Consider the following 57,671-nt stretch of genomic DNA (forward strand, 5'->3'; position numbering starts at 1 on the left):
AAAAGTAACTTCCGCTTTCGATAATTATGTAAATAAGCTGTCCCTATGGGCAGCTTATTTTATTTTTCCGCATAGCGTAGGTTATTTTGCAAAATGTTGGTGGTATTCCTATACAGTTACTCATAATTTTCGTACTGTGTAACTCAAAAGAGAAAGTTAAATGAAATCAATGATACCAAGGGATTCAGCGAAGGGGGCAGTTACACACAATATAAGATATGGGTAACTAGATATATGATTGTAAAAAATGTAATATATTATTAGTTATATATTTCTTAGAGTAATGGAGTGAGAGAAATGAATTGGCCTGTAGCGATAGAAGAGGGATTAAAATGGATTCAAAGTTTAGGGATTTTTACTGTAGGTACCGCAGCGATAACAGGTATAATCGGTTACTTATTTAAAACAATATTTGCTCATGTTTTAAATAAACAATTAGAGGATCATAAAACGGCTTTAAATAAACAGATATCTGAAAATCAGTTGGCAGTAAATAAACAATTAGAAGATCATAAAACGGCTTTAACGAGACAGATAGATGAACATAAATCTGAGTTGCAAAAATTAGAAAATAAACATCAGATTATATTTAATAAGTTGCATGAGAATCGAGCAGAGACAATAAAAGTTTTATATTCTAAATTTGTCGATTTAGAAAATAAAATGATTAATTTAACAAAGCTTTTTCAAGCGGTAGGGGAAAAAAGCATGAAAGAAAAAGCGGATGAAGCATCAATTAGCTATTGGGATTTTTTAAGTTTTTATAGCGTGAACAGGATTTATTTTAATGAAGATGTTTGTGGGCTGATTGATAAAATAGAAAAAGAGATTAGAGGGATATTAGTTAGTACTGGAGTGTATGAATTACATTTAATTGAATCGGGTCCAGGAAGTAATGTTAGTCCGGAACAGACGGAAATATGGCTTGAGAATTGGAGACGTATTGAAAAGGATGTTCCGAAATTGAAAAGGAATCTGGAAGGAGAATTTAGAAAGTTATTGGGAGTCAATGAAGGTTAAAAAACGTGGCAGAGTCATGACCGTTTTTTGGCAGTAAATGTGCCGGTTTTTTTGGAATCAACGTGATATATTGGTATTGTGAGAAGTGGCGGAAAACACAACTCACTATGTTGTTTCTAAATTTCTAAACGGTTCATAATGACGGCACATAAAATCCGAAACCAGCAGATGGTACTGATTGAATGTTACCGTTAATAAGGAGAGCGTTTGCTCTTCTTCCAGTTACTTAATATTGTTGATGCCTATCAGCAGAGCATCATTAGGTGATTGGAAGAAGTTTGAAACTTCACGTACCGTAATTGAAATGTAAATTAATAACCTATTTCAAAGCATCCATTCGGGTGCTTTTTATTTTGAATGAAGAGGTGATGTAATGACTTGGTTGAGCTTCTTTATCGGATATTGTGTAGGAATGATGGTGGCATTACTAATAATGAGAAAGGTATTTAATGAACAAAGGTATGAGATGCCGTTTATTGGATGTCTTGATAATCAAGATATTAAAGATGGAATGATTGATAAATCTGTAGAAAAAGAAATGAAACAGTTGCAAGAGTTAAGGAAAGATAAGGAGTGAAGATAGATGCAAATCTACTGTTCCAACTGTAATAAAGATTACAATATGCAACCGAAAGTAGCACAGCTTCCTAATCGTCTCGAGAAGTGTTACTTTACTTGTCCTCATTGTGGGCATGAACATGTTGCTGCATATGTGAACGACAAGATTCGTAAGCATCAAGCCGACATTGCAAAGTATCATGAACGGATTAATAAAAGCAATCTTGCTATTGAGGATGAAATGAAACGATTGAGGAAGAAGATGGGAGGTAGTTAATATGGAAGAAGTTCTATCTAAGTTCTCAACAAAGGAACTGATTGAAGCTTTAAAACTAAAGGAAGATGTACAGATTACAGAGACTGGTGAAGATGCATACAAAATAAGTCTAGACTTACTGAAAGTAAAGAAGCATGTGTTAGTAATAAATAACTGCAATCCTAAATTAATAGAACATGCCAAGTAAACCATTCAAGCCGTGTAAGTCATTAGGTTGCAATGAACTGACACGGGATACGTATTGTAGTAAGCACCAAGATAAAGTACAGGAGACCACAAGATACTATGACAAACACATACGAAACAAAAGCTCACGTTCATTCTACAACTCAAGATTGTGGAAGGATATGCGTGAGTTTATTTATCGTAGAGATCATGGCTTATGTGTTCAATGTAGAAGCAAGGACATCATTAAGATAGGTGATGTAGTCGATCACATCATTCCTATTCGTATTGATTGGTCAAAACGATTAGAACCATCTAATTTACAAACGCTTTGTCATGCTTGTCATAACAAGAAAACAAAAGAAGATGAAAAGAAAAACAAAAAATAATTCGAAAGAAAAAATTCATAAACAACCCCCCACCATGAAAAAGCAAAAGGCGACTCCCTGGAGACCGCCGTCTAGCTTTCTGTGCGAAAATTTCGTTTTATTCCATAAAAGGGGGTTCGGCTGAAGGAGGTGGTTCTCATTGGAAGAAAAGCTAAACCGATTCATCTACATTTATTAGAAGGAAATACAAGTCGACTAACAAAAGAAGAAATCGATCAAAGGTTAGCGGCTGAAAAAAAGTTACAAGCAAAAAAGGATAAAGTAAAACCCCCCACATGGTTAGATTCAGTTGCTAAGAGAGAGTTCAAACGAATTGCAGGTGAATTATTAGAGTTGGATGTCATTACAAACATAGATGTAAATGCACTAGCAACTTATTGTGATGCTTTTTCTGACTATGTTGAATGCACCAAGATTATTCGAGAAGAAGGACTACTTGTTGAGTATACCAATAAAGCGGCTGAAACCAATAAAGTGCCACATCCATTACTTACAAAGAAGAAGCAATTACATGAGCAAATGAAGGCTTTGGCTGTTGAGTTTGGTCTTACACCAAGTGCAAGAGCAAAAATTGTAATTCCAAATATAAAACAAGGTCCGAAAACTAACGTAGAAAAGGAGTTTGACGTATAACATGATTAGACAATGGATGTTGGACTATTGTGATGATGTACTAAGTGGTGAGGTCATTGCCTGTCAGAAACATAAACAAGCTTGCAAACGATTTTTAAGAGATATTGAGCGTGAAGGTTCTGAAGATTTCCCTTATGTTTTCAATGAAGAAAAGGCACTTCGTTTTTTAAAATGGATGTCTTTATTTAAACATACAAAAGGGAAACTGGCTGGACAAAGAATTGAACCGCATTCTATACAAATCTTTGTTTTTAGTAATATTTATGGATGGGTTCACCGAAATACAGGCTTAAGAAGATTCAAAAAAGCGTATTGGCAAGTAGGACGTAAAAATGCAAAGTCACAATCTTTAGCGTGCGTTGGCTCATATGAAGCAATGGCCCTTGGTGAGAATATGTCTGAAGTATATGTTGGTGCCACAAAAACAGAGCAAAGTAAAATTGTTTGGAATGAGATTAAGGCCCAAATGAATGGATGTGACGATCTAAAAGATAAATTTAATATTGCTTATGGGAAAATTGAACACTTAAAGACAAATTCTTTTATTTCCGCACTTTCAAAAGATGCTGGTAAATCTGGTGATGGATTGAATGTTCAGTGCGGTATTATCGATGAATACCATGCACATCCTACTTCTGAAATATATGATGTTCTTGTATCTGGTTCGGGAGCTCGTCCTAATCCATTAATGATGATTATTACGACAGCAGGATTTAATTTGAGTAACCCTTGCTATCGTGTGGAATATCAATATGTTTCTAAGATTCTAGATTCAAATATTGATATTGAAAATGAAGAATACTTTGTAATGGTCAATGAATTAGATAAGGATGATGAAATTACAAACCAAAATGTATGGGAGAAGGCAAATCCTATTTTATGTAGTTATGAAGAAGGGTGCTCTTTTTTAAAAGGAGAGTTACAATCAGCATTAGATGTGCCAGAGAAAATGCGGAATTTCCTTACTAAAAATATGAATCGATGGGTTGATATGAAGGAAAACGGCTACATGGATATGAAAAAGTGGAAAGATTGCGATGGAACTGTTGAATTATCTGAATTAAAAGGTTTGGAATGTACAGTAGGAGTCGACTTATCCGCCAAAATTGACTTAACGAGCATTTCATTTGAGTTCAAGAAGGATGATAAGTATATTGTTTTAAGTCATAGCTTTATGCCGGAAGATACGTTAACTGAGAAGAGACAAACGGATAAAGTTCCTTATGATCTGTGGGTACAACAAAAATGGATCACGACAACGCCTGGTGCAGTAGTTGATTATGAATTTATCAAAACACATATTAGAAACATGGAGAAAGAGAATAAGTTCAAAATTAAAGAAATATGTGCTGATCCATGGAATGCAACACAGTTTATGCAAGATATGGAAGCTGAAGGATATACGATGATAGAGATACGCCAAGGAATGGCGACTTTATCAGGCCCCACAAAAGATTTTAGAGAACAAGTGTATCTAAAGAAAGTCATCCACAATAACAACCCTGTATTAAATTGGGCAACTAGTAATGCTATAACGAGGCAGGATGCTAATGAAAACATTATGTTAGACAAGTCAAAAGCAACAGAAAGAATTGATCCGATTGCGGCTGTAATAAACTCACATGTTCGTTGTATCCTCAATTCTGGTGAGATGGACTTAAATTCATATATCTTAAGTCAAGATTTCTCATTTTAGGAGGAATTACATGCGTTTTTTATTGTTTTTTATTAGTATTTTAGAAGATATTTTACTTATTTCGGGGTTGTCCATCATTGTTGGGACGACTTTTTTTATTAATCCAATTTACGGCTGGTATCTATTAGGACTTATTCTCACAATGTTGGGGGTGGTAATGATAAGAAGATAGAAAGGAGGTGAAACTTTTGATTTTTCGGCAGTTATTTAAGAATCAAGATACGACAGATTTAAAAAATCCATCACCTTGGTTTAAAAGTATATTTGGTTATCAGGCCGCAAGCGGTGAAAAGGTAACGGTTGAGTCATCTTTAGGCGTCCCGACAGTATATCGATGCATTAACATCCTTGCAAATAGTGTTGCAATGCTTCCTTTTCAGGTTTTTAGAAAAACATCAAAGGGAAGAGAACGAGATAAGCTGCATCAAGTGTCGTTTGTTTTAGAAAAACGTCCAAATCCGTATCAAAGTCCGTTTAAATTCAAACATTTAATCGAAACGCATCGTAATACATGGGGAAATGCTTATATCAATATCCATTGGGGTGTGGATGGCAGACCAAAAGAATTATGGGCATTGAATCCAGCTGTCACAACTCCAACTGTGGACTTAAAGACAAATAAATTATGGTATTTCACTAGTTTACCGGACGGTACACCTGTAAAAATACCTGATGATGATATCATTCATCTTACTACATTGTCCACTGATGGGCTAAAAGGAAAACCGCCTATTCAAATTGCAAGAGAGTCTATAGGTAGCTCACAGGCGGCACAAAAGTTTAAAGGTAAGTTTTTTACAAACGGTGCAGCTCATAGTGGAATATTAAAAACTCAACAAGCACTTGGTAAAGAAGCGAAAGATGTACTTCGTGATTCTTGGGAAGAAGCAAATACAGGTTTAAATAATGCTCAAAGAATTGCAATTTTAGATGCTGGTTTAGAATTTGAGAAGGTGGGAATGCCATTGAAAGATGCTCAATTTATTGAAGGTATGAAGTTCGATAAAGCTGAGATTGCAAACATCTTTAATATTCCATTGCACATGATTAATGAGTTAGATCGTGCTACATTCTCAAACATTGAGCAACAGGCATTGGATTTTATTCAAAATACATTGAGTCCGATACTTATTCAGTATGAAGAAGAGTTTTCTTATAAAACATTCTCATTTAATGAGCAAAAGCGTTACTATCTAAAATTTAATTTAGCAAGCTTATTAAGAGCAGATCAAAAATCAAGAGCCGAGTTCTATAACATTATGTTAGATAGAGGTGTATTTTCTATTAATAAAGTTTTAGAACTTGAAGATATGGATGGTATTGGTGAACTAGGTGATAAGAGCCGAGTCGATTTAAATCATGTATCTATTGAAATTGCGGATGAATACCAATTAGCGAAAGCTAGTGGAGGTTCGTCGCTGAAAGGAGGTGAGGGCAATTAAAGACGTGTTTACTATTAAAAATCAAACGGATTCTTCAGCGGACCTATTTATCTATGGTGACATCATAAATAATACAGGTTGGAAATGGGATGATTCTGACATTATGCCCGATGATGTAAAAAACATTTTGGGTCAATTGGATGATAAAAGTAACCTTAATATTTATGTGAATAGCGGTGGGGGTTCAGTATTCGCTGGTTTAGCTATTTATAATATGTTAAAGCGCAATAAGGCCCAAAAAACTGTTTATGTAGATGGCGTTGCAGCTTCCATCGCTTCAGTAATCGCCCTGGCAGGTGATCGTGTTGTTGTCCCTTCTAATGCTTTCTTAATGATTCATAAGCCTTGGACATATGCAGCTGGAAATGCAATAGATTTCCGAAAAGCAGCAGAAGACCTGGATAACATTGAGTCTGGAATTATGAATGTATATAAGGAAAACTTAAAAGAAGGTATTGAAATTGAAGAAATACAGCAATTAGTAGATGCAGAGACCTGGTTAAGTGGTGAACAAGCTGAAAAATACTTCAACATCGAAGTTGTGGAAGCAAAAGAAGTCGCAGCATGTATGAGTGATTACTTTGATAAATATCAAAAAACACCAAGTAAAATAGTAGCAAAAGCGCCTTCTTTTCCGAAGAATGAACTAAATGAACAATTAAAAATTCAAAATGCACTAGACCTGTTAGAACTATAGGTCTATTTTTTGTGCCAAAAATAAGGAGGAAATACCGAATGGATAAACATGAACAAGAATTACGTCAGAAAGTCGCTGATTTAAAAGCAAAAGCAGAAGAGTTTAACAATAGCGGTAAATATGAAGATGCAAAAGCGAAAATTGAGGAAGCGAAAAACGCAAAAAATGAACTAGATAATTATCTAGCAATGAAGCAAATCCAAGTGCCTGATCCTGTGAATGCACAAACTGGAGTGTTACCTCCAGCATCAGTTCAAAATGAAGATACATCGTATAAAGAAGTATTTATGAAAGCTTTACGTGGCCAAGCATTAAGCCATGATGAAATAAGTGTTATGCAGGAATATAAAGCATCCTTATCAGAGAATACGGGCAAGGATGGCGGTTATATCGTCCCTGAGGATATTACTACAACAATTAATCAGCTAAAACAAACGGTTGATAGCTTAGAGCAATATGTAAGTGTACAGCCTGTTTCAACAAATAAAGGATCTCGTACATTAGAAAAACGTGCAGCATCTACACCTTTTGCTCCACTATCTGAGTATGGAAATCCAAATGCGATGCAGGAAATTGCTTCACCACAATTTGATCGTTTATCTTATGCTATTGAAGATTACGCTGGATTCTTACCAGTACCAAATGACTTGTTAGATGATACAGATCAAGCTTTAGAAAGTTATTTACGTCAATGGATCGCGAAAAAATCCATTGCAACTCGTAACTATTTAATTTTGCAAGAAGTTAACAAGTTAACAAAGGTTGATTTTAAGGATTATAAAGGAATTAAAACCGCATTAAATGTCACATTAGATCCAGCTTTTTCGGCTGTAGCAAACATTTTTACAAACCAAGATGGATTCAATTACTTAGATCAAATAGAAGATAAGGATGGCCGTCCGCTACTTCAACCAGACCCAACAAATCCAACTCGTAAGTTATTGTCAGGAAAACCAGTTATTGTTTTATCCAATAAGACAATTGCTACAGATAAAGACGGAAAAGCACCATTCATTGTTGGGGATTTGAAAGAAGCGATTGTTCTTTGGGATAGAAAACAATTATCTATCGATATGACTAAAGAAGGTGGAAACGCATGGAGATCAAATACTTCTGAGTTCCGAGCAATCGAACGTGAAGACGTTACGCTTTGGGATTCAGAAGCGGTTGTGTATGGACAAATTACAGTTGTGGCGAAACCTGGAGCTTAATGATATAGGAGGTGTCCTTCTTGGTACTGAAATTAGAGGAAGCTAAAGAGTATCTTCGTGTGGATGGCGATGAGGAGGACTCCCTCATTTCATCCTTTATAACAGCAGCTGAAATATATATTAAGAATGCAACAAGTAAAAACGTAGATTTAAAGAGCGAGCTCGCTAAATTAGCGGCTCGTATTTTAATTGCTCATTGGTATGAAAACCGTGAAGCAGTTGGGAAAGCTGAACAATTAGCATTTAGTTTGCAGTCAATATTAGTTCAATTGCAATATTGCGTAGGTGATTCCACATGAATCCAGGTAAATTAGATAAACGTCTTGTATTTCAAATAAAAGATGAGGATGCGAAGGGCCCGGATGGTGAACCAATAGATGGTTATAAAGACTCTTTCACTGTATGGGGCTCCTTCATTTTTTTAAAGGGAAGAAAGTACTTTGAAGCAGCCGCAGCCAACAGTGAAGTGCAAGGTGAAACAGAAATTCGATACCGTGACGGTATGAATGCAGATATGAAAATCAAATATAAGGACACGATTTATGACATTGTTTCAGTTATTCCAACTGAAAAACACACGTTATCAATCATGTGGAAGCGTGGTGGAATGAATGGCTAATGGTGTTGATTTCTTAGGATTTGACCGTTTAGTCTCCGAATTAGAACAAATGGGATTACGTGGAGAAAAGATTGAAGATAAAGCTCTTGCAGCAGGTGGCGAACCTATTCGAAAAGCGATTGCCGAACGAGCACCAAGAAGTGATAGTCCTAAGAAACCGTCTAAAAGTGAACCGTGGCGTACTGGCCAACATGGTGCTGATCATATAAAAGTTACGAAAGCTAAACTTGAAGGTGGTATTAAAACAGTTAAAATCGGAATCGATAAAGCAGATCGTTCCCCATGGTTCTATTTAAAGTTTCATGAATGGGGAACGTCAAAAATGCCAGCTGAACCATTTATAGAACCTGGCTTCAATTCTTCAAAGGAAGCCGCAGTTCGTGCTATGACAGATATTTTAAAAAATGAAATGAGGCTAAACCTGTGATAAATTTACGCCCGGATATTTTACAAGTTCTTGAGAATAATCAGGAGCTTGTTTCTTTATTGGGTGGCAAGCGTGTTTATTATCGTAAAGCCAAAAATGCAGAAGAGTTTCCACGGATTACATTTTTTGAATTAGACAATAGGCCAGATGGCTTTGCGGATAATGAAGAAATTGAAAGTGAAATCTTATTCCAAATCGATATTTGGTCAAAAGGTAGTACAACAGCAATCCATAAAAAAGTGAATGAAGTCATGAAAAGTATTGGTTTCTCACGTTATGCGGTTGCTGATCTATATGAAGATGATACACAAATTTATCATTACGCGATGCGATTCGCGAAAGGAGTGGAGTTATAGATGGCTGGAGAGATTGTTACAATTAGTTCGACTGTCGGTGTAGATAGTCTTGTATATTCAAAAATATTAAAAGATGATGCGACAGGAGTTTCGTATTCAGACGTGAAGAAAATGGAAGGTGCCGTAAAGGTTAAAACATCTAAAAAGGTAGCTTCTGAGATTATGTGGAGCGATAACAAGAAATCAGAAATCGCTGAGTCTGACGGTGAAGTCGAGGTTGAAATTGAAGTTCGAGGACTTTCACTATCCACGAAAGCAGATATTGAAGGATATCCAGAAGTTAAGGATGGTGTATTAGACGAGAAACGAGAGGGGGAAAAACCATATTTAGCGATTGGATACCGTTTTTTAAAGGCTAACGGTAAGTATCGTTATGTTTGGTTACTTAAAGGAAAACTTTCACAAGAGGAAGAAGAAGCTGAAACGAAAAAAGACAAGCCTAACTTCCAAACAACAAAACTTAAAGGATCATTCATTGAGCGTGATTTTGATGATAGACCAAAATTCACGGCTGATGCTGATGAACCTACATTTACAAAAGCTATCGGAGATAATTGGTTTAAAAAGGTATACGAAAAAGCAGTTAATCAACCACCATCAGGTCAATAAGAGGGAGCAAAAGCTCTCTCTTTTTTTATTAACTAAGGAGGAATAAACTATGAAACTAACATTACGAATCAATAAGGAAAAGAAAACTTTTAATTTACCGGGGTTCATTCCAGCTCGTTTAATCCGTCAAGCACCTGAGCTTGCTGATATTCCAAATAATCCTGGTCCAGAGGATATGGATAAAATGGTTCAATTTGTAGTGAATGTTTTCGATGAACAATTTACATTAGATCAATATTGGGATGGTGTGGATGCTCGTAAGTTTTTATCGACAACTTCAGAGGTAATTAACACTGTTATCAATGAAACTGTGGAAGCAGCTAGTGGTACACCTGGAACTGGAGAAGAAGAAAACCCAAACGCGTAGAGGGGGGAGGGATAACGTTCAGTGAGTTTATGGACGAGCTCTACCTCTCTTTATTACGTCAAGGATATAAACATCATCATATCGATAACGAAATGGATATTTGGCATTATTTAAGGCTAAATCGAAAGTATCGTGAACAAGGTAATTCAAATAGTGAAAATCAAAATTCAAATGAAATAGAAGTTCCAGCTGAAAACATTATCTAACGAGGGGGTGAGACATTGGCAAATGAAATGAATAATTTAGTAGTTAAGCTTTCCCTTGATAATGTGAATTTCCGTCAAGGTATAGCAAATTCAGGACGTGCGGTAAGGACACTACAGAGTGAATTGAAATCTGTAAGTACAGGGATGGGCGGTTTCGCTAGTGCTAGCCAACAAACACAAGCGAAAATGGATACTCTAAGTAGGCTCATTGACGCACAAAAAGAGAAAGTTAAAGCGTTACGGCAAGCATATGATCAAAATAAGGCTAAATTAGGTGAGAATGATGCAGCAACTCAGCGATACGCTTCACAAGTTAATAAAGCTGTTGCTGATTTAAATAGATTTGAGAATGAATTAAAGCAAGTAAATAAGCAAGCTGAACAAAAAGGGATGGATAAATTAAATAATTCTTTAAAATCCCTACAGGCTGAATTTCAGTCTATTACAACAGGCATGGGCGGTTTTTCTAATGCGACTGAACAAACAAGAGCTAAAGTTGATGTTTTATCTCGTACGGTAGATAAGCAAAAAGAAAAAATTAGGGAACTTCAACAATCCTATAATCGTGCAAAAACAGAAGAAGGTGAAGCGAGTCAGTCAGCACAACGATATGCTGAACAAATTCATCGGGCTACAGGTGAACTAAATCGATTTGAATCACAATTACAACAAGCAAATCGGGAATTGGATCAGCAGGGGAATCGACTTCTGAATTTCGGGAATCGTATGGAGGAACTGGGTAACCACTTACAAAATGCTGGCATGCAAATTGGGATGGTATTTGGTGGCATGACTTATGCGATAGGTCGAGGTTTAAAATCAGCTGTGGAAGAATCAATGAATTTTGAACAACAGATGGCTAACATAAAAGCAGTATCTGGTGCGACAGGACAAGAAATGGGTAAACTCTCCGAATTAGCCGTTAAATATGGAGAAGACACAAAATATTCTTCTGTAGAAGCTGGAAAAGGAATTGAAGAATTAATAAAGGCTGGTGTTGGTTTAACAGACATCATCAATGGCGGATTAGAAGGAGCGCTTAATTTAGCGGCCGCTGGTGAACTAGAACTAGGAGAAGCGGCAGAAATCGCTTCAACCGCTTTGAATGCATTTAAAAGAGATGGTTTAAGTGTTACAGATGCCGCCAACTTACTTGCAGGAGCCGCTAATGCTTCAGCTACTGATGTACATGAACTGAAATATGGTTTATCAGCAACCGCAGCAGTTGCAGCAGGAGCTGGTATGACATTTAAAGATACAGCAACAGCTTTAGCGGTATTTGCACAGAATGGATTAAAAGGTTCTGATGCAGGTACTTCACTAAAAACAATGCTTATGAGGTTGAATCCTTCAACTAAAGAAGCGTATAACAAGATGGCAGATTTGGGTCTTATCACTTATAATGCGCAGGCTGGATTTGATTTCTTGGTTAAAAACGGAATCACACCAGCATCTAGAAGTGTGGGAGATATTGAAGTTGCATTAGAAAAATATGTAATGAAAACTGAAGGTGTAAAGAAATGGAATGATAAGTGTGATACTACATTCCGTGAGTTAGCAACTAGCTCCGCTTTCTTATCATCGAAATTCTATGATCAAGAGGGTCATATTCAAAGTTTAGAAAACATATCTGGAATTCTTCATGAATCCATGAAAGATTTAACAGACCAACAACGAAGTATGGCTTTAGAGACGTTATTTGGTTCAGATGCAGTTCGTGGTGCAACGATTCTGTTTAATGAAGGCTCACAAGGTGTAAATAAAATGTATACCGAGATGTCTAAAGTCACCGCTTTAGAGACAGCTAACACGAAAATGAACACTTTGAAAGGTCGTATTGAACAGTTAAGTGGAGCATTCGACACAATGAAAAAAACAATTGGTGATGCGCTTGCCCCTGTGGTTAGTGCTTTTGTTGCTGGATTGCAAAAGCTTGTGGATGGATTTAACGCATTGCCAGGTCCGGTACAAAAAGCTATTTCAATTACAGCTGGTATTGTTCTTGCATTAACAGCGGTGGCTACAGCAATAGGTGTAGTTTTAGCAGCGGTTGGAATGATCATGTCAGGGATTGGAGCATTAGCAACATCATTAGGAATTGTTGGTGGTGCTGCAGGTCTTGCAAGTGCTGCAGTTGGATTCTTAGGTGGTGCAATAAGTTTATTACTTGGCCCAGTAGGATTGATAGCAGCCGCTCTCATTGGAACTGGAGTTGTCGCATATAAAGCATATCAAAAAGCAACTGAAGATAGTATTGCTTCAGTAGATCGCTTTGCTACGAATACAGAAGGAAAAGTTAGTTCCTCCACAAAGAAAGTTCTTAGTGAGTATTTCAAGTTATCTGATGGTATTAGACAAAAGTTAACTGAAATTAGACTAAACCATGAAGTAATAACAGAAGAACAGTCGCAAAAACTCATTGGACAGTATGACAAATTGGCTAACACGATTATAGAAAAAACAAACGCAAGACAACAAAAAGAAATTGAAGGACTTAAAAAGTTCTTTGCTGATTCATATGTTTTAACTTCTGAAGAAGAAAACAAGAGGATGGAACAGCTGAATCAACGTTACGAGCAAGAAAAACTAAAAACACAAGAAAAAGAAAATAAAATCAAAGAAATCCTACAAACAGCAGCTAGAGAAAATAGAGAGTTAACAACATCAGAACGAATATCCTTACAAGCTCTACAAGATGAAATGGACAGAGTTGCTGTTGAACATATGTCTAAAAACCAAATGGAACAAAAGGTTATCCTGGAAAATATGCGAGTGCAAGCTAGTGAAATATCGGCTAGACAAGCAGCTGAAGTTGTCCAACACAGTGCGGAGACCAGAGATAAAGTAATAGCTGATGCAAAGAAAACTCGTGATGATAAAATTGCAGAGGCTATTCGACAACGAGATGAAAACAAAACGATTAATGCTGAAGAGGCTAATGCAATCATTTCTGAAGCAAAACGCCAGTATGATAGCACAGTTTCCACAGCAAAAGATAAGCACACTGAAATTGTAAGTGAAGCTAAAGCCCAAGCTGGTGAACATGTGAATCAAGTTGACTGGGAAACTGGACAAGTGAAATCTAAGTATGAAGTAATGAAAGATGACGTTGTTCGAAAAATGAAAGAAATGGGATCAGATGTTTCCAACAAATATGAGGATATGAAAAAATCAGCTAGCGATAAAGTAGAAGAAATAAAAAATACTGTTTCAAGAAAATTTGAGGAACAGAAAAAAGCCGTTACAGATAAAATGAACGAGATAAAAAGTGATATCGAAGAGAAGTGGAACACAGTTGAAAAATTCTTCAGTACCATAAATTTACGTTCAATTGGAAAATCGATTATAGAAGGTCTGGGCAAAGGAATAGATGATGCCTCAGGAGGTTTATTTAGTAAAGCAGCAGGAATAGCAAACGATATTAAAAAGACTATTTCTGGAGCGCTTGAAATAAACAGTCCATCAAAAGTAATGATTCCAGTCGGTAGTGCGGTTCCAGAAGGTGTTGGAGTTGGTATGGATCGAGGGAAACGTTTTGTTGTGGATGCAGCAAAAAATGTAGTTGGAACCGTTAAGAAGCAAATGGGAAATATGCCATCTGTTTTTGATTTTGGATTCCAAACTTCTCATTATAGTGTTCCGAATGATGCGGTAAGTGGTTTAACGAATTATATGCAGCCTAATATTCCTAATAACTCGGCTACTAGTAAAAAGGTATTCCCAAATAGACGACCTGAAGAAAAAGAACTAAATCTTACATTGAATATGACAAACGTTTTAGATGGGAAAGAGTTAGCAGGTGGAACTTATAGGTATACCACAGAACTTCAAGATCGTGATCGACAACGAAAAGAGCAATTTTAAGGACGGTGATATTCTTGGTTAAATTAAGCTTTACATTTAATAATATTCGCAAAGATTATATTCAAATGCTTGTAGGGAGGAAACGTCCTTCATGGGCTCCAATTAAAAGAAATCTTGTTAGAGTTCCTCATCGTCCAGGGGCTTTTTTTATTCATACAGAAACCGAGGAGCGTCGTATTGACGTTCCTCTTGTTATTAAAGCTAAAAAAGATATGGCTGATTTACAAAAGATAAAAGAGGATTTAGCGGATTGGCTATACACAGAGCAACCAGCTGAACTTATTTTTGATGATGAGTTAGATCGAACATATCTTGCTTTTATTGATGGTTCACTAGATTTGGATGAACTAGTTAATAGGGGGAAAGGTGTTATTACTTTCGTTTGCCCCATGCCTTATAAATTAGGAAAAGTACAGACTCAAACATTCACGCAAAATTGGTCCACAGAAATCACGTCTAATTTCACGAATAAAGGTAGTGTAGAAACACCAGCATTAATTGAAATAGATGTAACAAAACCAAGCACTTTTTTAGATGTATGGTTTGGAAAATACCCTACAGAACGAAACTATTTCCGCATTGGTTATCCTCTCACTGTGGAAGAAACAACAGTACAAGAGCGAGAAAGAGTAATGTGGGATGATATGTCCACAAGTGTGGGTTGGACTCCTGTTACTGGTCAAGTGGAAGAAATGCGTGGTACTGGAGAGCTGAAGACGAAAGATAGTACAGCTATATATTGCCCTTACTATGGTGCGGAAGGTACGAAAGGATTTCATGGTGGTATTGCGAAGAAGAATATCCCTGGAGGACCATTACAGGATTTTGAAATAGAAGCCAGAGTGCATTTACAGTCTAAAAATATAGATCAAATGGGCCGTGTGGAAATACTCCTTTTGGATGATACAAGTAATATTGTCGCTCGTATAAACATGAATGATTTGTATTGGGATGCCGAAATCACTAAAGCACATATGCGAGTTGGTAATAGTGGAACCCCAAACAGTAATCGGAAATTAGTTGATACAAGTGGAGCGCATCCTAATACTTTCAACAATTTTTACGGAAGATTACGCATAGCAAGACGCGGAAAAGAATGGTCTGTTTATGTAGCTCGTTTTAAAGATGGTACAGAAATAGACGATGCTTCTCTTGTTGAACGTTGGATTGATGAAAGTGGAAATCCAATGACAGAACGAAAAATTGCACAAGTCATGATTGCTATTTGTCGATGGGATAGAAATACACCTGTTTATACCATGCAAATTGACGATTTAAAGATTTGGAAGGTGAACAAAGTTCCTTCCAATACAAAGCCTTTTATTTTCGATACAGGAGACAAAGTGATTATCGATACAGAAAGAAGCCTTGTCACAATCAATGGGAAGAACGCAATAAATATAAAAGATATTTTTAGTAACTTTCCAACCATAATACGCGGCGACAATCGAATTGATATTATGCCACCAGACGTAAAAGCAACAGTTAGTTATAGGGAGAGATACAGATGAGAACACCAAGCGGAATATTGCATGTTGTGGATTTCAAAACTGATCAAATTGTCTCGGCTATTCAACCACAGGACTATTGGGACGATAAGCGCCATTGGGAAATCAAAAACAATATTGATATGCTAGATTTCACAACTTTTGACGGAACAAAACACGCAATTACATTGCAACAACAAAACTTAGTTTTAAAAGAAGTCCGTGATGGACGTGTCATTCCATATGTTATTACAGAGGCCGAGAAGGATTCCGATAAACGATCCATTACCACATATGCTTCAGGCGCTTGGGTTCAAATTGCTAAGTCCGGAATTATAAATCCACAACGGATTGAAAGTAAAACAGTAAATCAATTTATGGATATAGCTCTTGTAGGCATGAAATGGCAACGAGGCATAACAGAATACAGCGGATTCCATACCATGACCATTGATGAGTTTATCGATCCGCTTACGTTTTTAAAGAAAATCGCTTCTTTATTTGATTTAGAAATTCAATATCGTGTAGAAGTAGTAGGCTCTCAAATTACCGGTTGGTACGTTGATATGATAAAAAAACGTGGCCAAGAAACAGGAAAAGAAATAGAGCTTGGGAAAGATTTGGTTGGCGTTAAACGTATCGAGCATTCACGAGACATTTGCACAGCCCTTGTTGGTTTTGTACGTGGTGAAGAGGAAAAAGTCATTACCGTTGAGAGCATAAATAACGGTCTTCCTTATATCACGGATAGCGATGCTTTCCAGCGTTGGAATGAACATGGAAAACACAAATTTGGTTTCTATACTCCAGAAACAGAAGAACAAAATATGACACCGCAACGATTAATGACTCTTATGAAAACAGAGATGAAAAAACGTGTGAATACTTCTGTTTCTTATGAAGTAGAAGCGCAATCGATTGGTCGCGTATTCGGACTAGCTCATGAGTTAATTAATGAAGGGGATACAATCAAAATTAAAGATACAGGTTTTACACCTGAATTGTATCTTGAAGCTCGTGTTATTGCTGGTGATGAATCTTTTACTGATCCTACACAAGATAAATATGTGTTTGGTGACTATCGTGAGATTGTTGATCCAAATGAGGAATTAAGAAAGATTTACAATCGAATACTTAGCTCGCTTGGGAATAAACAAGAAATGATAGATCAGTTAGATAAATTGGTGAAAGAAGCTAATGAAACAGCTAGTAATGCTAAGAAGGAATCGGAAGCAGCGAAGACACTTGCTGAAAAGGTTCAAGAGAACATAAAAAATAATACTGTGGAAATCATTGAAGCAAAGAATCCACCGACAACGGGGCTTAAAGATAGAAAAACACTATGGCTAGATATTTCTAACGGTAAGCCTGGTATTTTAAAGCTCTGGAAAGATGGCATTTGGGATCCAGTTGTACCTGATGTAGAGAAGGCGAAGAAAGAAACATTAGAGCAGGTTAACAAAGATATTGAGTCCACAAAAACAGAGTTAAATCAAAAGGTTCAAACTGTAGAAAATAAAGCGAAAGAAATAGCTGGGCAAATAGTTGATGTTCAAAAGCAGGTTAATGACAAAGTAGATCAAACATGGATTAATACCCAATTAAAAGATAAGGCTGATAAAGCTGGTGTTTTCACAAAAGATGAGATTAATAATGGATTTATAGGTAAACAAATTTATGAAACTGACAAACAAGGAAACGTTAAAAAGTTTCAAGAAATCGGTACATCTTTTGAGCAAACGAATGAAGCAATTAAATCAAAAGCTGAAAAACAAAGTGTAACGGATTTAGGAAATAACCTATCTCAAGTATCAAAGATTGCTAATGAAGCAAAGCAAACTGCCGAGGGCACACAACAAACGATTACAGAGCTTAAATCGACAGTTGAAAATACGGAAATTGGTGTCCGAAATCTATTACTAGAAACAGCTATTAAATCGCATTCGGTTAAGACTGGGGAAAACAAACCACATACCTATTTTGATGTAGCGAAGGATGCAGCTACTTTAATGCAGGGGAAGAATCTTGCTATGAGTTTTCTGTTTACAGGTAAAGTTACTGCATGGGGTACAACAAATAAATGGGCTGGTTTTGAAGTGAAGATTACTTTCACAGACAATACATTTCATTATCCGAGTTGCCGCGTAGAAAACCGTCTAATACTAGGTAAACAATATAATCAAGAAAGATTCACAGCTACTTCTGTAGTTATGGATAAGACTATTAAAGAAATTTCAGTTTACGCTTTAGCACGTGATTTCACTGGGGACACATTAATTGAAAAGCCTAAATTAGAAATTGGCACAGTACCGACTGCATGGACACCAGCACCAGAAGACCAAGTTACTATTTCTGATTTCACTAAAAAAACAGTAGAAATTGATACTACTATTAAAGGTATAAATACTTCTGTTTCTAATGTTCAAAACGAACAGGGAAAGCTTACAGAACGTGTTACCAAATCAGAGCAAACAGCAGATGGATTTAAAACTTCTATTGAATCGTTAACGAAAAAAGATACTGAAATTAGTAATAAAGTTAATGCAGTCGAGTTAACTGTAGAAGGTACAAAAAAGACGATTACTGATGTGCAGCAAACAACAAATGAGCTTAAGAAAACAACAACTGAAATTACAGAAAAAGCTGGGAAGATTAGTGAGAAGTTAGAGAGCGTTGAGAAGAAGTTTGATGATATTAAAATTGGCGGTCAGAACTTTTATAAGCAAAAATCCTTTGGTGCAGCTGGGGGAACAAGCATAGCGTATGACGATAATAATAAATGGTGGAACATAACAATTCCTGCTGGGGCTAGCGGTAGTTGGAAAGGTATTTTATACAATACTAAAAATGCCACGTTACTTGTGGGTAGGACATACACAATCAGCTATGAAATTTACGCTGACGATGTTATCCCAACCGCGATGGATATTAACAACTTTGGTGTTACTACCGTTACGGGAACAAACGACAATGACGTTGTAGCAAAACGAATCATGCGTACGCCTAAAACAATAGCGGGTCAATGGGTTAAGGTGTCCGCTACGTTTATAATGCCCGACAATATCACGCAAGATTTCTATGACAATTCAGTTTTTGGTGTAGGTGGTGGATGGACTCCTACGAAAATTACAAACATAAAGATTAGAAACATGCAATTAGAAGAAGGAAATATACCAACAAGTTATCGCACCCCTTCAGAAGATCAAGTAACAACTGATGAATTCACCAAGAAAACAACAGATATTGAAAAAAGTGTGGATGGCGTTAAAACCACTGTAACAAACGTTCAAAACAGCCAAGTTGGATTCGAAAAGCGTATGACTACAGTAGAGCAAACAGCAAGCGGATTATCTTCCACTGTTAGTAATTTAAACAATGTAGTCGATTCTCAAGGGAAGAAGCTTACTGAAGCAAATACCAAACTAGAACAACAGGCAACAGCAATTGGAGCAAAGGTTGAGCTTAAACAAGTAGAGAATTATGTCGCTGGATTTAAGATACCTGAGTTGAAACAAACTGTTGATCAGAATAAAAAAGATTTACTTGGCGAGTTAGCGAACAAGCTTGCGACAGAACAATTTAATCAAAAAATGACTCTGATCGATAACCGTTTTACCATCAATGAACAAGGTATTAATGCGGCAGCCAAAAAAACAGAGGTATATACAAAAGACCAAGCAAACGGGCAATTCGCTACAGATTCCTATGTAAGAGATATGGAATCTCGTCTTCAGATAACAGAAAAAGGCGTTAGTATATCTGTAAAAGAAAATGATGTCATTGCAGCGTTCAATATGAGTAAAGAAAATATTAAGCTAAATGCGGCAAGAATAGATTTAGTTGGCAAAGTTAACGCAGATTGGATTAAAGCTGGGTTGTTAAGTGGTTGCCAAATTAGAACATCAAATACCAATAACTATGTAAGCCTAGACGACCAATTTTTACGTCTATATGAAAGTGGTGTTCCTAGAGCGTTCCTTGGATATTACCGAAGACGAGACGGTGCAGTACAACCCACTTTCATCTTAGGATCAGATGAAAAAACTAGCGCTCCTGAAGGTACTTTATTTATATCTCAAATGGGGACCGGATGGCGTCAGGCTAGTGCGAACATTGGTATCACTGATGACATAGTTGATAGTGAGATAAGAAAATCTGTGTTTTGGGAGCTTAACAGAAACGGAATTAGTGTTCTACACGCAAACGACTATCATGCTCTTTATGCCGGAAATGGAAACTGGCATTTCAGACGAGGAAAAAGTGGTCTATATCAATCTACATTAGCAATCGAAGATAATAGCTCAGATGCAGATTTAAGATTACCTAATATCACATTACGTAATAGCCGTGTAGCAGGATATACCGGAGTTCTCCAAGTTAAGTCGTCTGTTACTCAAAACGGATGGGGTGCTGTTCAAGGTAACTTTATGAGTCCTTCACTACGTGAATATAAATCTAATATTCGTGACGTAGCATTTTCCGCTTTAGAAAAAATTAGAAACCTTAGAATCAGACAATTTAACTACAAGAATGCGGTAAACGAGCTTTACCGTATGAGAGAAGAAAAAGATCCTAATGATCCTCCATTGACAAAGGAAGCTATCAAAACGTATTACGGGGCAATTGTAGATGAATCTGATGAAGCATTTGTGGATGAAAGTGGGAAAGGAATTCACTTGTATTCATACGTATCATTAACGATAAAAGCTTTACAAGAGCATGAAGAAAATCAAAATGAGAAAATACAAGAAATGGAGAGAAAGCATAATGAAGAAATTACATTAATGAACAACAAAATAGCAACATTAGAAGAGTTAGTCCAAAAATTAATAAATGAGAAACCAGAGCAGCTATAAGCTGTTTTTATTTTGAACAAAATACGGCTTTTATAAGAAAAGAGGGACAAATAGATGTCTCTCTTTTTATTTTGAAATGAGGTGGTCAAAGTGGAAGGGTTGCAAGAAGTAAGAAGTGATGTTCAAGAAATAAAGCAAGAAATTAAGGAAATAAGGTTAGAGGTTAAAAGTTTGGAAATGCGTACAACAGGCAACGAGAAAGATATTGATAATATCAACAAGCAACTAGATAAAATTAGCGCAAATACTACCTGGATTTTACGACTTATTGTCGGTGGAATTGTAGGAGCAGCTCTTACTTTCTTCTTGAAAGGAGGTGGTATGTAATGTTTGAAATTACAGTAATGATTGGCATTGTAGTAGGTCTTTCGCAGATTGGAAAAACAATTGGATTACAAACAAAATATCTTCCGTTATTGAATTTAACGCTTGGCATTGTGCTAGGCGTTTTATTTTTGGGTGGAGATATCAAAACAAATGTATTTCAAGGAATCATCATTGGACTATCAGCAAGTGGATTATTTGACCACACAAAAATTATGAAAAAGGATGTTGATTCTAAATGAAAAAGCTAATGAAACATGTTACCTCATTTCTTATGATTCTAGTACTTGCTGGTTCTTTTGCAACAAGTGCTTTTGCTGATAGAACGCTTATTATTCCTGATTTACCAAAACAACCATACCGTAATGGTGTAGGTGCTTATGAGGGCGTTGTGGCGCATAGCACAGCAACTCCAGAAGCTCCAGCTATTAATATTCAAAAATACGAAACTCGTACGTGGAGAAATGCATTTGTTCACTATGCAGTAGACTGGAATGAAACGATTCAAATTGCTGATACTAAATACATTGCTTATGGCGGAGGACCAGGTGCAAACAAACGATTTGTTCATGTAGAATTATGTGAAACGGCAGACTACGATAAATTCAAACGCAGCTATGATAAATATGTGAAGTTACTGGCTAAAATTCTACGTGATCGTGGATTATCTGTAGAAAAAGGATTATGGACTCACTACGATGTAACGAAATACCTTGGTGGAACAGATCATGAAGATCCACTTGATTATTTAAAGTCTCATGGCGTGTCAGAGGCTCAATTCCGTGCTGATGTACAACGATCATACAATAACTCTAGTGTGGAAGTTTCTGTGCCTGAGAAGCCATCTAAACCAGCAGAAGTACCAACAGCTGTAACAGATGGAATTGCTATTATTGAAGGGTACAACGTGAACTTACGTAAGGGACCGGGTACAAGCTATTCTAAAATTCGCCAATTAAACAAGCCAGAAACTTATATTGTGTGGGGCGAAAAGGATGGCTGGTTAAATCTTGGTGGTGAACAATGGGTTAAGAACGACCCATCTTATGTAAAGTTTAATAAGAAAAGCACTGTGGATTCTTCAATTGTAGGAAAGCGCGTTGTTTCTAAAGTTAATAATCTACGATTCTATGATGCTCCATCTTGGCAGGATAAAGAGGTTGCTGGTTCTGTAGATGTAGGATTAGGATTTACGATTGATGCGAAAATAAATGTAAATGGATCGTCACAATATAAAGTACACAATAGCAAAGGTAAAACATACTATGTAACAGCTAATGAAGCCTATGTGTATGTGAAGTAAAAACAAGAGCCGTCCTTTTGGGCGGCTTTTTTTAGTGTATATTAATTAATTCATCGAATTTAAATTCCGTATTTAGTCCAAATGCATCTGTACAATAAATAGTTTTTAACATTGGCTCTATGTGTTGAACATTTATGTACATGTCATGAATCAAACCATCGCGGTAATAAGAAATTAGAATTTCTTCATGATTTTGCATTGAGTGGATAAGTCCGCGTTCTATTTGTTCCCACATATCTTCACTGACAATTGGTTTAGGAACTTTGTTTAAATCGTTAAGCATTTCGCTAATTCCCATGAACTGTTCTGGAAGCGAAGCAAAAGGTCTCCATTTTACCATGCCACGCCCTTTCAGTTTAGGTGTTCCCCAATTTTCATTTTCCATGATTATCCCTCGATTTCGTGTAGTTTATTTACATTTTACACGAACGAACGTTCTTTTTAAAGTGTGGTTTTATATAGTTATACTTTTTATAATTCTTCAATCCATATATCTTCTAATCGCTACTAAAAGTGTCGGTGATCCCCCCTTTGAAGTAAGTTGGTCATTTTGAAATTTCGTTTCTGAACCAACATCAGATGCTCAATTAAACCGTATGAAAGGCTGGCTTGATTGTAAAGGTTGGTGGTATGAAGTGAAATAAAACAAAAGAATAGTTTTATTAACAAAAATAAGAGCCGTCATTATGACGGCTTTTTTATTGCTCAATTACTGTTGCACTAATTTTAGGTGTACCTGTTTTGTCTTTTTCATCATATGCGCCATAAATTGTTACTGTTGTACCTTTAGCTATTTTTAATCCATTTTTAAGTGTTATTTCATTTTCATTCGATTGTACCCCACTTTGTATGATTTGAATGGTGTACATGCCTTTTCCATCATTTTCGTTTGTTGTTAATATGAAAGATGGTAATGCTGATGATTTAAGTAATAAGTCTACCGTTCCTGTAGCTTTAAGCCTTTTTCCTTTTTCGTATTGATCTCCATTGGCCTTAACAAAACTAACTTCTTCTGCATCTTGCTTTATCTTCTTATTCAATTCATCCTGAGATGTTAAATCTTTTTTAGTTTCTGTTTGAGATTTAACGTTCGTTTTTTCGTTGGATTCATTTTGTTTAGAAGAATCACAAGCTGTCAGACCTAACAATAAGGTACTTCCGATGCAAATACTTATAATTTTTTTATGCATTTTTATTCTCCTCTTCTATATCTTCTATCCAAATTTCTTCCATGTGCAATTTTAATTCCTTTGCAATTTTATAAGCTGTAAGAAAAGTAGGTAGCGTCGTGTTATTAACAAGTGAACTCATTGTAGTTTGACTAATTCCAATAAGTTTTGAAAATTCCTTTTGACGTATTTCTCTTTCAGCAAAAATAACACGAAGTTTACATTTTAATCGCACAATATCACCTCCTTAATTATATACAATTCGCATATAGAAATGTGTCCTCCTTTAATTTAATTAACGAACATTTAGAAAAGTTTAAATGGACAGGCAATATAACTCCTTTTAAGTCATATACCTATATCAAGACCACGAGGAATACCAAGTGGAACTAAGGACATCAAGAGGGGAGATGGTTACATGCGTTGGCAGTATAATCACTTGAACACAACTCCATATTTACATCCTTCAAAAGAATTGAGAGATATGTATAATGAATCCAGATCAAGAGCAGAAACTGAATCTGTTTTAAACCATATGAGAAATCATAAAGTTTTTAATAACAAAGAATACAAAGGGTATTTCAGCTTATCGCAAGTGCTTGAAGAAGATTTGTATGGTGAAGAAGAGGACATTCTTAATTGGAAAATTCTAATGGATTGTTATGATGTTGTCCTTACGAGAAAAGGTATTGCATTTCGTGAAAAGGAAGAGGAGGAATAGTCATGACTCTTGCAGGGGAAGCGGTAATTATTTGGACGGCAACAGGCTTGTCAGTAGTTGCAATGAAGGCAGCAGAAAAAATAGGGAAGAGTGTTCCATATTGGCTTCCACGTATTACCTTGTACACAACGCTCACAGGCTCATTCTTATATCTTCTACGTTATGTTCTAGTTATGTTTCTATGAAGGAATACAATGTGGAAGGTCGGGACAACAGGAAAGGTATAAGGAAATGCTTGTCCCGTTATATTCCAAAAGAGTGCAATGTTATCCTTATGGGATATCTAAGGGGGAAATGTTTATGCTGGAGTTACTAATGGTCCCTACAGCAGCATTAACGTATGCATTAGTAAGTGATAAGTTCAAACGAAAAGATGATGATAAAAAGAAGATTCGAGTCTTTTTTGAGGTGAGCGGAATCGCTATTAAAAGAGAAGATAAGCTACATTACCCCAAATTTCAAAAACGAGTCGATGATGATCGCAGCACAACATATATTTACACATTGCCTGTAGGTATGCCTAGTAAAATTATTCAGAAGGTTGAGGATGTTGTGAGTGAAGGGTTAAATAAACCTGTTCGGATTCATTATGATAACTATAAATTAAGCATTCGAGTATTTCATAAAGACATACCTAATAAGTGGGAATGGTCAAAAACATTAGTTGAACAAGGGAAATGGCTTGTACCTATAGGGCAAAGTTTAGAAGAATTAATTTATCATGACTTTGAAAAAACACCGCACATGACTTTAGGTGGTTTAACACGTATGGGGAAAACCGTATTTTTAAAGAATGTAATGACTTCTCTTATTACAGCACAGTCAGAACATACTTATTTATACATTGTCGATTTAAAAGGCGGTTTAGAATTTGGACCATATCAAAATTTAAAGCAAGTTGAATCTATAGCAGAAAAACCTATTCAAGCATTTCAAGTGTTAAATGCAATCCTTGAAAAGATGGAAGAAAAAATGTGTTATATGAAGGAGAGACATTATACAAACGTAGTAGAAACAAATATAAAAGAACGCTATTTTATCGTAGTTGATGAAGGGGCTGAACTTTGCCCTGATAAAAGTATGAGTAAAGAGCAACAAAAATTATTAGTTGCTTGTCAGAGGATGCTTTCTTATATAGCAAGGATTGGTGGGGCACTTGGTTTCAGATTGATTTTTTGTACACAGTATCCAACAGGTGATACGTTACCACGACAAGTTAAGCAAAATTCAGATGCAAAGCTTGGCTTCAGATTGCCGACACAAACAGCTTCTCAAGTGGTTATAGATGAATGTGGATTGGAATCGATTAAAAGTATACCCGGACGCGCGTTATTTAAAACAGATAGGTTAACAGAGATACAAGTACCTCATATTTCAAATGAAACGATGTGGAATGTACTAAAACAATATGAGGTGGAGAAACATGAATATACAAACACACATCAAATTGAATCGTCAGATGATGATTCTGACCTCGATTAGAAAGTTGAAATTTGCTACACGTAGACATTTAATGTCCATACATGATTTAGGTGGTATAAGAAATGCAAACCGTATCTTAAAGGATTTAAGCTCTTTTGTTAATAGTACAGTGTATAAAAAAGAGTATGTATATTACTTAAATAAAAAAGGGCGTGCGCTATTCGATGATACAGAAAAAATAGTACCAACAATTCGATTAGCACACAGCCTTATGAGAAACGAAGCGTGGCTCTATCTGTTTTGTCCGGATGACTGGCAGATAGAAACACCTATACGTTATAAAATAGATGATAAAAAGAAGACAATTATTCCAGATGTGAAATTCCGAGATGAAGAAGACATATTAAATGCTGTAGAAATAGATCGTACACAGATGATGAATGTAAATAGTGAGAAGATGAAAAGGTATGGGGAATTTACTATATATTATAAAAATAAATACAATGGAAAAGTACCAATCATTCATTTTTTTACATTGACTGAATATAGACAAAAGACATTAGAGCAGTTTGCAGCAAAGAATGACGTGTATGCAAAGGTACATGTTTTGACTGAACTATAAAATAAAGTGCTAACAAGTTTGCAAACGAACTTGCTAACACCTATACGAAATAGACATAAAATATCGCTGATATGTCATTTTAAAAAACAGTAATAATTTAGTACCTATAACGAACCACTATTTATTATAATAGAAATCGTAAAACATATCGTTTTGCAAAAGTAGACGTATTCGGAGGGGAAAACGGTGAAGGGGACTAAAAAAGAGATACATCTAGATGATAAAGTCATTCGTTACACACATATCGAAAAAGGTTCTAATACAATTTGTTTTATGTTCTCAGGTTCAGGCTACAATTATGACAAGCCGTTATTTTATTATGCAACGATGCTTATGCTTGAAAATAAAATAGATGTAGTACATATTCATTATTCCTACGATGGACAATTAATGGAAAAACCAATGGAAGAAATAACGAAAGTAATGATGGATGATATTAATCCTGTCATTATTGAAGTGCTAAAAAGTGGGCAATATAGCAATTCGATGTTTTTAGGAAAATCACTCGGAACAATCCCGATTGCGAATGATTTAATGAAGAGAGAAGAATTTCTACGGTCAAAAATGATGTTGCTTACACCATTACTAACTTTTGATTCTATTTTTGATTCGATCTTACATAGTCATCACGAAGGGCTTTTAGTAATTGGAGATAAAGATCATCAATATAATGCAAATCAAATAAATCAGTTACATAAAACGAATTTACAGATTGAAGTTGTCAAAAACGCTAACCATTCTGTAAATGTTGGAGAATTTGAAACCGAGAATTCGATCGAAGCGATAGCAAAAATAATAGAAAAACTTAAAGAAGTTGTTAGGAAAAACTAACCTATCAATACATGCAAAAAGAGGTGCGAATGGCACCTCTTTTTTATTTAATAAGCCTTCAAAACACGAAGCAAATAATCCTTCCGATTTAGCGGATTAAAGTCAACACGTTTTCGAGTAGGGAAGGGAGCCTTCAGTTTATTGTAACCAGATGGCTTCGTTGTGAAGATACCTTCTCCTTCAGTAAATGAATGGAGCATTCGTTTAAAATCCTCTGTTTTTGCAACAGGTAATGATCCTGTTAACTGGTAAGAATCATTATTTAATATAGGCTCTACAAAAGTTGCTGGTATGGCAGCGAGCTTATACATTGTGGTACTAATTGCGTGCTCTGGTACAGTTAATTCAAATTCGTTTAATGGCTCATATACACATGTTTTGGCTTGTTTTAAAGCATCCATTAATACGAGCGGTGTTAAATTTCTAAAGTCACTCGCTGTTGTAACAGGACTGGCATAGCCGGTATGTGTTAATGTGACGATAATGTCCGTAACTTCCCATCCAAATAAACCTTGTTTTAACGTTCGAAATACTGTATCTTCAATCGCTTTATGAAATGCTAAAGGCAGTGATCCAAGTTCAACACCTAAGTTATACGTTATGCCAGAGTTAAGCGCGCCACGTACAACTTTGAACCCAATTGTTGCGTAAAAAGGATTTTCTTTTTCACCCATTACTTCAACGCTATTCCCTAAGTCAATTGGTTTTTCAATACATACAACTCGCGTGTTTGAAAAGGTAACTTGTAGACGGTATTTTTCATAAAGTGTTGTTTCAATAACTTCTTTTTGCACTTCACCGAAAAGGCGAATGTATAGTTCATTATGAACATTGTCTTTCCAAACCTTAATGAGAGGATCTTCTTCGCATAGCTCCATAAGTGCAGCGTATAAATCATGAATTCGTTCTTTAGGCACTGCTTCAATAGCAGCTTCCATTTGTGGTTCGGCAAAGTGAATATCCTTTATATAATCCGTCCGCTTACCGATAATATCACCAATTTTAATATTCGTAAGTCCCCACACTTTGCAAAACTCTCCGCTTTGAACAGTAGAAGATTGAACGGCATCTCCATTATGAAACATGCACATTTTTTTAATCTTTTCCTTATGTGGTAGAGACTCTCCACGCTGTATATCAACATATTTTCTAACGTGTAAACAACCAGAAAATAGTCTTACGTAAGCAATCTTTTCGCCAGAAGATTCACGTTCAATTTTAAAAACAACACCGGATAATGTTTCATCTTGTGCCGATTTAGTAGCTGGAATTAAGGCTGAAATATTTTTAAGTAATTCAGTTACTCCTATACCTGTCATTGCTGAACCAAAAAAGATAGGAAACACATTTGCTTGCTGTATTTGCTTTTCGAGTTCTTTTCTTAATAGTGCATCCGGTATTATTTCGTTATTTACATATGACTCAAGCAATGATTCGTTAAATGGTGCTAATCGTTCAATACAATCGTCATAAGATTTATATTCAATAATCCGAGCGTCCTTTGTACCTTCGTTTTCTACAGAGTAGAAGGGGGATGCTTCATTTGAAAGAAGCTCTTTTATTTGTTTCACAACTTTTTCAGTATTTGCGCCACTACGGTCTATTTTATTAACAAATAATATAGTAGGTATGTTTAATTTCTGTAATGTCTGCATTAAAATCTTTGTTTGTGCTTGCACACCTTCAACGGCAGAGATAACTAAAATCGCACCGTCTAAAACGCGGAATGATCGCTCCACTTCAGCGATAAAATCAGCGTGTCCAGGTGTATCAATGACATTTACTTTTAAACTGTCAATAAAGAAAGAAACGACCGATGCTTTAATCGTAATTCCGCGTTGTCTTTCTAATTCCATTGAGTCAGTTTGAGTATTACCACTATCTACTCGGCCAACTTCTTTAATCACATTCGTTTCATAAAGAATACGCTCAGTCAAACTCGTCTTGCCAGCGTCTACGTGCGCGACAATCCCTATATTTATTGTTGTCATATATAAATATCCTCATTTCATTTTCCATGTTCATTTCCTCATTTCTATTTGTGTATTGCCGCATTACAATCACTCTCCAGTCATTTGAATTATTACTATTATAATGTAATTTACATTTTTTGTAACGTCATAAAACGTCTTATTTTGGAAAAATATTAATAGACGAATTTCAAAAAAATAAATAGTGAAAACAAAATGCTTGCATTATAAATCGATATAGATTATATTAATTGACATATCAACTATTGATACATCAAATATTTTTGTTTTGCATGTAAAGGAGGGGTAATTTGACAAGTTCATGCTCAAAAGAAGCAATAATTTTATATAAATTACACTTTCTAAATAAAGAAGTAAGTTCGAAGTTTGAAGGGTGTACGGGTATGAGTCAATCTAGACTAGAGCTTATACTTCAGTTATATGAAGTAGATGAAATTAGTCAAAAAGCACTTCAGCAAGAAGTGAATATTGATAATGCCGCGATTACGAGGCATTTAAAACAGCTGGAAGCAAACGGAATGATTACAAGACGTAAAAATCCAGATGATAACAGAATTACGTTAGTTTCTCTTACAGAAGAGGGGCGAAATAAAATTCAAGTGTATCAAGAGGAAAAAGAGCGTTTCGCTACTTCAGCATTTAAAGGATTAAGTGAAGAAGAACGCGACAATCTTTTAACGATGTTAGACCGCATTCAAGAAAATATAAAAGAACTTTAAAAAAGGGAGAATACAACTATGACTAACTCAGTAAAAACAAATGATTTTAACGAAATTTTAACAGGACGTCGTTCAATTCGTAAGTACGATCCTTCAGTAAAAATTAGCAAAGAAGAAATGACAGAAATTCTTACAGAAGCAACACTTGCACCATCTTCAGTAAACATGCAACCATGGAGATTCCTTGTTATTGAAAGTGACGAAGCAAAAGCAACACTGGCTCCACTTGCAAAATTCAATCAATCTCAAGTAGAAACATCTTCAGCGATGATTGCTGTATTTGGTGACTTAAACAACTTTGATAACGCAGAAGAAATTTACGGTACAGCAGTAGAGCGCGGACTTATGCCAGCTGAAGTAAAAGAAGATCAAATGAAAAAACTTTCAGGTTACTTCTCAATGGTTACACCAGAAGTAATGAAAGATACTGTACTAATTGACGGTGGTCTTGTAGCGATGCAATTTATGTTAGCAGCACGTGCTCACGGCTATGATACTTGCCCAATTGGTGGATTTGAAAAAGACCAAATCGCAGAAGCTTTCGGATTAGACAAAGAGCGTCACGTACCAGTTATGTTAATTTCAATCGGAAAAGCTGCTGACAGTGGTTATCCATCAGTACGTCTTCCAATTGAAAAAGTTGCTGAGTGGAAGTAATTTTATAAAAAAACAGAAATAAGTGAGATATGAGAGGGGAAACACCATGATTATTATTCACGCAATATTTCAAGTAGATCCAGCAAAACAACAATCATTTTTAGAAGAAATTCAGCCACTACTTCATGGTTCAAGAGAAGAAAGTGGAAATGTATCTTACGATTTATATAAAGATACTGAAAAAGAAAGTGTTTATACGATGGTAGAAGTATGGAAAGATGAAGCAGCAGTTGCGAGTCATAATACGAGTGAACACTTCACATCTTTCGTTAGTAAAGCATCACAGTTTTTAACTGCTCCGCTTGATATAAAGGTTTATAGCGGTGAACTAGTAAAATAATATGGTTATAGAAGATGACTTTGGCGTATGCTGAGGTCATCTTTTTTATTTACTTATATTTAATTGCATGTTAATGTATACTTAATTTTTTAATATCTCTACCAATGGAAAAAGAATATACAAGCTATATGGAACTCTTTGTAGAGTATTGCTTCTTTAATTGTTCATGAGTATATCTTTGTTTTATTAATATAGAATGAAAAAAGGATACGTTAGAGCTAAACGATTAATGGGTAGCATGTTAATAAAAAATTACATGAGTTTAGTAAAAACTTATAATTTATTTTTAAGGGTGTGAAAATATAATGAAACCGGTATTGAAAAGCATACTTATTTCCTTTGCTTTTTCTGCAGTAGGGATGTGTTGGTTGCTGTTCATGTTATTTAGAGGAGGCGGAGACTGGTTATTGTCTTGGATAGGTGTATTAATGGCATATTTATCTTTATACACTTTAATAGATTTATATTGTAAAAATACATACGAAAAAACATTAAATATAGTGCTTATAAAATCAACAGTTACTACCTTTAGTTTTGGAGTATTAGGAATCATATTTGGTATAATACACGAGCTATTAACACCATGGAGTCTCAGTTTAATGGTTTGGTATTGGTTGCTAACTCTACTTTTATTTTTAACGACCATAATATTATTAGTTATTTTAGTATTTGTAAATCGTAAAGATCAAAATTTCCCCGGGGTATATAGATTACTTATACTTCTAAATTTACTTCTTACGTTAGGACCAGTATTGTGGCCACTATTTCTTACTATTATTGGAAATGGCATGAACGCTAGTGCAGGATGGTAAAAGTGAATGAAATAAAAAGTTGATATAGGGTTTTAAGTATGTAAGAGAACGTGTTCTGATAAATTGAAAACACGTTCTTTTTTATTGTTAATCTTAATATGAACTCCTTAAATTTATAAGATAATTCGATTGGGAAAAAGATATGTTATTGGAACAAACATATATGTACCTTTGAAACGAACACAATTAATGAATCATCTTAAAAATAATAAAGACGAGGTGAAATGAAAATAAGGGCAGTTAAGTGGCTGTCCTTATTTTATATGCCCTTTTTATTTTCATGCATAGCTCTTTCTCAGTTTATCGTATCAAAATTTGAACGTAAGTATTTCGTAAGGAATGGATAAGAAAAAAGAGAGTTTTATCATATAGGATTAAAGTATAACTTGAATTAATCCTATATTAATAGAGGAGAGGGAGTCTTATGAAAAAATGTAATTCAATTAAGTTAGCAAGTTTGGCAGTTTTATTAGCGGGTACTACTCTATTCACACCAGGTTTTACTGTGAAAGCAGAGTCTGTTCAAAATTTATCTAGTCCGTCACAATCACATGATCAAAAGAATCGGAATGGCTGGAAACAAGTAATGCAGGAAACAGTACAGCTTGGAACCCCAGGAATATTAGCGAAGACGTCTAACAATGGAAAGATTAGTAGTTATACTGCTGGCGTCGCGGATTTAAATACAAAGAAAACAATGAAATCGGATTATCGTTTTCGGATTGGGAGTGTGACGAAGACTTTTACCGCTACGACTGTTCTTCAATTAGTAGGAGAAAATCGCGTGCAACTTGACGATCCAATTGAAAAGTGGCTACCGGGTCTCATTCAAGGAAATGGGTATGATGGCAATCAAATTACGATACGTCAACTTTTGAATCATACGAGTGGTATAGCTGAATATTTAAAGTCAAAAGACGCTGACATAATGAATTCGAGAAAAACGTATACAGCAGAAGAAATAGTGAAAATAGGACTTTCTCTACCCCCAGATTTTTCGCCAGGTAAAGGATGGGCGTATTCAAACACAGGATACGTAATATTGGGAATGCTTATTGAAAAAATAAGTGGCAATAGTTATGCAGAAGAAATTGAAAAACGAATTATTGAACCTTTGGATCTGTCAAATACGTTTTTACCAGGGAATTCACCCGTTATTCCAGGAAAGGATCATGCTCGTGGGTATATGAAAATAGACGAAACAAGTGAATTGAAAGACATGACGTATTATAATCCGAGTTTAGCTAATGCAGCTGGAGATATGATTTCAAATGCGGACGATTTAAATACGTTCTTTGCATCTTTACTCGGTGGTAAGTTACTGAAAGAACGCGAGCTAAAAGAAATGCTTACTACAGTTCCTATAGAAGGAAAAGGTCTTGGTGATGGATATGGTCTTGGGATCTATGAGACGAAACTTTCAAACGGTGTTTCAATTTGGGGTCATGGAGGGTCGATTCCTGGATTTACAACTTTTGTTGGCGGAGTAATTGGAGGCAAACATACATTGGCTGTCAGTATTAACTCTTTAGGTGCGATTGATATTCTAACACAGTTTAATAAAATGATGCAAGTTGAATTTAAGAAATAGATGAAAAGAAAGCGAATGGAATCCGGCTTTAGTTGTAAATAAAAGAGATGCTTTTTAATTTTGCAAATAAGGACAGTATTAGCATTCATGGTATGGCAGCAATCAAGTATATGTAGAACATAAATACGGATACAAGTGTAATTCAATCTTATAGTCTAGTATAAAAAAGATGTCAGTTGCATGACATCTTTTTTATTTTGGATCAAAGAGATATATTATAAATTTTGAAAATTGTTATTTTTGTAATCATTCCATATAATAAAGAGTATAGGGGATATACAGGGGAGTTAGGAATGGATAATACTTTAGTTAGTTAATTATTTTTGTTTTAATAAATAAAAGTAAATTGATGTGGAGTGAAATACATTGGGACAAAATCAGTTTAGATGGAGTAACACACAATTACGAGAACATGTTGAAGTAATAGATGGCACAAGAAGCCCGCACATTTTATTCAAGAATGCAACATATTTAAATTCCTATATGCGCGAGTGGGTGCAAGCAAATATTTGGATCTATGATGACCGCATTATATATGTAGGAGAAAAACTACCAGAGCAACTACACGAATGTGAAGTCATTGATTGTGATGGAAAGTATGTAGTTCCTAGTTACATAGAACCGCATGCACATCCATATCAATTATATAATCCTGAAACTTTAGCAAATCATGCGATGCAATTTGGTACAACAACTTTCATTAATGATAATTTAACTTTGTTTTTCACATTACAACGGGAAGTAGCGTTTCGTTTATTAGATGAATTTAAAAAGATTCCAGCAAGTATGTATTGGTGGTGTCGTTTCGATGGACAGACTGAACTACAGAATGGGGAATCTTTATTTAATAGTGAAGAAATAATGGAATGGCTGAAGCATGAAGATGTTCTTCAGGGCGGCGAGTTAACAGCATGGCCGAAACTATTACATGGCGATGATGAAATGTTAAATTGGGTGCAGGAAACAAAGCGGTTACAGAAAAAAGTAGAAGGTCATTTTCCCGGTGCGTCTGAATCAACGTTAGCGAAGTTAAAGTTACTAGGTGCTGATTGCGATCATGAAGCGATGACAGGACAGGAAGCATTAACACGCCTTATGCAAGGTTACACCGTTACTCTTAGAAACTCTTCTATCCGTCCAGATTTAGAAGTTTTACTGAAAGAATTGCTGGAATTAGGTGTCAAGCAATTTGATAGATTCATGTTCACAACAGATGGTTCACATCCGTCATTTTATGAAAACGGAATGACGAATAGGATGATAGAAATCGCGATAAAGCAAGGAATACCAGTAATTGATGCCTATAATATGGCAAGCTATAACATTGCTCGTTATTATAATATGGAGCATTTACACGGCGCGATCGCGACAGGAAGAATTGCAAATATTAATATTTTGGAAAGTAAAGAAAATCCGATTCCAATAAGTGTAATTGCAAAGGGGAAATGGATGAAGCGTGACGGAATAAACAAAAATGCATCATTACATATAGACTGGAGTAAATTCAAAGTAACTCCATTATCATTAGACTGGTCTTTAAAGAAAGAAGATATGATTTTTTCTGAAACAACAGGTATAAAATTATTAAATGATGTTATTTCAAAACCATATGTAACTGAAATCGACTTAAACGGTGAAGAACTTTCTATTGAGCATGATGAATGTTTCCTTATGATGATTGCTCGTGATGGCACTTGGCGAGTGAATACAGTTGTGAAAGGTTTTGCGAATGGATTAGGAGGTCTTGCTAGCTCTTATTCTGGTACAGGTGACATCATTCTTATTGGAAAAAGGAAAGAAGATATGCTTACAGCTTTTCATAGAGTAAAAGAGCTTGGCGGGGGAATGGTAATAGCGGAAAGAAATGAAGTGTTACACGAAATTGCATTACCATTGCTCGGGATTATGTCTAATTTAAAAATGAGTGAATTAATACAGGAAGAAAAACAGATGGTGAAATTGCTACAAGAGCGTGGCTACGCGTATGACGATCCGGCATTTACGATTTTATTCTTTTCTGCGACGCACTTGCCTTTTATACGGGTAACACCTATAGGATTATATGATGTGAAAAGTAGTAAGGTACTTGCTACGCCGATTAAATGTTAAATATAACCCCCCTATAAAAATCAATTTTATAGGGGATTTATTATTTACAGCATAAGAATAGAATCACCTCAAAAACAAATAATATAGTATCTAAATCACTTGAGGTGATACTTAAATATGAAAAAACTATTGTATGTTTTAAGTGTATTTATTTTGTGCGTATCTATACAGCATGTGGTACATTCTCAGTCAAATGCACCAAGGTTATCTTCAGATTGTCTGGAAGAAAGTAAAATTCGTGATGAAAAGTATGTGAAAAACATTATGAATGACATTATATCTACATTTGATTTAAAGATTGATGAAAATAGTTTTTGGGAAATTAGTAAAAGAGACCTAGAGGCTGCGCATTTGATGTATGGCGGAAGGGAAAATGATTCTTATTATAATTCGCTAACTAAAGTTTATGATAGTGGTGGATATAGGGGAGAGCCTAGATTATTTGTGAAGGCGCAAGAAGCATTTTTACTTTATAAAGAAATAGACGATACTAATGTAATGAAACGCCTAAACCTTGAAAAAGGGGAATGGATTGTTACCGAAACGAAAAAGAAGCAAGGGAAAATCGTGGAATACAGACCATTACAATGTGAAAAAGATTATCTGAAAAAGAGAAATGAATACCATAATATAAAATGATGTAACGAAAATCTTGAATGGGAAAGTTTTCGTAAATAAATGTAAATTGGTCGATAGAAATCACTAGTAAGTTCGCCATAAAAAAACGTCATTTTCATCATTAAAAATGACGTTTTTTATATTTTTAAAGCCTTTGCATCGCACTCTCAATCCTATTCACCAAATCAGCTGACACTTTATGAAAATACCCCAAAACTACCTTTTTAATATCCTCAGATATAACTTTCAAATCACTAGCTAAGTTTTCGGCAAGATGTTCTTTTTCTATCGGTTGTAACTTCGCATAAAATTCACCAGCCTGCTTAAAGTCATCTTGTTTAGTTATAGAAGTCCTTTCGAGTTTACCTTCAATGTACCTTCCGTCACCGCTTGTTATTTGGTTAGCTGGTGTCCAATCTTGCTGCTGGTTAACCTGTAATTTACGAAATTCAGCCCCAATTCTTCTTCTTTGAGAATCACTATAAATGTTAGCACGGCCTTGCAGTATTTTATCATCAGATAATTCTGTGCCGTCTAGTAAATTAGAAGGGGAGAAGGCGACTTTTTCTACTTGTTCCATATAATTATCAGGATTTTTATTTAATACCATTTTGCCTACTGGTATTAGGGGATACTCTTTTTCATCCCATACTTTTGTATCGTCTAAAGGATCATAAGAAAGATTTGCTTCATCCTTAGGGTCCATAAGCTGAACATATAGGCCATATTCCACCGGTTTGCCACCCGCAATCGCATCGTATAAATCTTTACCAGCGTAATCAGGATTTTCAGCGGCTAGTCTATTTGCTTCTTCGCGACTAATGTATTGTACACCTTCAAATGGGTACCAATGGTATTTAACGTACTTTCTAATACCTTGAGCATTTCTCCAAACATATGTATTTACGCTATGTCCTGGAATGTGGCGAAGACTTTTTATCGTACCAGCATCAGAGTATAAACGTACAATAAAATGAATCGATTCAGGCGCTCTTGCTACAAAGCCCCAAGACCTATCAGGATCAATTAAATTATTTTTAGGTGAAGGTAAGAATGCTTTAATAAATTCTGGGAAACGCATCGGATCACGAATAGAAAAGACAGGAATGTGATTACATATAAGGTCAAAAATGCCTTCTTCTGTATAAAATTTTGTAGCAAAGCCACTTACATTTCTAGATGTATCAGGTGTTCCTTTTATACCGACAGCTAAAGAAAAGCGAACCATAACAGGAACTTTCTCATTAGAATTTTGTAAAAATATTAGTTTTGTATGCTCAGACATCGGATATATCGTTTGGAAATAACCAAATGCACCAAATCCTTTTACATGAACAGGTCTTTCTAAAATTTTTTCATGAATGAATTCTTGTAACGCCTCGTGCAGTACACTATCTTGCTTTAAAACAGGTCCACGTGAACCAACTGTTTGAGAGTGAAGTTTAGCTGGTTCATTAAGTTCTCGATTTTGGTTAAAGTCTTCTCCTAATAAAGATTGCCTCTGTTTATCATATTTTTCATTCATCGATTTAGCCTCCAAATTTTTTTCGTCGATTGTTACTAAATATGATTCTTTAGCCTTGATTATGTATTACATACAAAGTTCAAATTGGTAACATACCGCAAGATGAAAAAAACGCACATGCAGTGGACCTGTTGAAATAGAAGAAATTATGGAAAAATGAATATCGGGAAGAGAAATAACACGTTTTATTTAAAAGGTGGAAGAAAACCACTATTAAAATTTCAATCTTAAAAATTAATTTGTAAATGAATTTATAGATAATGAACATGAAAAACGGGAAAATAGCCAGGAGGAATTTATTATGTCGGATTGGTTTCAATTAGATAAAGAATATATGATGCCTACGTATTGTCGTACGAAGGTTGCAATAGAAAGAGGAGAAGGGTGCAAGCTTTATGATGTGGATGGTAAAGAGTATGTAGATTTATTTTCTGGTGTCGGAGTGAACGTATTAGGGTATAATCACCCGAAAATCGTGCAAACGACAATGGAACAAGTTACGAAATCTCTGCATCTTCCGTTTCATTTTTTAAACCCAGTTGCGATTGAGTATGCAAAGAAATTAGTTGATTGCTCTTTAAAAAATGGAAAAGTCTTTTTTACAAACTCTGGTACGGAAGCGACAGAAACAACGTTGAAATTAATTGATAAATATAGAGCGAATACGCATGAGGAACGTGAAGGAATCGTAGTGCTGAAGAATAGCTTCCACGGGCGTACGTTAGGGGCACTTCATTTTACGAGACAAGAAAGTGTATATCAAAATTTCCCTAAAACATCGATTCCTGTATATGAAGTAGAGCGCGAGAATATAGAGCAATTAGAAGAAACAATTGTTAAAGAAAATCCAATTGCGATTATGCTAGAGCCTGTATTAGGTAGCGGGGGGATATACCCTTTATCGGGTGAATATTTACATGGTGTTCAAAACTTATGTGATAAATATAATGTCATTCTTATCGTTGATGAAGTTCAAAGTGGTATGGGGAGAACTGGTAAACTATTTGCTTATCAAAATTTCAATATTACACCGGATATTATTCAAATTGGTAAAGGAGCAGGAGGCGGGATACCGCTAGGGGGAATCATTGTAGGTGAAAAGCTATGTGATGTATTTTCACCAGGAGATCATGGTACAACGTTTGCTCATTCTTCAATGGGAACAGCTTTAGGGTTAACGGTTTTAAATACATTGATTGACGATGGTTTAATGCAAGAAGCTTATGAAATGTCACTATATTTAAATGATAAATTGCGAGAAATTCAGAATGAAAATTCTTATTATATTCAGGAAGTACGTCATGCTGGAATGATGTTTGGAATTAGTTTGAATGATACGAATACAAATGTAAAGAAATTACAGGTAGAGCTAATGGAGAAAGGGATGTTAGTTGACGTTACACAAGGGAACATCATCCGTTTACTTCCTCCATATATAATTACAAAAGAAGAGATTGATGCATTTATTTATGAGTTTATCTCCTGTATTCATAGCTTATCAGCTATAGCAAGTGTTTAAAAAGCTTTATGAAAAAGCACCTTATTTTTAATTCAAATAGGAAGAAAATAGGGGTGGAAAAATAAATTTACATATTAAAATAAAAAGCTGAAAAAGGTACTCGTATAGCGCCTTCTTCAGCTTTTTAAAATACTAAATTACTTAACCTAGGGATCATCTCATTGGACAAATAATTAATTATGTGAAACAATAATAACAGATAAGGAGACGTTGCTTTTCCTTAAGTGCTTCGTATTGAATTTATTCTAGTAAGAGAAGGTGTGCTTAAAGAAGTTAAATTAAATAAGGAGCTGTTTTACTATATGCAACAAAATAATGATTTAAATTTTGAACCTCAAGACGTTAATATTGTCAATCCTAAACAAGCGAGGAAAGCAGTTGTTGCTACTGGCATTGGGAATGCAATGGAGTGGTTTGACTTTGGATTATACGCGTATTTAGCGGTAATATTAAGTCAATTATTCTTCTCAGGTGTGGATAATAGTGGTTTGCAACTTGTACTTACATTTGGTACATTTGCAGCGGCCTTTCTCGTTCGACCAATCGGAGGTATTTTCTTTGGTAGAATAGGAGATAAGTATGGCCGAAAGATTGTTTTAAGTACAACTATTATTTTAATGGCACTTTCTACATTATTCATCGCATTACTACCAACCTATGAACAAATTGGTGTATGGGCACCAATACTACTTTTAATTGCTCGAATGATTCAAGGCTTCTCTACAGGCGGCGAATATTCAGGTGCAATGGTTTATATCGCAGAATCTTCTCCAGATAAAAAGCGTGGTATACTCGGTAGTGGTCTTGAAATTGGAACACTCTCAGGTTACATTGCTGCCTCGGTAATTGTTACCATTTTAACGTTATTATTAACAGATGAGCAAATGCTCAGCTGGGGATGGCGTATTCCTTTCTTAATTGCTGCACCAATTGGTTTGGTCGGTTTATATTTACGACGTCATTTAGATGAATCTCCAATCTTTCAAGAGATGGAAAAAGCACAAGAGGAATCTGAAGACAACGAACAATTTTCATTTATGGATATATTAAAATATCACAAAAAAGACTTCTTATTAAGCACAGTAATTGTTGCCTTCTTTAACATTACAAACTATATGATCCTTTCGTATATTCCTTCTTATTTAACACAAGTACTAAAAGTCAAAGAAACAACGGGCTTATTAATTATTTCAATTACGATGGCACTTATGATTCCACTGGCACTTTATTTCGGTAAATTAAGTGATAAAGTAGGTAATAAACGCGTAGTACAAATTGGCTTACTTGGTTTAGCATTATGTTCAATTCCAGCATTTTTATTAATTGGTAACGGACATATTGTAGCCATGTTTGCGGGTATTTTCATTTTAGGTTTCTTCCTTAGTGTATATGAAGGAACATTGCCTTCGTTATTACCAGCACTCTTTTTCACCGATGTACGTTATCGTGCGCTTTCTATCTCCTTTAATATTTCTGTATCTATATTCGGTGGTACAACGCCGCTCGTATGTTCATACTTAGTTCATGCTACTGGTAATCCACTGGCACCAGCATTTTATTTAACTGGTGTAAGTGTAATTGGATTAATTGTGTTTAGTGTACTGTTTGTCACAACATCAGGACGTGCACTAAAAGGTTCTTACCCTACTGTCGAATCGAAAAAAGAAGCACATCAAATTGCTAAAGAGGATCCTGAAGAAACACTTTGGTGGCATGAAGAATCTTTAGAAATTGAAGCAGGAAAAAAAGCATAATTTGTGAAAAGCAACGTGGACTTTTACACAAAAAGACTCCTAGTTTAATAGGAGTCTTTTTGTATACATCATTTTCTCTTCTTCAAACTCTTCTGATACGCATAAAGCTTATAAACCTCTTCCTTAAATTCATGCAGAAGTACAGTGTTTTCACCATTTGAATAACGCACTGCATTATACGCGTCTATAATAATATGACTCTGAATATTTACCTCTTCTTCATCATTAATTCTCTCTAGCCAAGCTTCAACAGTTTCTCCTCGTTCTCGGTTTAAAGGAGGAGGTAGCTTACTCTCGAGTTTGAAAATTTCTTTTCGAATTTCGTTATGTGGTGGTTTATTTCGTTTGAAGCGTTTTTGGCTAATGCCTTCTTTATCAGTAATGATTGTAGATTCAAAGACAGGCATATTTGGTAAACTTAAATGTTTTCGTTTTTTTACTATTTTCCAAACGACGTAAATAGCGATGGCTGTACAGGCTATTATTGTAATGCTATTTATGAGAGTTGGATCAAAAGGACGCTGCCCCAATTCTTCTTTAATTTGAGGATCTTTTAAATTTCCTTTATTCGACCAAAAGTCGTCTGTATCTTTTAATGCAGCTGCCGAGAACAATGGATTTAAAGCATAACCAAATCCTAAGGCAACTACTTGTATGATATAAGAAAAAAGAAGCCGAATATAAGGAAATACCGGAATAAGTAAAGCGCTAATTATTCCAATCGTAATAATAGAAGTGAAACGTAATAGCTGTTGATTACGATTGGAACCTGTTAACCAAAATGTAATCATAATGTGTAAAGTTAATAGTAACAATTTCCACAATGGCGGAAAGGGGGCATAAAATATAGCTGAAACGACAAACCATACAATACCGCCTAACGATTTTTGTACTGGATATCCCGGTCCAACAGAGTGTACGATAAAGAAAAACAGTGGTAATAATATTGTGCCTAAAATAGAGAAAGGTAGAAATAAAGAACAACCGATTATTTGAATAACTAACAGTAGTACAAAACCTGTTGTTTTTTTCTTCATAAATTTATGAATAAGAAATACTCCTACATAACCGGTCACTAAAAATATAGCAATACCAATGAGCTCATCTCTTTCCGTTAATAATGAAAGAAGGAGGAGCAGAATAAAGTCATTAACGTGATAGAGCCAAGTTTTCAAGCTTTTCCACCATCCCTTCATTATTAATGAGGAACGTAGGTTGAGATAGAAGAGGGAGCTCCTTTTTCTGCAAACCAATGTATATCATTGTAGATGAGCGTTCCCTTTTTCTCGTTACATAGTGAAGAAATCCTTGTTTCGGAAGTAGCGTACTATCATCTGAAATACGTGCTAATTCTTCTAACGCTTTGGCGTAATGTGTTTGTCCTTCGTTTAATGGTAAAAGCAAAGGGCCACCTTCTGCTAAAACGCTAATAAATAACTCAAACGGAATTTGATGCTTCGTTGCGAATTGACAAATGTACGTTGTAAATGAAATAAGGTCTTCTACATTTTCTTTCCAACCAAACCCACGATCAGCAGCTAAAGAAAGACAAATCGTCCAACTATAATTTTTTACAGGTTCATATTGCTTCGCTTGTAACGCCTGCATTTTAGCAGATGCTTTCCAATGAATAGAGCGGAAAGATTCACGTTCATATCGTTTAACACCGATAATGGATGTTTCATCATTGTAAAAAGAGAAATTCGTTCGATACGAACCTGTTAATAGTTGCTGAAGTTCTTGTAAACCGGCTACCTCTTTAGGAGAAGGGTACACAATAATTTCAGTCTTTAACTTATCGAAAACAGGTAAATGTACAGTTAAAAGATGAAAAGGATCTTTTAAAACACATTCGAACTGTTCAATTTGAAACACACCACGCTTCGTTGCGGTTAATGTTAAATCCCATTTTTGTGCTGAATGAGCAGGTTGTGAAAATGGGAAAGAAAATAACGTTTTCGATATTTGTTCAATCCCTTGATCCTTATGCGGTATAAGAGATGAATTTAAATGAAAATAACAAACGCCGTTAACGAGTGGTATATTTGCACCATTTTTTAAATGAATATAAAATTGTCCCGATTCATCTGGGAAAAGACGTGTAGTGTGCTTCTCATTTATAATTTGAAACCGTTTCTCTATGTAAGCGACATATTTATAAATGAAAATCGCAAATAAATAGTAGAAGAAAAAGAGAAACATAATAATTCGTTGCGGCAGAAAAAACGTAAAAAGTAAAGCGATGGGCACAGTTAATTGAATAATGTGGATTTGAAAAAATAAAGGTACAGTTACAACGCGCTGTCCATTCATGCTTGTTCAATCTCCACAGGTACGTCAACTTCTTTTAAAATCCTTTGCATTAATTCATTTTTTGTCGTACGTAAAGCTCCTTCCATTGACAAGACGATACGGTGATTCCAAACGGAAGGAACTAAAAATTGTATATCTTCAGGTGTGCAATATTCTCTGCCGCGTAAAAAGGCTAGTGCTTGAACGGCACGTACTAAAGCTAATGTAGCACGTGGGCTTACACCGTTAGCAATGTAATCATGATTTCTTGTAGCGTGAGCAAGCTTAATAACGTAATGTTCTAACGGTTCTGATACGAAAATTTCTTTCACTTGTTTCTGTGCTTCTAAAATGTCTTCTAAAGAAATGACAGATGTGACGCTTTCTAACGGTGCATTGTTACGAAAACGGCGCATCATTTTTAATTCATCTTCAGGAGACGGATAACCAATTGAAATCGTCATTAAAAAACGATCAAGTTGTGCATCTGGAAGAGGGAAAGTTCCTTGTGATTCAATCGGGTTTTGCGTCGCAATAACAAAGAACGGTTTCGGAAGAGGAGTAGACTGCTTTTCAAGCGTTACTTGTCGTTCTTCCATCGCTTCTAACAAACTAGATTGTGTTCTCGGCATCGCGCGGTTAATTTCATCTGCGAGTAGTATATTTGTCATAACTGGTCCAAGTCTTAATTCGAATTCACTAGTTTTTGGATTGAAATATTCAATACCTGTTACATCACTCGGAAGTACATCAGGGGTAAATTGAACGCGAGAAAAATTACCACCAATGCTTTTAGAAATTGTTTTTGCTAGTAATGTTTTTCCAGTACCAGGTACGTCTTCAAGCAGTACATGTCCATCAGCAAGCAGTGAAACGAGGAGTAAATCAATTACATTTTCTTTACCGACAAAAACAGATCCTATGTTTTCTTTTAATTTATTTATCATATGTATCATTCCTTTCAAAATAAAAGTGGATATTTCTATATTTTAACAAATTATTCAGAAAATTGGTATTATTTTTTAATCCGAAGAAATAGATATTTAATTATTAAATTACTATTGCATATTTTGGAATATGATTATACAATATCGATATACGATGTATCGCGAGTCGATATATCATGAAGCGATGTATCGGAGGTAGTTATAATGAATGCGAAAGCGCAAAAATACATTCCATTAACTGAGGCGACATATTACATATTGTTGTCACTTGTAAAGCCAATGCATGGTTATGGAATTATGCAAATGGTAGAAGAGATGACAAATGGGGAAGTAAAACTCGGTCCTGGTACTTTATATGGGAATACTACGAAGTTATTAAAAGAGAAATTGATTGTTGAAGTTGCCTCTACAGACAGAAAGAAGTGCTATGAGTTAACACCATTTGGGAGAGAAGTGTTAGAGCTAGAGTATAACAGGTTACAGAGATCTGTAAGAAATGGAAACAGTATATTAGGGGAGTGAATGGAAGATGGAGACAAAGAAGATATTCAAACCTTTCGCGGTATGGAGCGTAGAAAAAGAAGAAGCTTTTTTACGGAATATGCACCAACAAGGCTGGGCATTACAAAAATATAATATAATGTATACATTTAAGAAAACTAAGCCGAAAGATGTAGTATATAAAGCGGATTTCAGATTGGATTATAAAGATTCAAAAGAAAAACAAAAAGAATATATTGATATATATGAAATGTGTGGGTGGAAACATGTAACGAGTTTTGCAAAATGGAATTATTTTTGTAAAGAGGTAGAAGAGGAAAATGAGTTACCTGACATATATTCAGAGAAGGACACGAAGGTGCAAAAAATGAAGGAGTTATTACAATTTTTTGCATTTATTTCAATAGCTATGTTACCGTTAATGTTTAACACATTTTTAAATTCAACAGAATCAATAGTGCCAATGTGGGCGAAAGTTATGATGGGGCTTGTTAGTTGTATGTATGTTTATTTCTTTATAAGGATCTCTTGGAAAATTAAGAAATTGAAAAGTGAAATATTATAATAAAGAGTGGATTTTAAAAGAAGATGATTTCGTAGATATTATACGGGAATCATCTTCTTTCATTTCTATGTAATTTTATTTTGTTCACTCTTTTTTACATAATAAAAGACTGTATATTTAAGGCATAGAACTAACAGTTATAAAGATAGTACTAGTAATAATACCTAAAAAAATCATAAATGATGAAGAAACGATTAATAATAATGAACTACTGATTAATACTATTTTATTAGAGTTTTGATGTTTAAAGTGGTAATAAAGTAAAAAGCCGCAAACAGTAGAAACAATCCATATAGCTAGACCGTAAGGAGTTGTTATCTTCTTCCAATCGAAAATCCAAAAGTAAAAAATACCTATGTGACAAGTTAATAGTAGAAATGTAGATGGAATCATTAACTTTTTATTTAAAATCATTTATTTCACCTCTCTTATGTAAATATTACCAGAAGAGTATGGAGTTTAAAATATAATATGGAAGTGAATAAGGTTTTCACTTAAAGAAACTACGAGATGAGTAAGAGATATTTCTAAATCAATTTCCATTTGCATGGGAATTTAATTGGAAAAAGAACCATATAAAATTATGAAGGGAGGAGAGTCATAAAATGCAGAGAATGAACAATTATTTTCGTGCTCGTGCGAGTATGGTATACATGATGACTAATAATGAAGTAATGAATCACATTGTTGCTTTTCATATGGATACGAATGGAATGCTCACCTTTGTGGGTTCTTACCGAACTTACGGAAGAGGTACTGGTATAAAGGAAGTTTCTACAGAAACGGCAAACGATGGTATAGATCCTCTAGCATCACAAGGTTCTCTGACTTTGTCCCGTGATGGTCGTTTCCTATTTGCAGTTAACGCAGGCAGTCATAGTATCAGTAGTTTTATCATAGCAGATAACGGGGTGCCGAATTTCGTGGATGTAAAGCCATCAGGAGGTGCTCAGCCCAATAGCATTGGTGTGTATGATAATCTTCTCTATGTCTCCAATGTAGGTAATGCTGCAAACAATTTTGCATCAAATATTACTGGATTTCACATAGATGATAAGGGAAACCTTACACCTATTCCACGATCCACTCATGCTCTCAGTACCTTTAATGCTCAGCCCGCACAAGTTCTCTTCACCCCGGATGGTAGTAAAATTGTTGTCTCCGAGCTTACATCAAACCATCTCAGTGTCTTCCATGTAAATAAAGATGGTACGGTCACAGGACCAATTGTTAATGATTCTTACGGTAAAGGCCCATTGGGTGCTTACTTTCTATCGTCCGGAATTCTCTTAGTTACAGAAGCAGTTTCAAATGCGTTGTCATCTTATTCATTGAGCAATGATGGTACTCTTCATGTAATCAGCGGCTCTGTACAAAACGGATATAAAACTGCCTGTTGGGTTATAACAACGAAGGATGAACGTTTTGCCTACACTACGAACACTTTAAGTGGCACCATCTCCACCTACCAAATCGCCCCCAATGGAGTACTGTCAGTAGTAAGGCATATTACTAGTACACCGCCGGGGACAGCACCGGGTCTTCCGATGGATGTTGGAGTGAGTAAAGATGGACGACATTTTTACACCCTTAATGGAAATCAGGGCACAGTGTCAGTATTTAATATTCAAAGTGATGGTAGTCTAGTAAGGTTGCAGGTTGTTGCTTCATCAAATTTTCCTTACTTTGGGTCGCAAGGCTTAGCTGTTCTTTGATTCTATTGGACCGCTATATTTGTGTGGAAAAGAAAAATATATGACGGTGTATGAATAGTAGACATGTAGATGAATTAGGAACCTTTGATTAAACAGCAATTGTCCACCTTGCTTACGTAAAACGGAAAAACCCCCTATAGAAAATTGATAGGGGGTAGGGAAATGTTTAAGAGAAAGACTGATTTTGCGCAGGTTTTATAAATTGTTCTGGGTTTTCAACAAGCCCACATACAGCACATTGGACGCGGTAAGTAGGTCCTTGATAAGCCATATGAAAAGCGTTCATCGTTTCATTCGTGTATTCTTCTTCTACATGACCAGTTTGTGGATTTAATTTTACTGGTTTTACTTGTTGCTCGAGAATATTAAAGCGAGTTCGGTTCGTTTTACAACTTGGACAAAGCATTGGTTCCATATGTATACACCTCCATTTGTAGCATTTCTTAAGCGGTATGATTTTATGCAAGTAAAAAAACTTTCTCAACATAAATAGGTATTTATTATATTTAAAATTCAGAAAAAATAAAATATAATGAATGTAAGAACTGGTTATGTCCAAACCAAATCTCCTGTTTTATGCCAATAAGCTGGGGGGCCGAGAAATCGGCCTCATTTTTTTGTGCTCATCTCAATAAGGTACAAGGTTTTTAAAAACATTTGTCGAATTTTTAGAGGTGAAGGTTAAGGGGGAATAATTATGAACTTAAAAATGAAATACATTATTTTATATGTGGAAAAGTTTGAGCAATGTCTTCAGTTTTATAAAGAAATTTTAAGATTACCAATAAGAGCAGAGCACGGTACATATATTGAATTTGAAACAGGAGCAACAATTTTAGCGATGAATACACGAGAGGATGTTAAGGAGTTAACGGGACTACCTCTTACAGAAGGTGTACTACAATCTTCTCATTTTGAGTTAGGGTTTGTTGTAGAAGATGTAAAGGGAACGATTGAGAAATTAAAAGAACAAGGGGTTAAAGTTCTAGTTGAGCCAATCGTAAAACCGTGGGGACAAACAATTGCTTACATTGCCGATCCAGACGGTAATTATATTGAAATTTGTAGTTCATTAGAATAGAAGGAGAAAAAGAGGATGGGGTTTCCAAAATTAGAGACAGAACGTTTACTATTAAGAGAACTTACACTATTAGATGCAGAAGCGATGTTCCATTATTTTTCAAAAGAATCCGTTATTCGTTATTTCGGAATGGACTCTTTCGAAAATATTGAGCAAGCGAAAACGACTATTCAAACGTTTAGAAAGCGTAATGAAGAGGGAAGTGTATTTCGCTGGGGAATAGAGAAGAAAGGCACGGATCAATTAATTGGTACGTGTGGGTTTCATTTAATTAACAATCATCATAAACGAGCTGAAATTGGTTATGAGCTAGATGATACATATTGGGGACAAGGATACGCAACCGAAGCACTGCAAGCAATGCTAGCTTACGGATTTGAAACGTTGCACTTTATAAGAATTGCAGCTGTCGTATATATAGAAAATGAAGCTTCCCGTAATTTATTAAAAAAAGCCGAATTTCAAGAAGAAGGATTACTTCGAAAATATATGATTCAAAATGATGTTGCTCATGACACGGTCGTTTATTCATTATTAAAAGAAGATTGGAAAAAGTAATGAGCACAAATGAAATAATGAAAGTTATTAAGGAACATAAAGATGAGCGATTTATACTAGGTATAGACGGACTAAGTCGTTCGGGTAAAACAACGTTGGTTAAAAAATTAGAAGAAAATATGAAACGAAATGGAATCTCGTTTCATATTTTTCATATTGATGATCACATTACCAAGCGTAACGAGCGATATAATACTGGATTTGAAGAGTGGTATGAGTACTACAACCTTCAATGGGATATCGACTGGTTGTTACGAAACCTTTTTCAAAAGTTACAAAGCGACATTGAATTAGAATTACCTTTTTATCATGATGAAACAGACTCATGTGAAATGAAAGAAATACAGCTTCCTTTAGTAGGTGTAATAATTATAGAAGGCGTTTTTCTGCAGCGAAAAGAATGGAGAGATTTCTTTCATTATATGGTGTATTTGGATTGTTCAAGAGAGACAAGATTTCTACGTGAAAGTCCAGAAACGCAGAGGAATCTTTCAAAATTTCAAAGTAGGTATTGGAAAGCTGAGGAGCATTATTTGGAAGCGGAATTGCCGAGGGATAGGGCGGATTTAGTAATACAAAATATGTAACAATGTAAGTAAGTACAAAATAGAAGGTGTATAAAATGAATATATTATGGGATTTTGATGGGACGTTATTTAATACGTATCCTGCATATACAATGATGCTTTCTGAAATATTAGGTGATGCAGTAGATAAACAAGAAATATACAAAAACTTAAAAATATCATATTCCCACGCAATTCAATATTACAACATTTCAAATGAACAGGAAGAACAGATTAAAGTTTTGAAGAAACAGTTTACTCCAAAAGATATGAAACCGTTTGAAGGTGTCGAAGAGATTTTGAAATTTGCGCATAAAAACGTGATTATGACACATAAACATAGGACAGGAGTTATGGAAATCTTAAAGTATTATGGATGGGACAAATACTTCGTCGATATGGTTACAATTGACGATGGTTTCCCTCGAAAACCGAACTCTTTAGCTTATGATCATTTACATAAAAAGCACAATATTGATCTAGCAATTGGAGATAGAGAGTTAGATCTATTGCCTGCGAAGGAATTAGGTATTTCCACATGTATATTTCAAGATAAATGTGATGTAGCGGACTATTCTTTATCGCATTACTCTGAGTTTTTTAAGGTAGTTATTGATAGAGATAGAGAGTTTTCTTTATAAACGGCTTGATTAAAACTTCTACTTTTTACTCGGAAAGTAGAGGTTATTTTCTATGTTTAAAAAAACTATAGTGGATTAATACTTTCAAGTGTATAGAAGGAGATTGTTATAATAATGTGAATTATATAGTTATAGATAAATCTGTAGATAAAGAGTTATGTTTTTGAACTTTTTTAAGTAAGTGAAAGATTTCTATAAGGCGAGTGATAATATGAGTATTTTCATTTTAGAAGATGATGTCATACAAGCGCAGCAAATGAAGCGGTTAGTTGAAGAGATTTGTGAGAAATATATGTTGCCGTACGATTTTATCGAAGTAACTAGTAAAAGTGAAAACATTATTAAAAACATTCCACGGGCGACTTATGTACCAATTTATTTTTTAGATATTGAGATAAAAAGAGAAGAACGTAAAGGGTTGCAAGTAGCGCAAGAAATTCGTAAATATGATACGCAAGGGATTATTGTGTTTGTAACGACGCATTCAGAATTTGCACCGATCTCGTATCAATACATGGTATCAGCTTTAACATTTATTGATAAAGGTTTGCCTTATGAAGAACGATATCAATTATTTGAGCAATGTTTGCTTCAATATGAGGCACGCAATAAGACTACTATTCCTAAGGATGATTTTATTGTTGAAAATAGTAACGCTACTGTGCGACTGCCATTTCATGCAGTCGAATATATTATGACCGATGATCCACATCGTTTAGCTTTAGTGACGTTAGATCGTATCGTTTATTTTTATGGAACATTAAAAGAGATTGAAATAGTAGATGAACGGTTATTTCGTTGTCATCAATCCTATGTCGTGAATATTACGCAAATGTCTTCTTATGATGCAAAGCAAAAGATGATGATATTAAAAAATGGGAAACGAATTCCAGTATCGCGGCGTTTAGTTAGTAAAGTACGTACAATGTTAAAGGGTGAGATGTAATGTATATTTATGATGTGTTTGCACTTTTGCTCACTAGTATGAGTCATACCTTCTTATACATTCAATTAATCCGGTACAATAGATTGTCATATAGAATGTTAGCGTCTTTAAGTGTTGTATTTATTATTTTACTTGTAATTGTCGTAACAGTAACGAGATATCCAGAGCTTAATAGTACAATTGTGTTATTTCTAATAAGTTTAGGATTGATGCAAAATGAATTGAACTTTATGCGGAATTTATATTTTGCGCTTGTTAGCATGGTTATTATTACGCTTGTGAAAATGCTATTTCTCGAAGTGGGTATGAAACTATTTATGTTAACACCATTTGATTTCTATTTATGGACAGCGAGTATAATTCATCTTATCGTGTCGCTCATAACTTTTATAGGTATTGTATTAGCTCGTAAACGAATTCAAAGTATCGCTCAGTACATAGTAGGAAGTCCACTATATTATGTTACTTATATTTTGTTAATTATTGGGTTTATTATTGGATTAATTTTAACGAGTCCATCCACTGATTTTTTAGCAAAGTTAAATCAGCAATATGGTGAATTGAGTTTTATTTCAGCAATTATATTGTTCTTAGTATTACTACTTATTGTATTACTGAGTTCGCATTTGGCGAAAGAGAAGTTGGTAGAAGAACATGAAACAAGGTTAGATAAAGAATTACTCGATTATGTTGAGAAATTAGAATCGATGCATGATGAATTGGCCAGTTTCCGCCACGATTATATTAATGTGTTACTTGCGTTAGAAGCGGGAATACGTACAAAAAATGTGAATGAAATCGAGCAAGTTTATTATGAGGTTATTACTCCTACTTTAAAATTAATCAATGATCATGAACTCGATATTGCGAAATTATCTCGTATACATATACCTGAAGTGAAAAGTGTATTAAGAGCAAAAGTGGGTACTGCCCAGCAACAACAAATAAAAGTAATGCTTGATATTCCGGAAAAAATAGCGACGGTTTCGATGCCTATAGTTCCTTTTATTCGTATCATTTCAGTCTTATTAGATAATGCAACTGAAGAAGCGGTACATAGTGAGGAAAAGGTACTGCAAATTGCCTTTTTTGAAATGGATGCAGAGCAATATTTTGTTGTTCGTAATAGCTCCAATTATAAAGAGATTGATTTACAAAAAATTTATGAGAAGAATTATTCGAGTAAAGAAGAGGGCAGAGGATATGGGTTATTCTCATTAAAACGTATTATAAATAAAACGAATAATGCAACGCTAGAAACGACTTATATGAGTCCTCATTTCACGCAAACTTTCATACTAAAAAAATAGATAACCATTTATGATGGAAATCAAACCGAATAAGAAATAACTACATACTTTCTTCAATCGTTTTTATACACTTCAAGTAAGAGGTGAAACGAGATGAATGGTCTTATTTTTACAGCGTTTATAAGTATAGGGTTACCGCTTGTTGCACTTTTATATGCTTTTTGGAAGAAACGCTATATCCCGTATATGCTAGGCGTATTGGCATTTGTTGTATCACAAATTTTAATCCGTATACCAATACTGAATTATTTAAATGGAAATAGCACAGCTTTTTCAATGTTTAGTGTCATGCAGCCTATATTATTTGCGATTATGCTTAGTTTGTCAGCTGGTATTTTTGAAGAGATAGCTCGTTTTATTGCAATGCGCTATTTTATGAAACAACGAGATTGGCAGTCAGGATTTTTATTCGGAGTAGGGCACGGTGGTATTGAAGCTGTGTTGATAGTCGGTATTCCAGTAGTATCTCTATTATTATCGCAAACAGTTAGCGGAAATACGGATAGTTATTTTGTCGGTGGAGTGGAACGTATCTTTGCGATGTTAATCCATGTCGGTCTGTCATTCATTGTATTGCAAGCAGTTGTCCAAAAGAAATTTCGTTATGTTGTATATGCAATTTTCATCCATGGGACTGTAAATGCACTAGCAGGCATCATACCGCTATACGTACCAGCAAATAGGGCTATATTTACTGTAGAAGTTACAATAGTAATTTGTGCGTTACTTGTATTTAGTTATAGTTTCATCTTAAAAAGAAAGGGTGTATTAAAATGAAAAGAATGTTACTCATTATTATAAGTGCTATTGCGGCGTTCGCACTTGCAGCATGTACTGGTAATAAAGTAGATGAAAGTACTTCAAAAAAGTTTATTCCGAAAGCGGAAGAAATTGTAACGTTACTAAATGAATCTAAGTATAAAGAAGTGCATGAAAAATTTGATAGCAAGATGAAAACTGCATTATCAGAGGAGAAAATGAAAAATCTTACGCCTGTAATTGAAAAAACTGGTACATTCGAAAAGATTGAAAAAAAGTCGATTGAAGAAAAAGATGGTTTATATACAGTTGTTCTTGTAGCGAAATATAGTAAAGAACAACGTACCTTTATCGTAACTTATAATGATAAAGAAGAAATAGCAGGTTTATATATTAAATAAAAAACAGATAAAGTGGAAGTGTCCGCTTTATCTGTTTTTTATTATTTTAACCAAATTATGGTTATTCATGCTAATATGAACTCATAGCTATATAGAAGGGGTGGGTAATTATGAAAACAGAAATAGTTTCCAAAAAGAAGTACAGCATAATAAGCTATATATCTTTACTCATCGGAATTATGTGTTTTTTATTCGTTTTTATAACTCCGACGAGAATAGCGAATGCGGGAAATATAGTTGGAGATTATGTAACGATTACTCTGACAGGGGTAGGTATTATACTTTCAATAATCACAATGACGAAAAAAACAGAGAAGAAGGGGATTGCTATTATTTCATTAGTACTGTCCTCATCATTTTTTATATTTTGGATTATCGCGATTATCTTATTGTTTACTGGTCAAATAAATTTTGCGCCGTAATGAGCAATAAAAAGAGTCCTTCATACAAGAAGGACTCTTTTTTATTCGGTATCTTCAGGTTGATATTCTAAAATATCCCCAGGTTGGCATTCTAATGCTTTACAAATAGCATCTAAAGTTGTAATTCTAATTGCTTTTGCTTTTCCATTTTTTAATATAGAAAGGTTAGCCATTGTAATTCCAACCTTCTCCGAAAGCTCTGTTACACTCATTTTTCTTTTCGCTAACATTACATCAATATTAATTATTATTGCCATGTTATTCACCTCAGACCGTTAAATCATTTTCTGATTTTATATCTATCGCATCTTTTAAAAGTCTTTGGAGAACGGCAGCAAAGACTGCGATAACCATTGAAGCAAAGATTAGGAGCATGCCAAGTATAATAATACCTGGTGCATCATCTCTTTCCGCCACAAGATAGAAGAGTGGCATACCTACCACATATAAAATACTGATTGTTACTGCACATTGTTTTATCTTCTTTAAAGCTCTAACAGATAATTTCGAGAAAGCGTTACCCTTATCAATGAAGCTTACAAGTTTAAAAGCTTGATACAGAGCGAAATAAAAAGGTACCACCGTTGCATACAGATTGATTAAAATAAGATATTTTATATATGCAATATCGGGATACAATTCCGCTGCATAATTCCCTATGTTAGGAACTAAAAATATACACAAAGCAAGAACAGGGATTCCAATCAGAATAATAGCTGTCTTTAAAAAGAGTGTTGATCTTTGTTTCATATAAAGCACCTCATTTATTAATTATCTATTTAATCTAACATGAAATTTATCGTTTAACAATAAATTTTTATTTATTATAATCGTGTTTTTATTGTTAAGTAAATTTGAATTTCAGATGAAAATAAAAAGTACTGCTCTTTATAAAAAAGGGTGCCAAACAAATAGACTTCTTGTAATAAAAAAGTATGGTGAATATGGTGATATATACCATTGTTCCTTTGACGAAATATAGTACAGATAATCGTTCCTTCTTTCTGTAAATGATGTTATGTTAAAAGTAACGATTAAGTCGTTCTAATAATAAGAGTTTTTAGAAAAACAATATTTTTCGTAATTTGAAGAGGTGTTAATGAAATGAAATCGTACACGCAATTTGAACGTAGAAAACACATACTAGATGAGTTAGAAAAGTACAACCGAGTTATGGTAAATGATTTAGCGAAGATACTAAATGTTACAACAGAAACGATACGAAGAGATTTAGATATGTTGCACAAGGAAGGGCAGCTTACGAAAATACATGGTGGTGCAATTAAGAAAAAAGATCAAACACTAGAATTTCATTTTGATAGGCGCCGAGCTGAGAATATTGAAGAAAAACGAAAAATTGCAATGGAAGCAAGTAAACTCGTAGAAGATAATGATATTATCGCAATTGAAATTGGGACAACCACAATGCAAATTTTGGATTACATACACGATAAAAAGAATTTGACGATTTTAACAAACTCGATACCAGCTGTTAATAAAATTATTGAGCTTAAAGAACAATATGATTCCTTTGATTGCAGGTTAATAGTCATTGGAGGAATATTGAATACAAATTCATTAGCATTGTCTGGAGAAATGACGTTAAACTATCTTGACCATTTCACTGTTAATAAGTTATTTGCTTCTTGTGATGGAATTTCTTTAGAAAAAGAACTAACATGTTCGTATATTGAAGATGCACAAATATATAAGCAGTTAAAGAATAATGCAAAACAAGTTGTCATGATGGCTGATGAGTCAAAGTTTAATTTAACAAAGTTCTATAAAAGCGGGAATTTCAGTGACATCGATGCATTATATACAAACGCTAAGCTCGATGAGGCGTGGCACAATGTGTTAACAAGTAATGGGGTAGAAGTAATAACAGTATAGAAAACAAAAAGAAGACTATTTCTTAGCAAGTTGAGAAAAAGTCTACTTTTTGTCTTATATTTTGTTTATATGTTGTTTTATTTTGTTTATTTGTTGTTTTATTTTGTTTATTTGTTGTTTTTACAATTAGTTAACAAATTAACAACATTGTGTTAATAATATACTCGTACAATATGAATTAGGAGGTGGCAAGAATGCAAATAAAACTATCAAAAGCTGTGTTCTTTTTACTACCAGTTGGAATACCTCTAATATTGTTTTGGATTATTCCGAATTTCATTAGCTTAGGTATTAGTTTTACTGATTGGGATTTTATGACGAATGATTTTAACTTTGTTGGTTTAGAAAACTATTTCAATTTATTTACACAAGATTCTTTTATGCAAGCATTGCTAAATACGTTTTATTTCGGAATTGGAACAGTGATTCCAACGATTGCATTAGGTTTAGGATTCGCATTATTCTTCCGAAAAAAATTTAAAGGTTCTGCATTGTACCAATTAATGATTTTTTCACCTTGGGTAACGCCAACAATAGCTGTATCCATTGTGTGGTCACTTTTATATGAACCTCAATTTGGAGTTATTAATAAAGTTCTAAACTTTTTTGGGATACCAGGTTTGGACTGGCTTCAAAGTAGTCAAACAGCGATGTTAGCAGTCATTATTGTGACAGTTTGGAAATTAGTTGGTTGGACGATGATCTTCTATATTGGCGCATTAGAAAAAGTTCCAGATAGTTTATATGAAGCAGCTAGTATTGATGGAGCAAATTCATGGCAGAAATTTCGATATGTAACACTGCCAATGGTTTCATCAACAACTTTCTTCTTAGTTGTTGTCAATACAATTTCTTCAGTGCAGGCTTACGATCAAATAAAAATTTTAACACAAGGTGGACCTAGTGGTTCGACGCGTACGTTACTTTATTTATTCTTCCAACAAGGGTTTGAACAATTTGATATGGGATCTGCAACAGCAATCGCATTTATCATACTAATCATTACAATACTACTATCTGTTATAAACAAAATAATAGGTGACAAGTGGGTGAACTATTAAGGTGAATAATATGAAAAAAGGTCCATTAATCGTAAAGCATCTCTTTCTAGCGTTATCAAGTATACTATTTATTTTTCCATTCATATGGATGGTGCTTGGTTCGTTTAAAACATCTAGTGAAGTATTACAAGGAGGTTTTTGGCCTAAAGAATTTCACTGGGAAAATTATCAGCAAGTATTAGATATACTTCCATTTAGCACATATTTATTTAATAGTTTCTATACTTCTTTCATCATTACTATATATGTACTTGTTTCGTCAGCGCTTTTTGCTTATATGTTGGCATTTTATAAGTTTAAAGGCAAGAATATTACGTTTAGTGTTGTGATGGCAACCTATATGATCCCTGGAGCTGTATCGTATGTTCCTGTATATGTAATGTTAGGGAAATTTGGTTTGCTTGATTCACATTTTGGATACATGATTTCTATGGCTGTTAGCGTATTCGGTATTTTCTATTTGAAACAAACGTTCCATAAAGTTGGTTTTGAAATAGTAGAAGCAGCCAAAATTGACGGAGCGAGTGATTGGCGAATTCTTTGGAAGATTATTTTTCCAATGACACGATCATCATTTGTAACTCTAGGATTGGTCACATTTATTGGTAACTATAATAATTACATTTGGCCAGCTCTTATTTTGAAAGATAATACACAAAAACTAATTACGAATGGAATTGCTGATTATTTCATTAATAGTTCTTTAGGACGAGATTGGTCACACATTATGGTTGCAAGTACAATCGCAACGGTGCCGCTCTTAATCGTATTTTTAATTCTACAAAAATGGTTCTTATCTGGTGTTACTGATTCAGGAATAAAGGGGTAATTAAATAGTAAAGGAGATATGTGGGATGAAAAAACTATTCATGCTTCTAACAGTTTTAACATTGTTTGTTAGTGCACTTGCGGGTTGTTCAGGTGGAAAAGGAAGTACGGTTAAAGCGAGTAAAGAAGGGGAGAAGGTTGTTGTTCCATTCATTAATGGAGTAGGGGGCTCTCTTGCAGATCGTGTAGATAAGATTGTGGAAGAATACAATAAAAGTCAGGACAAATATGTAGTGAAAACGACAAAAGCGGGTAGCTACGATGAGTCATATCAAAAGC

The 57,671-nt window shown here is 34.9% G+C and carries 65 protein-coding genes and 1 pseudogene (1 of these 66 running past the window's edge); 54 read left to right on the plus strand and 12 right to left on the minus strand.

The genetic code is table 11. The features are described from left to right. The first annotated feature begins 297 nt into the window (after window positions 1-297). From DN408_RS10620 to DN408_RS10725, 23 genes are all read left to right on the plus strand, one after another. Window positions 298-1,020: a hypothetical protein gene (locus DN408_RS10620; RefSeq protein ID WP_179957890.1), complete on the plus strand. Its 723-nt coding sequence runs from the start codon at window positions 298-300 to the stop codon at window positions 1,018-1,020. Between the two features lie 373 nt (window positions 1,021-1,393). Beyond that, entirely contained in the window at window positions 1,394-1,597 is a 204-nt protein-coding gene (locus DN408_RS10625) for a hypothetical protein (protein ID WP_147740084.1), read from the plus strand. Window positions 1,598-1,603: 6 nt separating this feature from the next. Continuing rightward, window positions 1,604-1,855 carry a hypothetical protein gene (locus DN408_RS10630; RefSeq protein ID WP_147740085.1) on the plus strand — a complete coding sequence of 84 codons (252 nt, stop codon included), beginning with the start codon at window positions 1,604-1,606 and terminating at the stop codon, window positions 1,853-1,855. Between the two features lies 1 nt (window position 1,856). Further along, window positions 1,857-2,042 (plus strand): hypothetical protein, encoded by a 186-nt coding sequence (locus DN408_RS10635; protein WP_147740086.1) that lies wholly within the window; start codon window positions 1,857-1,859, stop codon window positions 2,040-2,042. Further along, window positions 2,032-2,409 carry an HNH endonuclease gene (locus DN408_RS10640; protein ID WP_147740087.1) on the plus strand — a complete coding sequence of 126 codons (378 nt, stop codon included), beginning with the start codon at window positions 2,032-2,034 and terminating at the stop codon, window positions 2,407-2,409. The genes DN408_RS10635 and DN408_RS10640 overlap by 11 nt, the downstream gene beginning before the upstream one ends. A gap of 129 nt (window positions 2,410-2,538) precedes the next feature. Further along, window positions 2,539-3,042, plus strand: coding sequence for a phage terminase small subunit P27 family (locus tag DN408_RS10645; protein ID WP_061675010.1), 504 nt, complete (start codon window positions 2,539-2,541; stop codon window positions 3,040-3,042). A gap of 1 nt (window position 3,043) precedes the next feature. Next, a complete protein-coding gene (locus tag DN408_RS10650) occupies window positions 3,044-4,738 on the plus strand; it encodes a terminase large subunit (protein WP_078206873.1) in 1,695 nt (564 codons plus the stop codon). A 188-nt stretch (window positions 4,739-4,926) separates the two neighbouring features. Next, window positions 4,927-6,180 carry a phage portal protein gene (locus tag DN408_RS10655; RefSeq protein WP_061675012.1) on the plus strand — a complete coding sequence of 418 codons (1,254 nt, stop codon included), beginning with the start codon at window positions 4,927-4,929 and terminating at the stop codon, window positions 6,178-6,180. After that, window positions 6,167-6,877, plus strand: a complete 711-nt coding sequence (locus tag DN408_RS10660) for a head maturation protease, ClpP-related (RefSeq protein ID WP_078206874.1) — start codon at window positions 6,167-6,169, stop codon at window positions 6,875-6,877. Before DN408_RS10655 ends, DN408_RS10660 begins: the two co-directional genes overlap by 14 nt. Before the next feature lie 38 nt (window positions 6,878-6,915). Next, window positions 6,916-8,088 (plus strand): phage major capsid protein, encoded by a 1,173-nt coding sequence (locus DN408_RS10665; protein ID WP_078206875.1) that lies wholly within the window; start codon window positions 6,916-6,918, stop codon window positions 8,086-8,088. Window positions 8,089-8,108: 20 nt separating this feature from the next. After that, entirely contained in the window at window positions 8,109-8,387 is a 279-nt protein-coding gene (locus DN408_RS10670) for a head-tail connector protein (protein ID WP_078206876.1), read from the plus strand. Continuing rightward, entirely contained in the window at window positions 8,384-8,707 is a 324-nt protein-coding gene (locus DN408_RS10675) for a phage head closure protein (protein WP_147740088.1), read from the plus strand. Before DN408_RS10670 ends, DN408_RS10675 begins: the two co-directional genes overlap by 4 nt. Beyond that, the gene (locus DN408_RS10680; RefSeq protein WP_078206878.1) at window positions 8,700-9,134 is read left to right on the plus strand and encodes an HK97-gp10 family putative phage morphogenesis protein; all 435 of its coding nucleotides are present in this window, start codon (window positions 8,700-8,702) and stop codon (window positions 9,132-9,134) included. Before DN408_RS10675 ends, DN408_RS10680 begins: the two co-directional genes overlap by 8 nt. Continuing rightward, window positions 9,131-9,490 carry a tail completion protein gp17 gene (gp17, locus tag DN408_RS10685; RefSeq protein ID WP_147740089.1) on the plus strand — a complete coding sequence of 120 codons (360 nt, stop codon included), beginning with the start codon at window positions 9,131-9,133 and terminating at the stop codon, window positions 9,488-9,490. Before DN408_RS10680 ends, gp17 begins: the two co-directional genes overlap by 4 nt. Beyond that, window positions 9,491-10,099: a major tail protein gene (locus DN408_RS10690; RefSeq protein ID WP_060749513.1), complete on the plus strand. Its 609-nt coding sequence runs from the start codon at window positions 9,491-9,493 to the stop codon at window positions 10,097-10,099. A 49-nt stretch (window positions 10,100-10,148) separates the two neighbouring features. Next, entirely contained in the window at window positions 10,149-10,466 is a 318-nt protein-coding gene (gene gpG / locus DN408_RS10695) for a phage tail assembly chaperone G (RefSeq protein WP_078206881.1), read from the plus strand. A 29-nt stretch (window positions 10,467-10,495) separates the two neighbouring features. Beyond that, the gene (locus DN408_RS31360) at window positions 10,496-10,672 is read left to right on the plus strand and encodes a hypothetical protein (protein WP_160328822.1); all 177 of its coding nucleotides are present in this window, start codon (window positions 10,496-10,498) and stop codon (window positions 10,670-10,672) included. 15 nt (window positions 10,673-10,687) lie between these two features. Then, window positions 10,688-14,536, plus strand: a complete 3,849-nt coding sequence (locus tag DN408_RS10700) for a phage tail tape measure protein (protein ID WP_147740090.1) — start codon at window positions 10,688-10,690, stop codon at window positions 14,534-14,536. Window positions 14,537-14,550: 14 nt separating this feature from the next. After that, window positions 14,551-16,047 carry a distal tail protein Dit gene (locus DN408_RS10705; protein WP_061675022.1) on the plus strand — a complete coding sequence of 499 codons (1,497 nt, stop codon included), beginning with the start codon at window positions 14,551-14,553 and terminating at the stop codon, window positions 16,045-16,047. After that, on the plus strand, window positions 16,044-20,879 hold the full coding sequence (locus DN408_RS10710) for a phage tail spike protein (RefSeq protein ID WP_147740091.1): 4,836 nt from the start codon (window positions 16,044-16,046) through the stop codon (window positions 20,877-20,879). The genes DN408_RS10705 and DN408_RS10710 overlap by 4 nt, the downstream gene beginning before the upstream one ends. Before the next feature lie 90 nt (window positions 20,880-20,969). Continuing rightward, complete coding sequence (locus DN408_RS10715) at window positions 20,970-21,206, plus strand: hemolysin XhlA family protein (protein ID WP_073516187.1); 237 nt, start codon at window positions 20,970-20,972, stop codon at window positions 21,204-21,206. After that, on the plus strand, window positions 21,206-21,445 hold the full coding sequence (locus DN408_RS10720) for a holin (protein ID WP_147740092.1): 240 nt from the start codon (window positions 21,206-21,208) through the stop codon (window positions 21,443-21,445). The genes DN408_RS10715 and DN408_RS10720 overlap by 1 nt, the downstream gene beginning before the upstream one ends. Beyond that, window positions 21,442-22,506 carry an N-acetylmuramoyl-L-alanine amidase gene (locus tag DN408_RS10725; protein WP_147740093.1) on the plus strand — a complete coding sequence of 355 codons (1,065 nt, stop codon included), beginning with the start codon at window positions 21,442-21,444 and terminating at the stop codon, window positions 22,504-22,506. Before DN408_RS10720 ends, DN408_RS10725 begins: the two co-directional genes overlap by 4 nt. A 31-nt stretch (window positions 22,507-22,537) precedes the next feature. Here the strand turns inward: DN408_RS10725 and DN408_RS10730 are convergent, their stop codons facing one another. Further along, complete coding sequence (locus DN408_RS10730) at window positions 22,538-22,891, minus strand: YolD-like family protein (protein WP_147740094.1); 354 nt, start codon at window positions 22,889-22,891, stop codon at window positions 22,538-22,540. 172 nt (window positions 22,892-23,063) lie between these two features. Between DN408_RS10730 and DN408_RS10735 the strand changes: the two are divergent. Further along, window positions 23,064-23,150 (plus strand): annotated as a pseudogene (locus DN408_RS10735) (N-acetylmuramoyl-L-alanine amidase C-terminal domain-containing protein); the annotation flags it as partial. Between the two features lie 54 nt (window positions 23,151-23,204). Here the strand turns inward: DN408_RS10735 and DN408_RS10740 are convergent. Further along, window positions 23,205-23,696 carry a hypothetical protein gene (locus tag DN408_RS10740; protein WP_147740095.1) on the minus strand — a complete coding sequence of 164 codons (492 nt, stop codon included), beginning with the start codon at window positions 23,694-23,696 and terminating at the stop codon, window positions 23,205-23,207. Next, a complete protein-coding gene (locus tag DN408_RS10745) occupies window positions 23,689-23,910 on the minus strand; it encodes a helix-turn-helix transcriptional regulator (protein ID WP_147740096.1) in 222 nt (73 codons plus the stop codon). Before DN408_RS10745 ends, DN408_RS10740 begins: the two co-directional genes overlap by 8 nt. Window positions 23,911-24,093: 183 nt before the next feature. Between DN408_RS10745 and DN408_RS10750 the strand changes: the two genes are divergently transcribed. From DN408_RS10750 to DN408_RS10770, 5 genes are all read left to right on the plus strand, one after another. Continuing rightward, a complete protein-coding gene (locus DN408_RS10750; protein ID WP_147740097.1) occupies window positions 24,094-24,396 on the plus strand; it encodes a hypothetical protein in 303 nt (100 codons plus the stop codon). 2 nt (window positions 24,397-24,398) lie between these two features. Next, window positions 24,399-24,581, plus strand: coding sequence for a hypothetical protein (locus tag DN408_RS10755; RefSeq protein WP_147740098.1), 183 nt, complete (start codon window positions 24,399-24,401; stop codon window positions 24,579-24,581). A 115-nt stretch (window positions 24,582-24,696) separates the two neighbouring features. Then, window positions 24,697-25,878, plus strand: coding sequence for an FtsK/SpoIIIE domain-containing protein (locus tag DN408_RS10760; RefSeq protein ID WP_147740099.1), 1,182 nt, complete (start codon window positions 24,697-24,699; stop codon window positions 25,876-25,878). Further along, window positions 25,820-26,440, plus strand: coding sequence for a replication-relaxation family protein (locus DN408_RS10765; protein WP_147740100.1), 621 nt, complete (start codon window positions 25,820-25,822; stop codon window positions 26,438-26,440). The genes DN408_RS10760 and DN408_RS10765 overlap by 59 nt, the downstream gene beginning before the upstream one ends. A 186-nt stretch (window positions 26,441-26,626) precedes the next feature. After that, window positions 26,627-27,271: an alpha/beta hydrolase gene (locus tag DN408_RS10770; RefSeq protein WP_078178771.1), complete on the plus strand. Its 645-nt coding sequence runs from the start codon at window positions 26,627-26,629 to the stop codon at window positions 27,269-27,271. A gap of 47 nt (window positions 27,272-27,318) precedes the next feature. Here DN408_RS10770 and DN408_RS10775 read toward each other — a convergent pair whose 3' ends face one another. Continuing rightward, complete coding sequence (locus DN408_RS10775; protein WP_078178770.1) at window positions 27,319-29,262, minus strand: elongation factor G; 1,944 nt, start codon at window positions 29,260-29,262, stop codon at window positions 27,319-27,321. Between the two features lie 290 nt (window positions 29,263-29,552). Between DN408_RS10775 and DN408_RS10785 the strand changes: the two genes are divergently transcribed. The 7 genes from DN408_RS10785 to DN408_RS10815 all read left to right on the plus strand — a co-directional run bounded on the left by DN408_RS10785 (window position 29,553) and on the right by DN408_RS10815 (window position 36,129). After that, window positions 29,553-29,981, plus strand: a complete 429-nt coding sequence (locus DN408_RS10785; protein WP_000204168.1) for a MarR family winged helix-turn-helix transcriptional regulator — start codon at window positions 29,553-29,555, stop codon at window positions 29,979-29,981. Between the two features lie 18 nt (window positions 29,982-29,999). After that, the gene (locus DN408_RS10790) at window positions 30,000-30,638 is read left to right on the plus strand and encodes a nitroreductase family protein (RefSeq protein ID WP_000185377.1); all 639 of its coding nucleotides are present in this window, start codon (window positions 30,000-30,002) and stop codon (window positions 30,636-30,638) included. Between the two features lie 46 nt (window positions 30,639-30,684). Then, a complete protein-coding gene (locus DN408_RS10795; protein ID WP_000583822.1) occupies window positions 30,685-30,978 on the plus strand; it encodes a putative quinol monooxygenase in 294 nt (97 codons plus the stop codon). A gap of 305 nt (window positions 30,979-31,283) precedes the next feature. Then, complete coding sequence (locus tag DN408_RS10800) at window positions 31,284-31,790, plus strand: DUF3902 family protein (protein WP_002127948.1); 507 nt, start codon at window positions 31,284-31,286, stop codon at window positions 31,788-31,790. Window positions 31,791-32,214: 424 nt separating this feature from the next. Beyond that, window positions 32,215-33,381, plus strand: coding sequence for a serine hydrolase domain-containing protein (locus tag DN408_RS10805; RefSeq protein WP_002127946.1), 1,167 nt, complete (start codon window positions 32,215-32,217; stop codon window positions 33,379-33,381). Window positions 33,382-33,747: 366 nt separating this feature from the next. After that, the gene (locus tag DN408_RS10810) at window positions 33,748-35,490 is read left to right on the plus strand and encodes an adenine deaminase C-terminal domain-containing protein (protein ID WP_033730729.1); all 1,743 of its coding nucleotides are present in this window, start codon (window positions 33,748-33,750) and stop codon (window positions 35,488-35,490) included. Between the two features lie 117 nt (window positions 35,491-35,607). Beyond that, window positions 35,608-36,129 carry a hypothetical protein gene (locus DN408_RS10815; RefSeq protein WP_002137023.1) on the plus strand — a complete coding sequence of 174 codons (522 nt, stop codon included), beginning with the start codon at window positions 35,608-35,610 and terminating at the stop codon, window positions 36,127-36,129. Between the two features lie 124 nt (window positions 36,130-36,253). Here DN408_RS10815 and DN408_RS10820 read toward each other — a convergent pair whose 3' ends face one another. Further along, window positions 36,254-37,633: a catalase gene (locus DN408_RS10820; protein ID WP_001003618.1), complete on the minus strand. Its 1,380-nt coding sequence runs from the start codon at window positions 37,631-37,633 to the stop codon at window positions 36,254-36,256. A gap of 301 nt (window positions 37,634-37,934) precedes the next feature. Here DN408_RS10820 and DN408_RS10825 point away from each other — a divergent pair, with 301 nt between their 5' ends. Together DN408_RS10825 and DN408_RS10830 are read left to right on the plus strand one after the other, a co-directional pair. Next, entirely contained in the window at window positions 37,935-39,152 is a 1,218-nt protein-coding gene (locus DN408_RS10825) for an aspartate aminotransferase family protein (protein ID WP_002127942.1), read from the plus strand. A 302-nt stretch (window positions 39,153-39,454) separates the two neighbouring features. After that, a complete protein-coding gene (locus DN408_RS10830) occupies window positions 39,455-40,906 on the plus strand; it encodes an MFS transporter (RefSeq protein ID WP_002185536.1) in 1,452 nt (483 codons plus the stop codon). A 68-nt stretch (window positions 40,907-40,974) separates the two neighbouring features. On the opposite strand, the gene DN408_RS10835 is transcribed toward DN408_RS10830, so the two are convergent. From DN408_RS10835 to DN408_RS10845, 3 genes are read right to left on the minus strand one after another with little or no spacing between them, the layout of a single operon-like run. After that, the gene (locus DN408_RS10835) at window positions 40,975-42,081 is read right to left on the minus strand and encodes a DUF4018 domain-containing protein (protein WP_078179041.1); all 1,107 of its coding nucleotides are present in this window, start codon (window positions 42,079-42,081) and stop codon (window positions 40,975-40,977) included. Next, window positions 42,056-43,219, minus strand: a complete 1,164-nt coding sequence (locus DN408_RS10840; protein WP_078179040.1) for a DUF58 domain-containing protein — start codon at window positions 43,217-43,219, stop codon at window positions 42,056-42,058. The genes DN408_RS10835 and DN408_RS10840 overlap by 26 nt, the downstream gene beginning before the upstream one ends. Next, the gene (locus DN408_RS10845; protein WP_078179039.1) at window positions 43,216-44,145 is read right to left on the minus strand and encodes an AAA family ATPase; all 930 of its coding nucleotides are present in this window, start codon (window positions 44,143-44,145) and stop codon (window positions 43,216-43,218) included. Before DN408_RS10845 ends, DN408_RS10840 begins: the two co-directional genes overlap by 4 nt. A 204-nt stretch (window positions 44,146-44,349) precedes the next feature. Between DN408_RS10845 and DN408_RS10855 the strand changes: the two genes are divergently transcribed. After that, window positions 44,350-44,667, plus strand: coding sequence for a PadR family transcriptional regulator (locus DN408_RS10855; RefSeq protein ID WP_000991891.1), 318 nt, complete (start codon window positions 44,350-44,352; stop codon window positions 44,665-44,667). Between the two features lie 7 nt (window positions 44,668-44,674). Continuing rightward, on the plus strand, window positions 44,675-45,211 hold the full coding sequence (locus DN408_RS10860; RefSeq protein ID WP_033730727.1) for a DUF2812 domain-containing protein: 537 nt from the start codon (window positions 44,675-44,677) through the stop codon (window positions 45,209-45,211). Window positions 45,212-45,328: 117 nt separating this feature from the next. Here the strand turns inward: DN408_RS10860 and DN408_RS10865 are convergent, their stop codons facing one another. Further along, window positions 45,329-45,625, minus strand: a complete 297-nt coding sequence (locus DN408_RS10865; RefSeq protein WP_016127184.1) for a hypothetical protein — start codon at window positions 45,623-45,625, stop codon at window positions 45,329-45,331. A gap of 191 nt (window positions 45,626-45,816) precedes the next feature. On the opposite strand from DN408_RS10865, the gene DN408_RS10870 reads away from it, so the two are divergent. Continuing rightward, entirely contained in the window at window positions 45,817-46,926 is a 1,110-nt protein-coding gene (locus DN408_RS10870) for a lactonase family protein (RefSeq protein WP_033730726.1), read from the plus strand. A gap of 166 nt (window positions 46,927-47,092) precedes the next feature. Here DN408_RS10870 and DN408_RS10875 read toward each other — a convergent pair whose 3' ends face one another. Further along, complete coding sequence (locus DN408_RS10875; RefSeq protein WP_002013535.1) at window positions 47,093-47,341, minus strand: hypothetical protein; 249 nt, start codon at window positions 47,339-47,341, stop codon at window positions 47,093-47,095. Between the two features lie 282 nt (window positions 47,342-47,623). Between DN408_RS10875 and DN408_RS10880 the strand changes: the two genes are divergently transcribed. The 9 genes from DN408_RS10880 (at window position 47,624) to DN408_RS10920 (ending at window position 53,610) form a co-directional block, all read left to right on the plus strand. Next, window positions 47,624-48,007, plus strand: a complete 384-nt coding sequence (locus tag DN408_RS10880; RefSeq protein WP_002013534.1) for a VOC family protein — start codon at window positions 47,624-47,626, stop codon at window positions 48,005-48,007. A gap of 15 nt (window positions 48,008-48,022) precedes the next feature. After that, the gene (locus DN408_RS10885) at window positions 48,023-48,565 is read left to right on the plus strand and encodes a GNAT family N-acetyltransferase (RefSeq protein WP_078179221.1); all 543 of its coding nucleotides are present in this window, start codon (window positions 48,023-48,025) and stop codon (window positions 48,563-48,565) included. Then, a complete protein-coding gene (locus tag DN408_RS10890; RefSeq protein WP_002168129.1) occupies window positions 48,565-49,152 on the plus strand; it encodes a kinase in 588 nt (195 codons plus the stop codon). Before DN408_RS10885 ends, DN408_RS10890 begins: the two co-directional genes overlap by 1 nt. A gap of 35 nt (window positions 49,153-49,187) precedes the next feature. Next, complete coding sequence (locus tag DN408_RS10895) at window positions 49,188-49,772, plus strand: HAD-IA family hydrolase (protein WP_016127183.1); 585 nt, start codon at window positions 49,188-49,190, stop codon at window positions 49,770-49,772. A 211-nt stretch (window positions 49,773-49,983) separates the two neighbouring features. After that, on the plus strand, window positions 49,984-50,718 hold the full coding sequence (locus tag DN408_RS10900; RefSeq protein ID WP_078179304.1) for a response regulator transcription factor: 735 nt from the start codon (window positions 49,984-49,986) through the stop codon (window positions 50,716-50,718). Then, window positions 50,718-52,028: a GHKL domain-containing protein gene (locus DN408_RS10905; RefSeq protein WP_016127181.1), complete on the plus strand. Its 1,311-nt coding sequence runs from the start codon at window positions 50,718-50,720 to the stop codon at window positions 52,026-52,028. The genes DN408_RS10900 and DN408_RS10905 overlap by 1 nt, the downstream gene beginning before the upstream one ends. Before the next feature lie 93 nt (window positions 52,029-52,121). Then, complete coding sequence (locus DN408_RS10910; RefSeq protein WP_147740101.1) at window positions 52,122-52,805, plus strand: YhfC family glutamic-type intramembrane protease; 684 nt, start codon at window positions 52,122-52,124, stop codon at window positions 52,803-52,805. Next, complete coding sequence (locus tag DN408_RS10915) at window positions 52,802-53,188, plus strand: DUF3887 domain-containing protein (protein ID WP_063225774.1); 387 nt, start codon at window positions 52,802-52,804, stop codon at window positions 53,186-53,188. Before DN408_RS10910 ends, DN408_RS10915 begins: the two co-directional genes overlap by 4 nt. A gap of 110 nt (window positions 53,189-53,298) precedes the next feature. Beyond that, on the plus strand, window positions 53,299-53,610 hold the full coding sequence (locus tag DN408_RS10920; protein WP_002127923.1) for a hypothetical protein: 312 nt from the start codon (window positions 53,299-53,301) through the stop codon (window positions 53,608-53,610). 41 nt (window positions 53,611-53,651) lie between these two features. Here the strand turns inward: DN408_RS10920 and DN408_RS10925 are convergent, their stop codons facing one another. Both DN408_RS10925 and DN408_RS10930 read right to left on the minus strand, forming a co-directional pair. Beyond that, a complete protein-coding gene (locus tag DN408_RS10925; protein ID WP_000974615.1) occupies window positions 53,652-53,867 on the minus strand; it encodes a helix-turn-helix domain-containing protein in 216 nt (71 codons plus the stop codon). 10 nt (window positions 53,868-53,877) lie between these two features. Beyond that, a complete protein-coding gene (locus DN408_RS10930; RefSeq protein WP_002127922.1) occupies window positions 53,878-54,360 on the minus strand; it encodes a DUF2975 domain-containing protein in 483 nt (160 codons plus the stop codon). 354 nt (window positions 54,361-54,714) lie between these two features. Here DN408_RS10930 and DN408_RS10935 point away from each other — a divergent pair, with 354 nt between their 5' ends. The 4 genes from DN408_RS10935 to DN408_RS10950 form a co-directional block, all read left to right on the plus strand. Beyond that, the gene (locus tag DN408_RS10935) at window positions 54,715-55,503 is read left to right on the plus strand and encodes a DeoR/GlpR family DNA-binding transcription regulator (protein WP_078179308.1); all 789 of its coding nucleotides are present in this window, start codon (window positions 54,715-54,717) and stop codon (window positions 55,501-55,503) included. Window positions 55,504-55,697: 194 nt separating this feature from the next. Further along, a complete protein-coding gene (locus tag DN408_RS10940; protein WP_002165547.1) occupies window positions 55,698-56,564 on the plus strand; it encodes a carbohydrate ABC transporter permease in 867 nt (288 codons plus the stop codon). A gap of 10 nt (window positions 56,565-56,574) precedes the next feature. Beyond that, window positions 56,575-57,393, plus strand: coding sequence for a carbohydrate ABC transporter permease (locus tag DN408_RS10945; protein ID WP_002110514.1), 819 nt, complete (start codon window positions 56,575-56,577; stop codon window positions 57,391-57,393). A gap of 25 nt (window positions 57,394-57,418) precedes the next feature. Beyond that, a protein-coding gene (locus DN408_RS10950; RefSeq protein ID WP_016127178.1) for an extracellular solute-binding protein crosses the window boundary here: on the plus strand, window positions 57,419-57,671 show its 5' end (the start). 1,109 nt of this gene lie beyond the right edge of the window; only the first 253 of its 1,362 coding nucleotides appear in the window; the start codon lies at window positions 57,419-57,421; its stop codon lies beyond the right edge, outside the window.

Origin of the sequence: Bacillus sp. AR13-1 (genome assembly GCF_008042285.1) — a bacterium.
Classification (GTDB): Bacteria; Bacillota; Bacilli; order Bacillales; family Bacillaceae_G; genus Bacillus_A; species Bacillus_A mycoides.

Bases quoted from the DNA above. Each gene is read 5' to 3' on its own strand.
- DN408_RS10910 (WP_147740101.1), top strand. From the start codon at position 52,122: ATGAATGGTCTTATTTTTACAGCGTTTATAAGTATAGGGTTACCGCTT.
- DN408_RS10790 (WP_000185377.1), top strand. From the start codon at position 30,000: ATGACTAACTCAGTAAAAACAAATGATTTTAACGAAATTTTAACAGGA.
- DN408_RS10625 (WP_147740084.1), top strand. From the start codon at position 1,394: ATGACTTGGTTGAGCTTCTTTATCGGATATTGTGTAGGAATGATGGTG.
- DN408_RS10875 (WP_002013535.1), bottom strand. From the start codon at position 47,341: ATGGAACCAATGCTTTGTCCAAGTTGTAAAACGAACCGAACTCGCTTT.
- DN408_RS10755 (WP_147740098.1), top strand. From the start codon at position 24,399: ATGACTCTTGCAGGGGAAGCGGTAATTATTTGGACGGCAACAGGCTTG.
- DN408_RS10920 (WP_002127923.1), top strand. From the start codon at position 53,299: ATGAAAACAGAAATAGTTTCCAAAAAGAAGTACAGCATAATAAGCTAT.
- DN408_RS10935 (WP_078179308.1), top strand. From the start codon at position 54,715: ATGAAATCGTACACGCAATTTGAACGTAGAAAACACATACTAGATGAG.
- DN408_RS10880 (WP_002013534.1), top strand. From the start codon at position 47,624: ATGAACTTAAAAATGAAATACATTATTTTATATGTGGAAAAGTTTGAG.
- DN408_RS10620 (WP_179957890.1), top strand. From the start codon at position 298: ATGAATTGGCCTGTAGCGATAGAAGAGGGATTAAAATGGATTCAAAGT.
- DN408_RS10900 (WP_078179304.1), top strand. From the start codon at position 49,984: ATGAGTATTTTCATTTTAGAAGATGATGTCATACAAGCGCAGCAAATG.
- DN408_RS10720 (WP_147740092.1), top strand. From the start codon at position 21,206: ATGTTTGAAATTACAGTAATGATTGGCATTGTAGTAGGTCTTTCGCAG.
- DN408_RS10820 (WP_001003618.1), bottom strand. From the start codon at position 37,633: ATGAATGAAAAATATGATAAACAGAGGCAATCTTTATTAGGAGAAGAC.
- DN408_RS10905 (WP_016127181.1), top strand. From the start codon at position 50,718: ATGTATATTTATGATGTGTTTGCACTTTTGCTCACTAGTATGAGTCAT.
- DN408_RS10680 (WP_078206878.1), top strand. From the start codon at position 8,700: ATGGCTAATGGTGTTGATTTCTTAGGATTTGACCGTTTAGTCTCCGAA.
- DN408_RS10885 (WP_078179221.1), top strand. From the start codon at position 48,023: ATGGGGTTTCCAAAATTAGAGACAGAACGTTTACTATTAAGAGAACTT.
- DN408_RS10940 (WP_002165547.1), top strand. From the start codon at position 55,698: ATGCAAATAAAACTATCAAAAGCTGTGTTCTTTTTACTACCAGTTGGA.
- gpG (WP_078206881.1), top strand. From the start codon at position 10,149: ATGAAACTAACATTACGAATCAATAAGGAAAAGAAAACTTTTAATTTA.
- DN408_RS10675 (WP_147740088.1), top strand. From the start codon at position 8,384: ATGAATCCAGGTAAATTAGATAAACGTCTTGTATTTCAAATAAAAGAT.
- DN408_RS10930 (WP_002127922.1), bottom strand. From the start codon at position 54,360: ATGAAACAAAGATCAACACTCTTTTTAAAGACAGCTATTATTCTGATT.
- DN408_RS10765 (WP_147740100.1), top strand. From the start codon at position 25,820: ATGAATATACAAACACACATCAAATTGAATCGTCAGATGATGATTCTG.
- DN408_RS10775 (WP_078178770.1), bottom strand. From the start codon at position 29,262: ATGACAACAATAAATATAGGGATTGTCGCGCACGTAGACGCTGGCAAG.
- DN408_RS10650 (WP_078206873.1), top strand. From the start codon at position 3,044: ATGATTAGACAATGGATGTTGGACTATTGTGATGATGTACTAAGTGGT.
- DN408_RS10895 (WP_016127183.1), top strand. From the start codon at position 49,188: ATGAATATATTATGGGATTTTGATGGGACGTTATTTAATACGTATCCT.
- DN408_RS10815 (WP_002137023.1), top strand. From the start codon at position 35,608: ATGAAAAAACTATTGTATGTTTTAAGTGTATTTATTTTGTGCGTATCT.
- DN408_RS10795 (WP_000583822.1), top strand. From the start codon at position 30,685: ATGATTATTATTCACGCAATATTTCAAGTAGATCCAGCAAAACAACAA.
- DN408_RS10890 (WP_002168129.1), top strand. From the start codon at position 48,565: ATGAGCACAAATGAAATAATGAAAGTTATTAAGGAACATAAAGATGAG.
- DN408_RS10945 (WP_002110514.1), top strand. From the start codon at position 56,575: ATGAAAAAAGGTCCATTAATCGTAAAGCATCTCTTTCTAGCGTTATCA.
- DN408_RS10925 (WP_000974615.1), bottom strand. From the start codon at position 53,867: ATGGCAATAATAATTAATATTGATGTAATGTTAGCGAAAAGAAAAATG.
- DN408_RS10710 (WP_147740091.1), top strand. From the start codon at position 16,044: ATGAGAACACCAAGCGGAATATTGCATGTTGTGGATTTCAAAACTGAT.
- DN408_RS10865 (WP_016127184.1), bottom strand. From the start codon at position 45,625: ATGATTTTAAATAAAAAGTTAATGATTCCATCTACATTTCTACTATTA.
- DN408_RS10750 (WP_147740097.1), top strand. From the start codon at position 24,094: ATGCGTTGGCAGTATAATCACTTGAACACAACTCCATATTTACATCCT.
- DN408_RS10805 (WP_002127946.1), top strand. From the start codon at position 32,215: ATGAAAAAATGTAATTCAATTAAGTTAGCAAGTTTGGCAGTTTTATTA.
- DN408_RS10630 (WP_147740085.1), top strand. From the start codon at position 1,604: ATGCAAATCTACTGTTCCAACTGTAATAAAGATTACAATATGCAACCG.
- DN408_RS10855 (WP_000991891.1), top strand. From the start codon at position 44,350: ATGAATGCGAAAGCGCAAAAATACATTCCATTAACTGAGGCGACATAT.
- DN408_RS10665 (WP_078206875.1), top strand. From the start codon at position 6,916: ATGGATAAACATGAACAAGAATTACGTCAGAAAGTCGCTGATTTAAAA.
- DN408_RS31360 (WP_160328822.1), top strand. From the start codon at position 10,496: ATGGACGAGCTCTACCTCTCTTTATTACGTCAAGGATATAAACATCAT.
- DN408_RS10740 (WP_147740095.1), bottom strand. From the start codon at position 23,696: ATGCATAAAAAAATTATAAGTATTTGCATCGGAAGTACCTTATTGTTA.
- DN408_RS10800 (WP_002127948.1), top strand. From the start codon at position 31,284: ATGAAACCGGTATTGAAAAGCATACTTATTTCCTTTGCTTTTTCTGCA.
- DN408_RS10760 (WP_147740099.1), top strand. From the start codon at position 24,697: ATGCTGGAGTTACTAATGGTCCCTACAGCAGCATTAACGTATGCATTA.
- DN408_RS10870 (WP_033730726.1), top strand. From the start codon at position 45,817: ATGCAGAGAATGAACAATTATTTTCGTGCTCGTGCGAGTATGGTATAC.
- DN408_RS10635 (WP_147740086.1), top strand. From the start codon at position 1,857: ATGGAAGAAGTTCTATCTAAGTTCTCAACAAAGGAACTGATTGAAGCT.
- DN408_RS10825 (WP_002127942.1), top strand. From the start codon at position 37,935: ATGTCGGATTGGTTTCAATTAGATAAAGAATATATGATGCCTACGTAT.
- DN408_RS10915 (WP_063225774.1), top strand. From the start codon at position 52,802: ATGAAAAGAATGTTACTCATTATTATAAGTGCTATTGCGGCGTTCGCA.
- DN408_RS10640 (WP_147740087.1), top strand. From the start codon at position 2,032: ATGCCAAGTAAACCATTCAAGCCGTGTAAGTCATTAGGTTGCAATGAA.
- DN408_RS10860 (WP_033730727.1), top strand. From the start codon at position 44,675: ATGGAGACAAAGAAGATATTCAAACCTTTCGCGGTATGGAGCGTAGAA.
- DN408_RS10845 (WP_078179039.1), bottom strand. From the start codon at position 44,145: ATGATAAATAAATTAAAAGAAAACATAGGATCTGTTTTTGTCGGTAAA.
- DN408_RS10725 (WP_147740093.1), top strand. From the start codon at position 21,442: ATGAAAAAGCTAATGAAACATGTTACCTCATTTCTTATGATTCTAGTA.
- DN408_RS10690 (WP_060749513.1), top strand. From the start codon at position 9,491: ATGGCTGGAGAGATTGTTACAATTAGTTCGACTGTCGGTGTAGATAGT.
- DN408_RS10830 (WP_002185536.1), top strand. From the start codon at position 39,455: ATGCAACAAAATAATGATTTAAATTTTGAACCTCAAGACGTTAATATT.
- DN408_RS10730 (WP_147740094.1), bottom strand. From the start codon at position 22,891: ATGGAAAATGAAAATTGGGGAACACCTAAACTGAAAGGGCGTGGCATG.
- DN408_RS10840 (WP_078179040.1), bottom strand. From the start codon at position 43,219: ATGAATGGACAGCGCGTTGTAACTGTACCTTTATTTTTTCAAATCCAC.